Source organism: Ornithinibacillus salinisoli, from assembly GCF_042684965.1.
GTDB lineage: Bacteria > Bacillota > Bacilli > Bacillales > Amphibacillaceae > Ornithinibacillus > Ornithinibacillus salinisoli.
Map to the genome: position 1 here is coordinate 115,344 of NZ_JBHUMI010000015.1, position 46,158 is coordinate 161,501.

The 46,158-nt window shown below is 36.1% G+C and carries 51 protein-coding genes and 1 other annotated feature; of the genes, 34 read left to right on the forward strand and 17 right to left on the reverse strand.

The genetic code is table 11. The annotated features are described in order from the left end of the window. Positions 1–14: 14 nt before the first annotated feature. Entirely contained in the window at positions 15–506 is a 492-nt protein-coding gene (locus ACFSTA_RS10360) for a nucleoside deaminase (protein ID WP_377556600.1), read from the reverse strand. Positions 507–734: 228 nt separating this feature from the next. Then, positions 735–1,349 carry a hypothetical protein gene (locus tag ACFSTA_RS10365; protein WP_377556601.1) on the reverse strand — a complete coding sequence of 205 codons (615 nt, stop codon included), beginning with the start codon at positions 1,347–1,349 and terminating at the stop codon, positions 735–737. A 296-nt stretch (positions 1,350–1,645) separates the two neighbouring features. Here ACFSTA_RS10365 and rsgA point away from each other — a divergent pair, with 296 nt between their 5' ends. Beyond that, positions 1,646–2,707 carry a ribosome small subunit-dependent GTPase A gene (gene rsgA / locus ACFSTA_RS10370; RefSeq protein ID WP_377556602.1) on the forward strand — a complete coding sequence of 354 codons (1,062 nt, stop codon included), beginning with the start codon at positions 1,646–1,648 and terminating at the stop codon, positions 2,705–2,707. Between the two features lie 35 nt (positions 2,708–2,742). On the opposite strand, the gene ACFSTA_RS10375 is transcribed toward rsgA, so the two are convergent. Both ACFSTA_RS10375 and ACFSTA_RS10380 read right to left on the reverse strand, forming a co-directional pair. After that, complete coding sequence (locus ACFSTA_RS10375) at positions 2,743–3,288, reverse strand: HD domain-containing protein (protein ID WP_377556604.1); 546 nt, start codon at positions 3,286–3,288, stop codon at positions 2,743–2,745. Between the two features lie 15 nt (positions 3,289–3,303). Continuing rightward, a complete protein-coding gene (locus ACFSTA_RS10380) occupies positions 3,304–3,903 on the reverse strand; it encodes a TetR/AcrR family transcriptional regulator (RefSeq protein WP_377556605.1) in 600 nt (199 codons plus the stop codon). Positions 3,904–3,983: 80 nt separating this feature from the next. Between ACFSTA_RS10380 and ACFSTA_RS10385 the strand changes: the two genes are divergently transcribed. The 5 genes from ACFSTA_RS10385 to ACFSTA_RS10405 all read left to right on the forward strand — a co-directional run bounded on the left by ACFSTA_RS10385 (position 3,984) and on the right by ACFSTA_RS10405 (position 8,430). Beyond that, positions 3,984–4,523, forward strand: coding sequence for a hypothetical protein (locus ACFSTA_RS10385; RefSeq protein ID WP_377556606.1), 540 nt, complete (start codon positions 3,984–3,986; stop codon positions 4,521–4,523). A gap of 86 nt (positions 4,524–4,609) precedes the next feature. Then, positions 4,610–5,554 carry a DMT family transporter gene (locus tag ACFSTA_RS10390; RefSeq protein ID WP_377556608.1) on the forward strand — a complete coding sequence of 315 codons (945 nt, stop codon included), beginning with the start codon at positions 4,610–4,612 and terminating at the stop codon, positions 5,552–5,554. A gap of 17 nt (positions 5,555–5,571) precedes the next feature. Beyond that, positions 5,572–6,624, forward strand: coding sequence for a type 2 isopentenyl-diphosphate Delta-isomerase (fni, locus tag ACFSTA_RS10395; protein WP_377556609.1), 1,053 nt, complete (start codon positions 5,572–5,574; stop codon positions 6,622–6,624). Between the two features lie 157 nt (positions 6,625–6,781). Next, positions 6,782–7,642, forward strand: a complete 861-nt coding sequence (locus ACFSTA_RS10400; protein WP_377556610.1) for an MBL fold metallo-hydrolase — start codon at positions 6,782–6,784, stop codon at positions 7,640–7,642. A 65-nt stretch (positions 7,643–7,707) separates the two neighbouring features. Continuing rightward, the gene (locus ACFSTA_RS10405) at positions 7,708–8,430 is read left to right on the forward strand and encodes a DsbA family oxidoreductase (RefSeq protein WP_377556611.1); all 723 of its coding nucleotides are present in this window, start codon (positions 7,708–7,710) and stop codon (positions 8,428–8,430) included. Positions 8,431–8,594: 164 nt separating this feature from the next. Here ACFSTA_RS10405 and ACFSTA_RS10410 read toward each other — a convergent pair whose 3' ends face one another. Beyond that, complete coding sequence (locus ACFSTA_RS10410) at positions 8,595–8,948, reverse strand: hypothetical protein (protein ID WP_377556612.1); 354 nt, start codon at positions 8,946–8,948, stop codon at positions 8,595–8,597. A 299-nt stretch (positions 8,949–9,247) separates the two neighbouring features. Here ACFSTA_RS10410 and ACFSTA_RS10415 point away from each other — a divergent pair, with 299 nt between their 5' ends. The 7 genes from ACFSTA_RS10415 (at position 9,248) to murB (ending at position 15,772) form a co-directional block, all read left to right on the forward strand. Next, on the forward strand, positions 9,248–10,201 hold the full coding sequence (locus ACFSTA_RS10415) for an ABC transporter permease (protein WP_377556614.1): 954 nt from the start codon (positions 9,248–9,250) through the stop codon (positions 10,199–10,201). Continuing rightward, complete coding sequence (locus ACFSTA_RS10420) at positions 10,191–11,141, forward strand: iron chelate uptake ABC transporter family permease subunit (RefSeq protein WP_377556615.1); 951 nt, start codon at positions 10,191–10,193, stop codon at positions 11,139–11,141. The genes ACFSTA_RS10415 and ACFSTA_RS10420 overlap by 11 nt, the downstream gene beginning before the upstream one ends. Continuing rightward, complete coding sequence (locus tag ACFSTA_RS10425; RefSeq protein ID WP_377556616.1) at positions 11,135–11,890, forward strand: iron ABC transporter ATP-binding protein; 756 nt, start codon at positions 11,135–11,137, stop codon at positions 11,888–11,890. Before ACFSTA_RS10420 ends, ACFSTA_RS10425 begins: the two co-directional genes overlap by 7 nt. A 350-nt stretch (positions 11,891–12,240) precedes the next feature. Beyond that, entirely contained in the window at positions 12,241–13,182 is a 942-nt protein-coding gene (locus ACFSTA_RS10430; protein WP_377556617.1) for a siderophore ABC transporter substrate-binding protein, read from the forward strand. Positions 13,183–13,411: 229 nt separating this feature from the next. After that, positions 13,412–14,125: a SurA N-terminal domain-containing protein gene (locus tag ACFSTA_RS10435; protein ID WP_377556618.1), complete on the forward strand. Its 714-nt coding sequence runs from the start codon at positions 13,412–13,414 to the stop codon at positions 14,123–14,125. A gap of 178 nt (positions 14,126–14,303) precedes the next feature. Continuing rightward, positions 14,304–14,717 (forward strand): YbaN family protein, encoded by a 414-nt coding sequence (locus ACFSTA_RS10440; protein ID WP_377556619.1) that lies wholly within the window; start codon positions 14,304–14,306, stop codon positions 14,715–14,717. Between the two features lie 155 nt (positions 14,718–14,872). Then, positions 14,873–15,772, forward strand: coding sequence for a UDP-N-acetylmuramate dehydrogenase (murB, locus tag ACFSTA_RS10445; protein ID WP_377556657.1), 900 nt, complete (start codon positions 14,873–14,875; stop codon positions 15,770–15,772). A gap of 140 nt (positions 15,773–15,912) precedes the next feature. Here murB and ehuA read toward each other — a convergent pair whose 3' ends face one another. The 4 genes from ehuA to ehuB all read right to left on the reverse strand — a co-directional run bounded on the left by ehuA (position 15,913) and on the right by ehuB (position 19,115). After that, a complete protein-coding gene (ehuA, locus tag ACFSTA_RS10450) occupies positions 15,913–16,734 on the reverse strand; it encodes an ectoine/hydroxyectoine ABC transporter ATP-binding protein EhuA (RefSeq protein ID WP_377556620.1) in 822 nt (273 codons plus the stop codon). Then, positions 16,734–17,450, reverse strand: coding sequence for an ectoine/hydroxyectoine ABC transporter permease subunit EhuD (ehuD, locus tag ACFSTA_RS10455; protein ID WP_377556621.1), 717 nt, complete (start codon positions 17,448–17,450; stop codon positions 16,734–16,736). Before ehuD ends, ehuA begins: the two co-directional genes overlap by 1 nt. After that, positions 17,447–18,142: an ectoine/hydroxyectoine ABC transporter permease subunit EhuC gene (ehuC, locus tag ACFSTA_RS10460; protein ID WP_377556623.1), complete on the reverse strand. Its 696-nt coding sequence runs from the start codon at positions 18,140–18,142 to the stop codon at positions 17,447–17,449. Before ehuC ends, ehuD begins: the two co-directional genes overlap by 4 nt. Positions 18,143–18,236: 94 nt before the next feature. Continuing rightward, entirely contained in the window at positions 18,237–19,115 is an 879-nt protein-coding gene (gene ehuB, locus ACFSTA_RS10465; RefSeq protein WP_377556624.1) for an ectoine/hydroxyectoine ABC transporter substrate-binding protein EhuB, read from the reverse strand. Positions 19,116–19,563: 448 nt separating this feature from the next. Between ehuB and ACFSTA_RS10470 the strand changes: the two genes are divergently transcribed. Genes ACFSTA_RS10470 through ACFSTA_RS10480 form a run of 3 tightly spaced genes read left to right on the forward strand, consistent with a single transcriptional unit; the run spans position 19,564 to position 21,658 of the window. Continuing rightward, positions 19,564–20,487, forward strand: coding sequence for a ketopantoate reductase family protein (locus ACFSTA_RS10470; protein WP_377556625.1), 924 nt, complete (start codon positions 19,564–19,566; stop codon positions 20,485–20,487). 28 nt (positions 20,488–20,515) lie between these two features. Continuing rightward, a complete protein-coding gene (gene ytzI, locus ACFSTA_RS10475; RefSeq protein WP_377556626.1) occupies positions 20,516–20,674 on the forward strand; it encodes a YtzI protein in 159 nt (52 codons plus the stop codon). 6 nt (positions 20,675–20,680) lie between these two features. Continuing rightward, entirely contained in the window at positions 20,681–21,658 is a 978-nt protein-coding gene (locus ACFSTA_RS10480) for a Gfo/Idh/MocA family protein (RefSeq protein ID WP_377556627.1), read from the forward strand. Positions 21,659–21,997: 339 nt separating this feature from the next. Here ACFSTA_RS10480 and ACFSTA_RS10485 read toward each other — a convergent pair whose 3' ends face one another. Together ACFSTA_RS10485 and ACFSTA_RS10490 are read right to left on the reverse strand one after the other, a co-directional pair. After that, entirely contained in the window at positions 21,998–22,972 is a 975-nt protein-coding gene (locus ACFSTA_RS10485) for a ring-cleaving dioxygenase (protein WP_377556628.1), read from the reverse strand. A 76-nt stretch (positions 22,973–23,048) separates the two neighbouring features. Continuing rightward, positions 23,049–23,633, reverse strand: a complete 585-nt coding sequence (locus ACFSTA_RS10490) for a M15 family metallopeptidase (RefSeq protein ID WP_377556629.1) — start codon at positions 23,631–23,633, stop codon at positions 23,049–23,051. A gap of 89 nt (positions 23,634–23,722) precedes the next feature. Between ACFSTA_RS10490 and ACFSTA_RS10495 the strand changes: the two genes are divergently transcribed. The 3 genes from ACFSTA_RS10495 to thiD are packed head-to-tail and all read left to right on the forward strand — an operon-like array spanning position 23,723 to position 25,705. Next, complete coding sequence (locus ACFSTA_RS10495; RefSeq protein ID WP_377556630.1) at positions 23,723–24,346, forward strand: glycerol-3-phosphate acyltransferase; 624 nt, start codon at positions 23,723–23,725, stop codon at positions 24,344–24,346. Between the two features lie 6 nt (positions 24,347–24,352). Next, positions 24,353–24,850 carry a DUF456 domain-containing protein gene (locus ACFSTA_RS10500; RefSeq protein ID WP_377556631.1) on the forward strand — a complete coding sequence of 166 codons (498 nt, stop codon included), beginning with the start codon at positions 24,353–24,355 and terminating at the stop codon, positions 24,848–24,850. A gap of 18 nt (positions 24,851–24,868) precedes the next feature. Then, positions 24,869–25,705 (forward strand): bifunctional hydroxymethylpyrimidine kinase/phosphomethylpyrimidine kinase, encoded by an 837-nt coding sequence (thiD, locus tag ACFSTA_RS10505; RefSeq protein WP_377556632.1) that lies wholly within the window; start codon positions 24,869–24,871, stop codon positions 25,703–25,705. 682 nt (positions 25,706–26,387) lie between these two features. Here thiD and ACFSTA_RS10510 read toward each other — a convergent pair. After that, complete coding sequence (locus tag ACFSTA_RS10510) at positions 26,388–26,900, reverse strand: hypothetical protein (protein WP_377556633.1); 513 nt, start codon at positions 26,898–26,900, stop codon at positions 26,388–26,390. 212 nt (positions 26,901–27,112) lie between these two features. Beyond that, positions 27,113–27,324, forward strand: a binding site (T-box leader). A 54-nt stretch (positions 27,325–27,378) separates the two neighbouring features. Between ACFSTA_RS10510 and proS the strand changes: the two genes are divergently transcribed. From proS to ACFSTA_RS10535, 5 genes are all read left to right on the forward strand, one after another. Beyond that, positions 27,379–28,818: a proline--tRNA ligase gene (proS, locus tag ACFSTA_RS10515; RefSeq protein ID WP_377556634.1), complete on the forward strand. Its 1,440-nt coding sequence runs from the start codon at positions 27,379–27,381 to the stop codon at positions 28,816–28,818. A 233-nt stretch (positions 28,819–29,051) separates the two neighbouring features. After that, positions 29,052–30,209 (forward strand): M20 family metallopeptidase, encoded by a 1,158-nt coding sequence (locus tag ACFSTA_RS10520; RefSeq protein WP_377556635.1) that lies wholly within the window; start codon positions 29,052–29,054, stop codon positions 30,207–30,209. A gap of 62 nt (positions 30,210–30,271) precedes the next feature. Beyond that, entirely contained in the window at positions 30,272–31,051 is a 780-nt protein-coding gene (locus ACFSTA_RS10525; RefSeq protein WP_377556636.1) for an ABC transporter substrate-binding protein, read from the forward strand. Between the two features lie 31 nt (positions 31,052–31,082). Next, a complete protein-coding gene (locus ACFSTA_RS10530; RefSeq protein ID WP_377556637.1) occupies positions 31,083–31,742 on the forward strand; it encodes an amino acid ABC transporter permease in 660 nt (219 codons plus the stop codon). Beyond that, positions 31,735–32,457: an amino acid ABC transporter ATP-binding protein gene (locus ACFSTA_RS10535; RefSeq protein WP_377556638.1), complete on the forward strand. Its 723-nt coding sequence runs from the start codon at positions 31,735–31,737 to the stop codon at positions 32,455–32,457. Before ACFSTA_RS10530 ends, ACFSTA_RS10535 begins: the two co-directional genes overlap by 8 nt. Positions 32,458–32,490: 33 nt before the next feature. On the opposite strand, the gene ACFSTA_RS10540 is transcribed toward ACFSTA_RS10535, so the two are convergent. Next, complete coding sequence (locus ACFSTA_RS10540) at positions 32,491–32,970, reverse strand: glutathione peroxidase (RefSeq protein ID WP_377556639.1); 480 nt, start codon at positions 32,968–32,970, stop codon at positions 32,491–32,493. A 219-nt stretch (positions 32,971–33,189) separates the two neighbouring features. Between ACFSTA_RS10540 and ACFSTA_RS10545 the strand changes: the two genes are divergently transcribed. Then, positions 33,190–33,690: a universal stress protein gene (locus tag ACFSTA_RS10545; RefSeq protein WP_377556640.1), complete on the forward strand. Its 501-nt coding sequence runs from the start codon at positions 33,190–33,192 to the stop codon at positions 33,688–33,690. Positions 33,691–33,749: 59 nt separating this feature from the next. Here the strand turns inward: ACFSTA_RS10545 and trhO are convergent, their stop codons facing one another. Beyond that, positions 33,750–34,718, reverse strand: a complete 969-nt coding sequence (gene trhO / locus ACFSTA_RS10550; protein WP_377556641.1) for an oxygen-dependent tRNA uridine(34) hydroxylase TrhO — start codon at positions 34,716–34,718, stop codon at positions 33,750–33,752. 341 nt (positions 34,719–35,059) lie between these two features. Between trhO and ACFSTA_RS10555 the strand changes: the two genes are divergently transcribed. The 3 genes from ACFSTA_RS10555 (at position 35,060) to ACFSTA_RS10565 (ending at position 36,313) form a co-directional block, all read left to right on the forward strand. Next, the gene (locus ACFSTA_RS10555; RefSeq protein WP_021288643.1) at positions 35,060–35,257 is read left to right on the forward strand and encodes a cold shock domain-containing protein; all 198 of its coding nucleotides are present in this window, start codon (positions 35,060–35,062) and stop codon (positions 35,255–35,257) included. 76 nt (positions 35,258–35,333) lie between these two features. Beyond that, a complete protein-coding gene (locus ACFSTA_RS10560; RefSeq protein ID WP_377556642.1) occupies positions 35,334–36,005 on the forward strand; it encodes a class I SAM-dependent methyltransferase in 672 nt (223 codons plus the stop codon). A gap of 11 nt (positions 36,006–36,016) precedes the next feature. Beyond that, positions 36,017–36,313, forward strand: a complete 297-nt coding sequence (locus tag ACFSTA_RS10565; protein ID WP_377556643.1) for a hypothetical protein — start codon at positions 36,017–36,019, stop codon at positions 36,311–36,313. A gap of 1 nt (position 36,314) precedes the next feature. On the opposite strand, the gene ACFSTA_RS10570 is transcribed toward ACFSTA_RS10565, so the two are convergent. Further along, positions 36,315–37,241, reverse strand: a complete 927-nt coding sequence (locus ACFSTA_RS10570) for an NAD(P)-dependent oxidoreductase (protein ID WP_377556644.1) — start codon at positions 37,239–37,241, stop codon at positions 36,315–36,317. Between the two features lie 31 nt (positions 37,242–37,272). Here ACFSTA_RS10570 and ACFSTA_RS10575 point away from each other — a divergent pair, with 31 nt between their 5' ends. The 3 genes from ACFSTA_RS10575 (at position 37,273) to ACFSTA_RS10585 (ending at position 38,801) form a co-directional block, all read left to right on the forward strand. Further along, positions 37,273–37,722: a GNAT family N-acetyltransferase gene (locus ACFSTA_RS10575; protein ID WP_377556645.1), complete on the forward strand. Its 450-nt coding sequence runs from the start codon at positions 37,273–37,275 to the stop codon at positions 37,720–37,722. 91 nt (positions 37,723–37,813) lie between these two features. Beyond that, on the forward strand, positions 37,814–38,503 hold the full coding sequence (locus tag ACFSTA_RS10580) for a TraR/DksA C4-type zinc finger protein (RefSeq protein WP_377556646.1): 690 nt from the start codon (positions 37,814–37,816) through the stop codon (positions 38,501–38,503). A gap of 94 nt (positions 38,504–38,597) precedes the next feature. Then, positions 38,598–38,801 carry a zinc ribbon domain-containing protein gene (locus ACFSTA_RS10585; RefSeq protein WP_377556647.1) on the forward strand — a complete coding sequence of 68 codons (204 nt, stop codon included), beginning with the start codon at positions 38,598–38,600 and terminating at the stop codon, positions 38,799–38,801. 881 nt (positions 38,802–39,682) lie between these two features. Here the strand turns inward: ACFSTA_RS10585 and ACFSTA_RS10590 are convergent. Both ACFSTA_RS10590 and ACFSTA_RS10595 read right to left on the reverse strand, forming a co-directional pair. Further along, positions 39,683–40,471, reverse strand: coding sequence for a hypothetical protein (locus ACFSTA_RS10590; RefSeq protein WP_377556649.1), 789 nt, complete (start codon positions 40,469–40,471; stop codon positions 39,683–39,685). A gap of 103 nt (positions 40,472–40,574) precedes the next feature. After that, the gene (locus ACFSTA_RS10595) at positions 40,575–41,855 is read right to left on the reverse strand and encodes a S1C family serine protease (RefSeq protein ID WP_377556650.1); all 1,281 of its coding nucleotides are present in this window, start codon (positions 41,853–41,855) and stop codon (positions 40,575–40,577) included. Positions 41,856–42,029: 174 nt separating this feature from the next. On the opposite strand from ACFSTA_RS10595, the gene ACFSTA_RS10600 reads away from it, so the two are divergent. The 3 genes from ACFSTA_RS10600 (at position 42,030) to typA (ending at position 45,969) form a co-directional block, all read left to right on the forward strand. Then, complete coding sequence (locus ACFSTA_RS10600) at positions 42,030–42,713, forward strand: response regulator transcription factor (RefSeq protein ID WP_377556651.1); 684 nt, start codon at positions 42,030–42,032, stop codon at positions 42,711–42,713. Positions 42,714–42,718: 5 nt separating this feature from the next. Further along, positions 42,719–44,059 (forward strand): sensor histidine kinase, encoded by a 1,341-nt coding sequence (locus ACFSTA_RS10605; protein WP_377556652.1) that lies wholly within the window; start codon positions 42,719–42,721, stop codon positions 44,057–44,059. 80 nt (positions 44,060–44,139) lie between these two features. After that, a complete protein-coding gene (gene typA / locus ACFSTA_RS10610; protein WP_377556653.1) occupies positions 44,140–45,969 on the forward strand; it encodes a translational GTPase TypA in 1,830 nt (609 codons plus the stop codon). The last annotated feature ends 189 nt before the right edge of the window (positions 45,970–46,158 follow it).

Below are 46,158 nucleotides of genomic sequence, written 5' to 3' on the forward strand. Positions count from 1 at the left end.
CTACACTTTTAATGTTATTTACTATTTCTTTGGCCATGCAAAACAACTTCTGCTGCTTCTGGTGAATATCTTTTTAAGATATCGATCGATTCATCTTCTAATACACCACCAACATAGTTATGAACGCGTTGTTTTATGTATGGATTTGATGCAATGAAAGGTTCCATATCCATATATTTATCCTCAACCGCAAATACAATATTTCGAATGTTTGCCATTACGATGGTAGATAAACACATCACACATGGTTCAACTGTTGAATAAATGATGCATTCTCTTGCATGTTTCCGTAAATAGGACGCGTTTTTGTTTATTGTATTAATTTCAGCGTGTGCGACATTACTATCGGCTGTTTCAATACTATTGGCTCCTCGAGCAATTATTACACCATTATGTATAATGACCGATCCGATTGGCCGATCTCCGCGAATTCCTGCTTTTTCAGCTTCTATCAATGCTTCTTTCATAAATGTTTGATGGTCAAGTGTGTCGAAGTTCTTTAACATGTTGCCCCCCCTATAATTTTGAATAGTAGAATTATTATCTCATATTCACTATTTGCTAACAATAAGGGCTTCGGAGTGCTTTCTGGGAGGGCACCAACGGACATTAGGTTATTTCAATCAAGAAAATCTGATAAACTAAAAATGGAGATACGAATCAATTGCGAGTCGTTTCTCCATTTTGCAATTCACAAACCCGATGGATAATCGGGAAAATCTTATCAACTATGATTAAAAAATATAGTAAATAAGTCTGTAACCGAGGTAGAACCCAATTATAAACAGACTGGCTGTTTGCAGATTATTTCGCGCAACAAATAAATAAGATATCATAAATACGGAAAGATATAAAAATGTAAACGCTAAGGAACTAATCCATGAATGTATTGTAATATCAATAATCTCAAGAGGAATAGAACATATAATCAATATGCTTGGTACAACCAACATTGCACCTAATTTTTCCATAAAGAAATTAAGATCGTAATGGTTTCCTTGTTTATTAGCAAAGTGTTTAAAAGCTGCCAATAAAATAGCAATTGCAATAAGATAGGAAATCCCTCTACTTAAATAATTAAATATACTTCCAAAATCCCAGTCATAACGGTTAACTAATATTAGTCTTCCAACAAGTGAATTTATCATCACCAATACACTAAAGACTACTATATTAATCAGACCATATGTATGATACCCTTTTGATTCAGGTGATAAGACGCTGTCCGTTTTTTTTATGGATTGTATTAAAAAATCTATGTAAGTAATATCAGGTGTGTTTTTTTCACCTCCTTCTTCCTTTTTTTGAGAATTTGCATGTTCTACTACTCCACTCTTGTTCGTATCCATCCGTTTTCCTCCTCATAAATTAATATACTTTTATCATAAGTTATTTTTAATATTTTTGTATCCTTTATGGAAAAAATAGGAATAATTACCTAAAAATCATCGGAAAGTGTTTCCTTTTTGGAATTTTTATAATACTATAGGGTAGAAGAAAGAAATAAGGTTTCATCCATTTGAAAGGAAGTGATGTTTTATGACAGTAATTAACGTATTAAATGTAAATAAAACTGTAGGAATCAAAATGGAGGAACTGTCGGTTTAAATAGACTTTCCTCCAACATTCAAGGAGGAAAATAGTATTGAGTAAACTAGAAAATCTTGGTTGGGTGCCATCCGACCAAGTTGATGAAGATGTTATAGCACGTGTAATTACCGTACAAAAAAATAGTTATCGGATATCCGATGGAACAATGGATTATTTTGGGCATTTAAGTGGAAAGTTTATTAATGAAGCGGAAAGCTCATTAGATTATCCAGCTGTTGGAGACTGGGTCGAGGTTCACAAATCAGTAGATGAGCAAAAGGCAGTTATAAAGCGGATACTGCCAAGAAAAAGTCAGTTTGTTCGTCAAGTTGCTGGATTAAGGTCAGATGCTCAAGTTGTTGCTACGAATATCGATACCGTTTTTATAGTGAATTCCATTAATCAAGATTTAAATTTGCGAAGGATAGAGCGATATATATTACTGGCATATGAGAGTGGAGCATCACCTGTTATTTTGTTAACAAAAAAAGATTCTTGTTCACCAGATGAAGCAGCCGATGCTTTGTCACAGGTAGGGGAAGTTGCTCTTGGAGTTCCGATTATTATGTTGAGTAATGTAACGCAAGAAGGTATTGATGAATTCCATCACTATTTAGAACCGAAAAAAACAGCAGCGTTACTAGGTTCTTCTGGGGTAGGTAAATCCACTTTAGTAAACACGTTGTTAGGTAAAGAAGTCCAAGTGACTAATGATATTCGTGAAGATGATAGTAAAGGACGTCACACAACAACACATCGTGAAATGTTTGTACTTCCTAATGGAGCTATGTTAATTGATACTCCAGGAATGAGGGAATTGCAATTATGGGATGGTGAATCCGCAATGGAAGCCACCTTCCAAGATATAGAAGTGTTAGAAGAAGCATGCCGATTTAATGACTGCCAACATGATTCAGAGCCAGGTTGTCGCATTCAAGAAGCCTTAGAGCAAGGTGAATTATCTAGGGATCGTTATCAAAGTTTTTTAAAACTTAAACGTGAAATTGCATTTGAAAAAAGAAAGCAAGATAAGAAGTTACAACTAGAAGAAAAAAACAAATGGAAAAAGGCAAAGAAATCGCGACAAGAAAAATATAACTTTGAAAAACAGCGGTGATAATATAAAAATCTCCTCCATATAGGGGGAGATTTTTATATGTTTGGAAATACACGCTTTACTGCTTCCTCATACGCCATGAAGTAACTAGGTGCTTCTGATTTCTTTAAACCCTGATACATGTTCTCAGCAATAGAGCGGTTGTACCATGCTTGTTTATCCATACCTGCATTAAATTTTTCCCAAACAACATCCCCTTGTTCTTTGAGGTCTTTTTCTAATCCGAGTAAATTATCTAATTTATCCGCAACGATTAAGTATTTCACCTCTTTTTTAGCTGTTTTAATTGTTTCGATTGTATGTTGTTTCCGTTCTTGCCAGGATTTAGATTTATCTTCCGTATGGGCAGCAACTAGTTCAGCCACTGTAGTTCCGAATTTCTCTTCAATGTCCTCTATTTCATAGACAGTATCCTCGACTACATCATGCAGATAACCCGCACAAACGAGTTCTTCTGAACAGCCTGCTTGCTCTAAGCGTTCTGCTACACGTATAGGATGGGTAATATATGGGGCATCGGAATTTTTTCGTTTCTGCCCCTCATGTGCTTTTTCTGCAAATGCCTTTGCATCATCTTTCACTTTATTTTACTCCTCTCAAGACTCCGATTTACAGAGTGAATGTAGATGGTATTTTAATGTATGGATCATTTTATCTTTTGTGAAGGTTTTAGGATGTAGTAGATGATGTAGGGCTAGTCCATCCAATAATGCATGTAATCGATCAACTTCTACCTCTAAGTCTAAGTCGTCTTTTGCGAGGTTAAGTATCTGTAGAGTTTGAACGACATTACCTATTCCTTGGTGCATTTCGTTGTACACTTTTTCACTTAAAGGTTCGAGTTTGGAATCGACGAGTGTTTTTGCGGAAAAAACAAACCACACCTCCATTTCAATTCGTCTATCCTCATCAATTGGTAATAATTCACCGAGAGCATCGGCTAACTTTTCTAAAGGTGGACCATCGTAGCTTTTATTATGTGTTCGTTGTTTCACACGCTCGGAAACTAATTCCATTGAATATAATAATAGCTCTGATTGTGTTGAAAAATAATGACGCAAGGACCCTACGGACAGTCCGGCCGTTTTAGCTATTTTCCGAACTGTAGCTTGTTCAAGACCATCCTCTATTATAACCTTCCATGTCGCTTCTGCAATTTGAATTTTTCGTTTCTTATGATCAACTATTTTAGGCATATTGTTATTTTAACACACTTGTATTAATAAAATAAGTTTGGTATTATTTAATACGGTTGTATTAAAAAAGGGGGATAATAATGATAGGCTGGTTAATCATTGCTTGTGAAATAGGTTTTTGGGTATTTGTTCTTGCAGGACTAGTTGCCAGATATATTTTTCAAAAAAATAAACTTGGGGCCATTTTATTAATTTGTACGCCACTTGTCGATGTATTACTACTCGTTGCAACGGTAGTGGATTTGAAAGATGGGGCAGTAGCTACTACCGTACATGGAATAGCTGCAATTTATATTGGGGTAAGTGTTGCTTTTGGTCATCGTATGATCAAGTGGGCAGATGAACAGTTTTCGTATCGGTTTTCTGATGGTGAAAAACCAGATAAAAGAAAAAAGTATGGGAAAGCGTACGCTAAACAAGAACGGGAGGGCTGGTATCGTCATTTACTATCGTGGATCATTGGTGGTACCGTTTTAATAGGAATCATATTATTTATCAATAATTCAAGCCAAACAGAAGTATTACAACGCATGTTACAATTGTGGTCACTTGTATTGGTTATCGATTTTGGAATTAGTTTTAGTTATACTATCTTTCCAAAGAAGGCACGCAATGAATGAGTTGCGTGCTTTTTAGTTCAATTTCTTTCCTTGGAAAGTTGAAACAAGTACACTGATTATAAAGTGAAGCTGAAAGAAGGATTTTAATGAAAAATAATCAGTCGGTTGCCATTTACTTTTGGCTATTACTCGTTCCATTATTTTGGGGTGGCGCTTTTGTGGCAGCTGAGCATGTCATTACAGAGCTACCTCCAATTACTGCAGCTACACTACGATTTGGATCTGCTGGAATATTACTTCTCGCTTTTCTAGTTATTCAGAACAAGATTGATTTTCAAGCGATTAAGAAACAGTGGCTTCCAATTGTAGGGATGGCAATTACAGGTATTTTTGGATATAATGCATTCTTTTTTATTGCGTTGGACATTACTTCAGCGATTAATGGTTCGTTAATTGTTGCTACGACGCCAGTTTTTGTTACACTTGGGGCGGTTTTGTTTTTAAAAGAGTCTTGGAATAAGCAATTGGGGCTTGGTTTGGTTTTATCTTTAGTAGGTGTTATTGTCGTTATATCTAAAGGTTCGTTACTAACATTACTCCAATTACAATTTAATGGTGGTGACCTTTTGTTTATTGGTGCCTTAGTTTGCTGGGTTACACATGGTTTACTTGGCAAAATTGTTATGCGAGATGTTACACCACTGGTCACAACAACAATGACCACATTAATTGGCGGTTTTTTGTTAGGTATTGGTTCTCTTTTTGAAAAAGGCTGGGATAATGTGACATACATGTCTCAACAAGCATGGGTAGAAATGTTATTTATGATCATTTGTTCATCTGTTATTGGTTTTATTTTGTGGAATAATGGTGTGAAAAAAATTGGGGCAAGTAAGTCAAGCATATATATGAACTTAGTGCCAATTAATACGGCATGGCTTGCCGTCGTGTTATATGGTTCTCCCATTACTTTTAATCAAATTATTGGTATGATAATGGTAATAACAGGTGTTTATTTTGTAACATTTCATCAGTATCTAAGAAGTAAACGTCACAAAAAATACCACGAGAAGATCGCTGTAAATAAATAGTTGATAGGAGTGTAAATATGGCAGAAGAAGGGATTAATAAACGAAAAACAGAGCATATTAGACTTTGCCTGACAGACAATGTAGAAGGTGTGGATAAATCAACTGGGCTTGAAGGTATCTCCTTTGTACATAATGCGTTACCAGAGATCAATTTTCATGATATAAATTTGGAAACTCATTTTTTAAATAAAAAGCTACAGGCACCATTTTTGGTGAGTTCTATGACAGGTGGTTCGGAATTAGCGGCACAAATAAATCAAAATCTAGCCATCGCTGCCGAACAAAGAGGATGGGCGGTTGCGCTTGGTTCCACACGGGCCATTTTAGAAGGGGATAAACATCAAGATTCATTTTTAGTACGAAAACATGCTCCAACTGTACCACTCATCGCTAATTTAGGTGCTGTTCAGTTGAACTATGGTTATGGAGCGGAAGAGGCTCAAAAGCTTGTGGATTTAACGGAATCAGATTCCCTATACCTCCATCTAAATAGTCTACAGGAAATAATCCAGGATGAAGGAGATTTAAATTTCGATAGCCTACTTCCAAAAATTGAGGAAGTTTGTACGAAGCTAAATGTTCCTGTTGGTGTTAAAGAAGTTGGATTTGGAATTGACGGTACTGTCGCAAGAAAGTTATATGATGCAGGTGTATCCTATATTGATGTAGCTGGAGCTGGGGGTACGTCTTGGAGTCAAGTTGAGAAGTTAAGGTCTAAAGATCCGCTCCGAAAAGCCGCTGCAGAAGCATTTAATAATTGGGGGATACCTACGAAGGATTGTATCGTATCTGTTAGAAACAGCTTAGGAGAAGTGCCAATTGTTGCAAGTGGAGGAATGAAAACGGGACTCGATGCAGCTAAGGCAATAACAATAGGGGCAGATGTAATTGGGTTTGCTAGATCTTTATTACAGGCTGCGACAGAATCAGCAGAAAAAGTTATGGAAGTAATGGAACAGATTGAATTTGAATTAAAAATAACGATGTTCGGAATTGGGGCCAAAAATTTAAGTGAATTAAAAAATACAAATCGCGTGGAAATAATGGGAAGATCATTACTAGAGAGTTAGAGCTTTGTTGCTTTAACTCTTTTTATTTGGTTCGTTTTATATAGCTAATTTATTTAACTCCGAAGCAACTCGAAAAGCAATATTATAGAAAACAGCTGTTTATTTTGTTTAATTTAAGCTATCCATCAAATACTAAAGAAAAAGTAGGTGATAAATGATGGACAAAGAAATACACAAAAGCGAAGATCATAAGTTCATTCCCATGACATCTATTGCAAGTAGAACAGGACAAGAGGTAGCAGCAGATGTGTATTATTATACCGATCAAATCGTCAATATCATTTTTATTGGAAATCCGACAGAAGAGAAGTGGTATTTAATTGATGCTGGAATGCCTGGTTCTACCGAGGAAATCAAGAGAGTAATTGCTAATAGGTTTGGTGAATCGAGTAAGCCAGAAGCAATCATATTAACCCATGGTCATTTTGATCATGTGGGTACGATTACGGATTTAATCGAGGAATGGAAGGTTCCTGTGTATGCCCATGAACTTGAATTTCCATACTTAACTGGTGAAAAGAGCTATCCTGAACCAGATGTAACAGTAGAAGGGGGAATGTTAGCTAAGATTTCGGCAATGTACCCAAATGAATCAATTGATATTGGTAAGTATGTAAAGCCATTACCAACAGATCATATACCTGGCTTGCCGGAATGGAAGATTATCCATACACCGGGGCATTCACCAGGACATGTATCACTATTTAGAGAAACCGATTCCCTACTAATATCGGGAGATGCTTTAATTACCGTTCGCCAGGATTCATTTTATAAGGTGTTAACACAACAACCAGAGGTTAACGGTCCACCGAGATATTTAACTACGGATTGGAAAGCAGCTAAAACATCCGTAGAAAAATTAACCTCACTCAACCCGAATACGGTAATACCGGGACATGGGCAAGCGATGGGAGGGCAGGAGCTAAAAGAAGGACTGCAGAACCTTAATCAAACGTTTGATCAGGTTGCAGTGCCGGATTACGGACGATATGTTAATGGTGAGGATCCTACGCATTAAAATAAGCAGAATAGTACTATCAGATGCGCCATTATGCTAAAATAATGTCAAAGCGAGGTGCAAAAATGAAGATAGAAGTATGGTCGGATTTTGTCTGCCCATTTTGCTATATTGGTAAACGCAGATTAGAATTGGCATTAGAAAAATTCGATAATAAAGATAATGTGTTAGTTGAATATAAGAGTTATGAACTTGATCCACATGCAGAAAAAAATCCCGGGAAGAGCATTCATGAGCTCTTAGCTGGAAAATATAACATTAGTGTAGAAAAAGCTAGGAGTATGAATGAGAATGTAGGTGAACAAGCTGCTGAAGTAGGTTTAACATACCACTTTGAAACCATGCAGCATACGAACACCTTTGATGCCCATCGGCTAGCGAAATACGCTGCAAAGCAAGGTAAAGGAAAAGAAATGACAGAAAAACTGTTATATGCATATTTTACCGAGTCAAAATTAATTAGTGACAGGACTACCTTGGCTGATCTAGCTGAAGAGGTAGGATTGGAAAAAGAGCCTGTTTTGGAAGTTTTAGAAACGGATAAATATGCTAATCATGTCAGAAATGATGAAGAAACTGCAACACAAATAGGTGTTCAAGGTGTTCCATTCTTTGTTTTCAATGAAAAATACGCTGTATCAGGAGCTCAACCACCAGAAGTTTTTTCAGAAGTACTTGAAAAAGTCTGGGAGGAAGAGAAAGAAAAACCGATACTGCAGTCATTAAACCCAAAAACCTCCAAAACAACATATTGTACTGATGATGGTTGTGTGGAAGAGGATAAATAATAAATGTATAACGAAGGCTTATTGAGAAAATGAATTCTCAACAAGTCTTTTTTCTTATGATCTAGGTAATTATAAAATTTAATACCTGGGATACTTCTTGGAAGGAACAGCCGCGTCCAGATCCGACGGACGTCCTAGTGGCATTTCGTTTAGTTTTCTTTGCTCTAATTATTAGCTTTTAAAAACTCAATTAAATCCTCAATACTATGAAATTTTGATACAACACCATTCTCATCAAAGAGTACAAAAACTGGGGATTCTTCAAGTTGTAACTCTGGGAGTTCATTTTTAATATGCTCTATTGAAGAATAGTACATAATAGGGCTCACGCGTTTTATATTATGTTTTTTTAACAAATCAGATGTTATCTTTTCTTCAACAGCTAAAATAGAATAGTTATTATGATTACTTGGTAAAAGATCCGGATATTGTTTTCTGAAATTATTTTCTTCACTGGAACATGCTACTATTGAAAATATAATTAAACACATAAATAAAAATGGACCCACTTTTTTCATATTTTAAGATAACCTCCTTATTTCAAGTGAAAAACCTCTTTAAGTTATGCACTTTTTTATGATAATATCATTTCTTTTCGTAATGACTCTTCTTTAATAAATTGACTTTCTTTCAATTTCTTCACAAAATAGGTAGTTTCTTTTATTCAAAAATTTGTAGAAAAATGATACCAAGTTAATGTTGACGGATATCTCAGATGTGCTATACTCAACATAGATCACCTAATTGATAATGAATATCATTCTTATTCAATTTGTGAAAGGTGATAATTAATATATATTGTAATCGAGGAATTATTATGAAGATACGGTACTTGATTTTAGTAATAATCATATTATCATTTGCTTCGGTATTTATTGGTGTTTCCAATGTATCACCATTAGATCTTTTTCGTTTGTCAGAAGACGAAGCACAAGTTTTATTAGTAAGTAGATTACCAAGATTGGTAAGTATATTGATAGCTGGGATGAGCATGAGTATATGTGGATTAATTATGCAACAGCTTAGTAGAAATAAATTTGTTTCTCCTACCACAGCTGGTACATTGGATTCTGCCAGATTAGGTGTTTTAGTTTCCTTAATGATTTTTACTGCAGCTAGCCCTATACAAAAAATGTTTGTATCTTTTGCATTTGCACTTATAGGTACTTTCATTTTTATGAAGATCTTAGAGAAAATAAAATTTAAAGATGCAATTTTCATCCCATTAGTAGGTCTCTTGTTTGGGAATATAATTAGCTCCCTTTCAACTTTCTTTGCTTATCGTAATGATTTGATCCAGAACATGTCTTCATGGATGCAAGGTGACTTCTCCATGATTATGAGTGGGAATTATGAACTGATGTACATTAGTATTCCTATCCTAGTATTGGCATTTCTCTATGCAAACAAGTTTACAATCGCTGGAATGGGCGAGGATTTTTCTAAAAACTTAGGTTTGAATTATCGACAAGTAGTGAATCTCGGACTAATTATTGTTGCACTAGTAACAGCGTCTGTTGTTCTTTCTGTAGGAGTAATTCCTTTTCTGGGTTTAATTATTCCTAATATTGTTACGATATATCGTGGAGATCATTTGAAAAAATCACTTATACATACAGCATTGCTTGGAGCTATTTTTGTGTTATTTTGTGACATTATTGGTAGGGTTATCATTTATCCCTATGAAATACCAATTAGTTTAACGGTTGGAGTGATAGGTAGTGGTATATTTATCTACCTCTTGTTAAGGAGAAAGAAATATGGGCTATAAGAAAAAAACGATCATTCTAGCTGTAATTACTATTATAATTGCATTGCTCTACATATTTTACGACCTTCGAGGGAATATTGGTTATATTTTGCCAAGAAGAGTGATCAAAGTCGTCGCTATTATCCTAACAGGCGGTGCAATTGCATTTTCAACAACGATTTTTATGACGATCACGAACAATCGAATATTAACTCCTAGTGTACTTGGGCTAGACTCGCTTTACTTACTTGTTCAAACATTTATTATTTTCATTTTTGGTGCTAATTCACTGGTCATGATGAATAGTAATATGAACTATTTAGTATCCATAGGCATTATGGTGTTGTTTTCTTTACTGTTATATCGGTTTCTGTTTCGGGGAGAGAAGACAAATATTTATTTTCTACTTTTAATAGGAATGATTTTAGGCACATTTTTTGGTAGTTTTACAGACTTTATGCAAGTACTTATTGATCCGAATGAGTTTATGATTGCGCAGGACCGTATGTTTGCGAGCATCAATAACGTAAATACAGATCTAGTCTATATTTCTATCATTATCATACTAGGGACCTTGATTTATTTTATACAGTTCTATAAATATTTAGATGTGATGGCTCTAGGTAAAGATGAGGCAATCAACTTGGGTGTACCGTATGACTACATCGTTAAGCGGTTATTGATAATTGTAGCCATTCTTATATCTGTATCGACGGCATTAATTGGGCCAATAACATTCCTTGGGTTACTTGTTGTCAATCTATCCTATGAATTAATGAAAACGTACCGCCATTTCTATGTTATTCTTGGTTCCGTTTTTATTAGCATCATTGCGTTACTTGGTGGGCAATTTGTTGTAGAAAAAATATTTACGTTTAGTACACCGATTAGCGTGATTATTAATTTTGTCGGTGGCGTGTACTTTATATATCTTTTGTTAAAGGAGAATAAGTCATGGTAGATATTAAAAATGTATTGAAATTGTATAACCAGAAAAAAGTTATTGATGATGTTTCCTTAACTATTGAAAAAGGGACGATCACTTCATTTATAGGTCCAAATGGTGCTGGGAAAAGTACATTGATCTCAATGATTAGTAGGCTGATTTCAAAGGATAACGGTGATATTACAATTGATGGGCAAGACATTATGCAGACGAAGAATAATGAGCTAGCTAAGAAAATTTCTATTCTAAAGCAATCGAATTCGATTAACTTAAAGCTAACTGTACGTGAGTTAGTAGCCTTTGGGCGTTTTCCTTATTCACAAGGGAAATTAAAAAAAGATGATTGGGAGAAAGTAGACGAATCTATTGACTATATGGAGCTAGGAAACATTCAGGATAAATATTTAGATGAACTTAGTGGTGGACAGCGACAAAGAGCTCATATTGGTATGGTATTAGCACAAGACACAGAATATATTTTACTTGATGAACCATTAAATAATTTGGATATGCGACATTCCGTTCAAATTATGAAAACGTTGCGTAGATTAGTAGACGAATTAGGCAAGACAATTCTTATCGTAATTCATGATATCAATTTTGCATCATGTTATTCCGACCATATTGTTGCATTAAAAGATGGGAAAATTGTAAAACAGGGACGTACTTGTGATGTTATTGATCAATGTGTACTAAAAGATATATATGACATGGATATTGATATTCAACATATCGATGATAAACGAATATGTGTTTACTTTTAATAAAGAACTAAGTGTTGTCTTACGTTTGAATAGTGGTAGTACTTCAAAATCCTCAAAAAAATTGCCATAAAAAAATCCCTTATAATGAGTGGCAGACGTGCCAAACACATTATAAAGGAACACTACTTACTTACAGTTTACCTTATAAGGCATTTTTGGTAAATGGAATTGCTTGTTTTTACTTCATACGTAATCCCAACCTATTTAGAGCGCTCAATAAGTTGGGATGGATCTATAGTAAAGCGATGGTAACATTTTTTGGGGAAATGGAGTATTACTTCTATTGAATCCAGTAGGAATACAACAGTTTTAAAGGTATATAAAAATGAGAAAAAGGAGTTTAGCCATATATGAAAAAAATATCATTCATTTTAATTATGGGTTTATTACTTACCGTAATAGCAGCTTGTGGATCAGCTGCAGGTAGTGAAGGCACAAATTCTGATTCAGAGGAAATGATTACCGTAAAACATGAACTTGATGAAACAGAGGTACCTAAAAATCCAGAAACAGTTGTTGTTTTTGATTTTGGTATTTTAGATACTTTAGATAAATTAGGAGTTGAAGTAGCAGGTGTTGCTCAATCTGGTACGATTCCAGCATATTTAGAGAAGTATTCAAGTGATGAATATGAAAACATTGGTAGCTTAAAGGAACCAGATTTTGAAAAAATATCAGAGATTGATCCAGATGTTATTATCATATCTGGGCGTCAAGCAACATTGTACGATCAGTTAACAGAAATCGCGCCTACGATACATTTAGGTGTAGATACAACAAGATACATGGATTCCTTTAAAGAAAATATGGAGATTGTAGGAGAAATATTTGATAAACAGGATGAGGTCAAGGAAGAATTGACTACAATTGAAGAAGCAATTACGAACTTAAACGAAAAAGCATCGTCTTCTGGTGAAAATGCACTGATCATTCTAGCTAATGATGATAAGATTAGTGCATATGGACCAAAATCTAGATTTGGATTAATTCATGATGTATTTGGAGTTCCTGCTGTTGATGAAGGAATTGAAGCTTCTACACACGGTATGAACGTAACATTTGAATATGTTAAAGAAGAAGATCCGGACTTACTGTATGTAGTAGACAGAAGTGCTGTAGTTGGTGGAGAAACTTCAGCTCAACAGATTGTAGAGAATACATTGATGGAAAATACAAAAGCATATCAAAATGACCAAATTCACTACTTAAACCCAGATTTTTGGTATTTATCAGGTGGTGGACTAACGTCTGTAGCAGAAATGATTAATGAAATAGACGATACAGTAAAATAATTATTGAAAAATAAATTATTATAAAAAAAGACAATTCATTGAAGGATTGTCTTTTTTTGTGGCAAAAGTAAGGAAAAATACGATTGAATTGTTATGCAATTGTTAATGTAGGCTAAAAACCCCATGGTGAGCGTGTTGGAGGTCCTTATCGATTTTAATATCACTTGATTTGCACCCCAAAAGTATGTTTGAATTGGTATACACTATTTTAGAAATGAGGTTCTAACAAATGAAAAAGTTAATCATGCTAATGTTAGCAGTTGGACTAGCTACATTTCTAGTTGCTTGTGGCGATGATAAAGATACAGAAGAAGAGACAGAAGGTAAGGATCAGAAAACAGATGAACAAGCAGGACAAGAGGTTGACGTAACAGAGGACGAGAAAGTGGCAGAAGATGAAGTGGTTGCTACGATCAACGGAACCGAAGTAACAGGTGATCAATATAACCCGGTTTACTTACAAACAAAACTAAACGCGGCTAATTATGGGATGGATGTAAGTGACCAAGAAGCGTTAAAAGAACAAACAATTAATGAGTTAATTGCTCAAGAATTAATTAAGCAAGAAGCGGAAGATAAAGGTGTAGAAGTAACAGACGAAGAGGTACAAAATGAGCTAGATGTATACAAAGAAGAAAATGGAGATGAATTTTCAGCTTACTTGGAACAGGTGCAAATAACAGAAGATGAGTTCAAAGATCAAATTGGTTTTACGTTAATGTTAAATAAATATATGGAACAAGAATTACAAGTTGATGAGATTTCTGATGAAGAAATTAAAGATACGTATGATCAACTAAAAGAAGAGAATGAAGATATTATGTCGTTTGAAGAAGCAAAGACTGTTTTAAAACAAAACTTGACTAAGCAAAAACAAAATGAGCTACTTCAAGCAAAAATCGATGAATTAAAGGAACAAGCAGAAATAGAAACATTGATTTAATGTAACGCAAAAAACATCTCCCTTCAAATAGGGGAGATGTTTTTTGTTATGGATGACTTTGCTCAATGTCGTAGTAACTTAGGCAAACTGTCAAATAAATGTCGGATCTATTGAAAAGATAGTACCTTATTTATTGGTATAATAATAGCAATAAACTCTTATACAGTCGGTGATAGGGATGCATTATGTTAAAAAGATCGTTCTCATAAGTAGTGGTTCAATCTCCTTACTCGTCGGTATTGTCGGCATATTTCTGCCCCTCATACCGACAACTCCATTATTGTTATTGGCTGCGGCCTGTTATATTCGGAGTTCAGAGCGTTTATATCATTGGTTAATTACCAATAAACATTTTGGTCCATACATTAGAAATTATCGTGAAGGAAAAGGGATTCCACTTAAGGCAAAAGTTATAGGGGTTACGTGCTTGTGGGTTTCCATGCTATTTACGATTGTGATTGTTTTAACGTACTTATGGTTAAAATTATTACTGATTCTTATTGCAGTTTATTTTACAAGGTTTATTCTGAAACAAAAGACATGGGATAAAAATGTGGTAAGTAAACCTTTAGCAGAACAAACATATAAATAGAGTAGGCGAATTACTTCCTGAAAGGTTCCATTTGATGTAATGAAATGGAACCTATTAAATTAGTGACAAGAATGGGCGATATGACTTACAATAGAACAGATGGTCAAATATTTACTTGGACTGTAAAGGAATGATTTTAAGTGGCAAATCATCAGATGTACGAAAAGTTAGTTAGTATCATATCACCAAATAACGTAATGGTGGATGAACCATTAAAAAACCATACGTATACTCGTCTTGGTGGTAAGGCTGACTTTCTTGTTACTCCAGAAACTTATCAACAAGTACAAGAAATTGTTCAACTTGCAAATAATGAAGATATTAGGTTTACCTTATTGGGTAACGGTTCTAATTTAATCGTTAAGGATGGAGGAATTCGTGGTATTGTCATGAATTTAAACAAATTAACTTCCATTCAAATTAATGAAACAAAGATTGTTGCACAAAGTGGAGCGCGAATTATTGACGTCTCAAGAGCAGCTCTCGAAGAAACACTAACTGGTCTAGAATTTGCTTGTGGAATTCCAGGTTCTGTAGGTGGAGCGTTGTACATGAATGCAGGAGCCTATGGAGGGGAAATTAAAGATGTGTTAGAAAGCACAACGGTTGTGGATCCTGAAGGTAACTTACTTACACTTTCTGCAGATGAATTGGATTTGGAGTATCGCTCCAGCAATATTCCAAATAAAGGATATATCGTATTAGAAGCTACTTTTTCGTTAAGAGAAGGAGCATATGATGAAATTAAAGCAGTAATGGATGATTTAACCTTTAAACGTGAATCCAAACAACCGCTAGAATATCCATCATGTGGAAGTGTGTTCAAACGACCACCAGGATATTTTGCTGGCAAGCTAATACAAGATAGTGGCTTACAAGGACAACAAATCGGTGGGGCACAAGTTTCATTAAAGCATGCCGGTTTTATTGTTAATAAAGACGAAGCGACAGCTACTGAATACATCGATTTAATTCGGCATGTTCAAGCAACGGTGAAAGAAAAATTCGATGTACAGTTGGAGCGAGAAGTTAGGATTATTGGTGAAGATTTATAAATATAGTTAAAGCTATGGGCTCAGTAGAGTTCATAGCTTTTTTGCTGTAAGAGTTAATGCAGAGTATACCTTGCCTCCAACAAAAAAGCATGGATGCCGAATAAGGCATCCATGCTTTATCTTACTATTACATCCATCATCTAAGATCTAAATCTGTGTAAAAATTGCTGTAGTCGTTCGTTATTGGAATGCTCTAGAACTTCACTAGGTCTACCTTGTTCCGCAATAACACCATCATCGAGAAAAATAACGCGATCAGCAATATCTAAGGCAAACTCCATTTCGTGTGTAACAAGCACCATCGCCATTTCGCCTTCTTTAGCGATGTCACGAATAACCTCAAGTACTTCACCAACTAATTCTGGGTCAAGAGCAGATGTTACCTCATCAAATAACATGATTTTTGGTCGCATAACAAGTGCTCGAGCCATGGCTACACGTTGCTTTTGTCCACCAGATAATTGGCTAGGGTAGTTATCTAACTTATCGCCAAGGCCAACTTTTTCAAGCATTTCGATCGAACGCTTTTTTGCGCTAGCTTTATCTTCTTTTTGTACATGTACTGGTGCAGTCATGCAATTTTCTAATATCGTCATATGAGGAAATAAGTTAAAGTGTTGGAATACCATCCCGATGTCTCCGCGTACTTCTCGCAAATGTTTTTCGTTTGCTGGTACAAGCTCACCGTTTTTCTCCATATGCCATAAGTTTTTACCATCGACAATAATTTCACCAGATGTAGGCTGTTCTAGTGTCATGAGCATACGGATGATGGTAGTCTTACCAGAGCCACTTGGACCGATAAGCGCAACCTTTTCCGCTGGTTTAATATCTAGATCAATGCCTTTTAGTACTTCTACTTCACCAAATGATTTGGTTATATTTTTATAACTTACGATTGCATCATTATTATTACTAATTGATTCGGTTGTACGTTCATTCGTCATAGTAGTTTCTGACATTACGACACCGCTCCTTTACTTTCATTCATCGTGTTAAGTGCTGCTTTCTTATCAAAACGACGATTCATTTTCTTCTCAAGCTTATTAATTAGTATAGCAGAAGGATAGCTCAATGCTAAGAAAATAAGCGCTACAATTGTATAAGCTTCTAAAAATCTAAAATTGACTGATCCATAGCTCTCTGCCATATGCAAGATTCCTACTACACCAATTGTTGATGTTAATGGAACTTCTTTAAACATAATGATTAAATAGTTTCCTAGCATCGGAATAGTCGGTGGAAGTGCTTGCGGCAATATAACTTTTATCCATTTTTGTGTAGTAGAGAAGTTTAATGCTGTTGAAGCTTCCCATTGTCCTTTTTCTACACCTTCGATACCTGATCGATAAACTTCACCGATGTACGTACTAAAATGAATTCCAAGTCCTAATATCGCACAAATGAATGGATCTAATGTTACACCTATCACTGGGACCATTGGCCATGCATAGAAAATGAAAAATAATTGTATAAGAGGTGGTGTGGAGCGAATAAACTCCATAATCCATGTGATTAACCAATTAATCGGCTTAATTGGTACTCGTCTTAAAAACGTCCAACCGAAACCGAATATTAGTGCAAATAGATAACATGCAAAGGTTAATCCAATCGTTACACCAATACCTTGTAATACATACGGGAGGGCATCCAAGAAAACATCCCATCTCCAATTCATTGGCTAGCCACCCCTTTCTTCGATATGTCCTCTGCTTTGCGGTTTAAGAAAATTAGTGGTAAAGCCATAATAAAGTAGAAGACTAGTAATAATAAATAAACAGTTGGTGCTGCTGATAAATCAGAACTTCTTAAGATATTTCCATGATATAAAATATCTTGCATTCCGATTAGGGAAACGAGTGATGTTGCTTTAAGCATTTGAATGAGGTAATTACCGAATTCCGGAAGCATCATACGAACTGCTTGAGGAAAAATAACAAGTCGCATTCGCTGAAACCGGGACATATTAAGGGCAGTTGCGGCTTCTGTTTGCCCTTTCGAAACAGCTAATATAGATCCTCGCACTATCTCAGACATATATGCACCATAATTCAGGGAGATGGCTAAAATACCAGCTAATAGATTATTATCTAAGTCCAATCCAAATAACATGGGAATAGCATAATATAACCAAAATAATTGAACAATTAATGAAGTACCACGGAAAATTTCTACATAAAAGCTTGTAAAACCCCGAAGAATGGGATTTGTAGAAAGCCGACATAATCCAGCAATAAATGCAAATAGATACCCAAATATAGCAGATAAAATAAGTACAGTAATAGTTATTTCAATCCCGCGCATAAGGACGGGAAAAACGTCTGCTATCGCACTAATGGTAATCACTCCTTTAGATAGATATATTTTCATAAAAAAATAGGGTTAGACCCCCTGGGCGAGGGAGCATAACCCTATGGAGTCTTGATTGTAATATGTTCTCTAAGTAGACAATAATGGTTTTTTCTTATACTTCACCGTTACAAATTTGTTCTGTTGTAATATCATCTGGAACCATATTCATTTCTCCACTGAATCCATTCGCTTCTAGTAGTTCAGCAACTGTACCATCTGCTTTAAGTTCAGCAAGCTTTTCATTATAAGCATCTACTAATTCTTGTTCATCTGGATGGAATGCTGCTGCACCATAGCTTGGAATACCTTCCACGTCAGGCTGTTCAAATGTTTCCACAAACTCTAGTGCGTCCGTTCCTGCAGATTCTAATGCCATTTTAACTGTCATTTCTGTACCAGTAGTTGCATCCGCACGGCCGGATTCCACAGCAGCAAATGTTGCCGGAATATCATTAGCAGATTGAATTTGACTTGGATCTACGCCTTCATCTTGAAGATAATCATTTTCCATTGCTCCTGACATAACAGATACCGTAACATCTGGGTTTTCTGCAATATCTTTATAGCTTTCCAATCCAAGCGGGTTACCTTTTTGTACGATTAGACCTTCACCATATGTCATTTCAGGTTCACCGAATGTAACGTTCTCGCAACGATCTGGCATAATTGCCATCCCTGCAGTAATAACATCGAATTGCTTCGCTTGTAATCCGGAAATTAACTGACTGAATTCAGAGAGCTGAGAATCCATTTCATCAACTCCGAGCTCTGCAAATACAGCCTTTGCAATGTCTACAGCTGCCCCTTTAAGCTCGCCATCTTCTTCGTAAGCATAAGGTTCTTCATTCGCAAAACCAATAGTTACCTTACCCTCTTCTTGCAGTTGTGCTAGTAAACTATCATCTCCACCATCACCACTAGTGTCATCCCCACATGCAGCTAGTAGAATGAAAGAGAAGAATAGTAAGGAAGCTAATAATAACTTCTTCATAAACTAAATGACCTCCTAATATTTTTTAATACATTGGCTAAGATGCCAATACTAACTAAAAGTAAGTATTTACCCCTGTTTGAAACCTTTCAGTTCGCTAAATAACGCTGCCCAATTTGAAAGGTGGTGACTTAGTTACTAGGAATAAATCACCACAACATATCCAAAGAACTCCATTCCATGACTTTAAATCATGTTTCAAACAGCTATACTTTAATGTTAGCGGTATCCGGGATTGAGTTCAAACGCAGTATATTTTGATAATTTTAAATTAAATTGCATATAAATGGATGAGTTGTACATCTCTCATTTTTACGGAAATATCCTCTAGCATAGTTTAATATCCTTTTAAATCATCAAAATATGCCAAATAACATTGTCTTATATATTAGACATTAAGAATGGAAACAAGTACGATATCAATATAAACATTGAGGGAGGTTTTTGTATGAAGATAGTTGTAATTGGTGCTGGTGCACTTGGTGCATATTTTGGTGCTCGTTTTGAGGAAGCAGGTGCTGATGTCACGTTTTTAGTACGGGAGAATAGAGCAAAGCAGATACAAGACAACGGAGTAACGATAAACAGCGCAACAGGAAATTATACATTCAACGACCCCAAAATTGTAACAGATGTAGCAGAAATTGATTCTGTTGATCTCGTATTTTTAAGTGTGAAAGGATACCATTTAGAAGGTACATTGGAAAGTTTAAAAGAATTAAAGAAAAAAGGTGCTCATGTTTTACCGGTTTTAAATGGAATAGAACATATCTCCATATTACAAGCAGAGCTAGGGAAAGATTTTGTAATTGGTGGTTTGTCCTTTATTATGGCAACACTAAATGATCATGGACATGTGGAACATAATAGTAATTTCCATCAATTAGTCTTTGGAGCATTGGAACCAACACAAACTATTATTTGCAATCAATTGGAGGAGCTAACCTCAAATGCAAATATAGATGTTGTAAACAGTAAGGATATCTTACATGAGCTTTGGAAAAAGTATATGTTTATTAATGCTTTTTCTGGAATTACGACTGCAACTAATTTAGCAATCGGTCCTGTTCGTTCCAATCCAGCAACATTTCGCATTGCTGAAATGATTTTGCAAGAAATGAAGTACATTTCAAATGCGTATCATGTACACGTTACTGATAAAGATATTGAAGTGGCAAAATCACAGTTGATGAATATTCCGGAAGAAGGTACTTCATCGATGCACCAGGATAGACGAAAAGGATTAGTACTTGAATTAGAACATTTACATGGTGGTGCTGTACGATTAGCTAAAGCAAAGGGAATAGATGTACCCTATTTAGAAGCTGTCTATGGAATGATTAAACCATTTGAAGTACCGGATAATACGTAATAGAAACTAAAGAGGAGTGACAACACAAATGACCTTTTACATCATACTAGCAATCATAATTATTCTAGCGATCTTAACACTATCCCTTATTACAACGTCCAAAGGTTATGCGTATAAACATACAATAGATCCTTTGCCGCAAGATAGTCAGCATGAACAAACAAAAGACGAGGATTCAAAGGAGTAAGTAAATATGAAGTTTTCAACAATAGGTACGAGCTGGATCACAGAAATGTTTATACGTGCAGCAAAAGAGCAAGGGGAGTTACAGCTTGTGTCCATTTATTCGAGAACAGAAGAGGCTGCTGAAAGATTTGCAACAAAGAATGGTGCTTTAAATTGGTACACGGATTTGGATGATATTCTTCATGATGAGTCTGATTTTGTTTATGTAGCATCTCCAAATATCCTGCACTTTGAACATGTGCTAACGTGCATACAACATGGAAAGCATGTATTCTCTGAAAAGCCAATGGCCTACACAGAAAAGCAAGTACAGATAATTAAAGAAAAGGCAAATGAACACAACGTTTTTGTGTTTGAAGGGTATCGACATTTATATTCTCCTAACTATCAAATACTAGAACGGAACTTAGATCGAGTTGGAAAAATTCGAAGTGTTTTCATGCAGTATATCCAGTACTCATCAAAATATGATTCCTTTAAGGAAGGAAACACACCGAATGTATTCTCTGGAAAATACGCTGGTGGCGCATTGATGGATTTAGGTGTGTACCCATTAAGTATGACCATAGATTTATTTGGTACACCAGCTGAAGTACACTACTTTCCAGTCCGATTATCCAATGGTATTGATGGAAGCGGAACATTAGTATTAACCTATCAAGATTTTAATGTTACGATCATGTGCTCAAAAATTGCCCAAGGTACCGTTCCATCAGAATTTCACGGAGAAGATGGTACATTAACAGTAGATCACATTTCGCCAATCAATGAAATCACATTCTTTAATCGATTTACAAAGGATAAGGAACAATTAGCAGTATCTCAACTTGGATTAGATATGGTTTACGAAATAAACGCATTTATACAAATGGTAGAGAATAATGATAGAACTAGTTTTGAAAAGTGGATGGATCGAAGTAAAAATGTAGCGAAGTGGACAGAAAAAGTAAGGAAAGATAATCAAATTGTTTTTCCTGGAGAATAAACCTGACAATAAATTAAATTGCATCGTTAATTAAGTAGTTCCGTTTAGAAGAGGCAGAGACAAAAGTGTTCTAGTCAAAGAAAAATCCTAACTATCATTCAATTCTCAAATAGAATTCGAATTAGTTAGGATTTTTTTTGTGTTTTCGTATTATATAGAATGCGAAGAAACTAAAAAGATGGTGCGCTTCAGAAAAAAGAGCTAAACGGTCGTTCATAGCAGTGATGAAAGCCCGAATGAAGAGAAAAAAGAGCCAAACGGTCGTTCATGGCAGTGACCGCTTTACTAGAAAGCTACGTCCATCTCCTGCGGATAGGACGTAGTGTTTGGAATAAATCCTTAAGGTTGTTTTGTGTCTAATGGTTTTAATTTGGCTTCAATTTCTGTGCGTTGCTCTTCAAAAAATGGCGGTAGTGCTAGAGATTCTCCTAAATGTTCCACATCCTCATCTGTCGCGAACCCTGGTCCATCCGTTGCTAGCTCAAAAAGAATTCCGTTCGGTTCTCGAAAATAGAGTGACTGAAAGTAAAAACGATCAACTAAACCAGAATTAGGAATTCTAGCTTGACGTAGTCTGTCGCGCCATTCCGCAAGTTCTTCTTTATTTTCAACACGAAAAGCAACGTGATGTACGCTTCCACGTCCTGGTCTTTCACGAGGTAAATCATTTCTTACTTCTAGATGAATTTCAGCTCCATTTCCACCTTCACCTGTAGAAAATACTAATATGTCCTCTTGCCCTTCTATTGAGGAAGGATAACTTCCCGTTTGTGTGAATGTTAGTAAATCGGTTAATACCTTCACCGTAGGATCAGGATTTTGAACCGTTAGCTTGCTAGGGCCAAGACCAGTTATGCCATGTTCAATTGATGCCCTACTTTTTGCCCAAGGTTTCCCACTGGGTACTCCTTGGTTATTTTCATCGGAAATAAGCGTCAATCGTTGTTTTTCTGGGTCACGGAAATGAATTACTTTTCGATCTCCTTGAGTGGATATGCCATGATGTTCGACGCCATTATTATCGAAACGCTCCTGCCAGTAAGATAAAGCAGCATCGTTAGGAACGCGTAGCGAGGTTCCGGAAATACTACTTATACCTGGATATGTCGTACCTGCATTTGGGATTTCAAAAAAAGTAAGATCCGTACCAGGATTGCCAACTTCATCTGCATAAAATAAATGATAAACGGATGTGTCATCTTGATTCACAGTCTTTTTGACTAACCTCATTCCTAAAACCTCGGTATAGAAATGGTAATTTTCTTTTGCGTTTGCAGTGATGGCAGATACATGGTGTATACCTTTTATTTCCATACGTTTACCTCCTTATCGGGAAAATAGTTTGAATTCGAGATAATTTTAGTTTAGTAAAAAATCATGCAACATGCTATTATCTTGCATCATGATGATCAAGATCTTCCTTTGGACGGATGCCTCGTTGAAGTTGTTTAATACTCAAATCAAAAGTCATTTGTAAATGAGGGTAATCTTTGAATTTACTCCAATCTCCACCCCACTCAAATCCAAGTTCTTTGGCAATGTCTGCTACTTCAAACCAGTCGGAACTTCCGTTTTCATTACCGTCATAATTAATATCCCAAGTTAATTCATCTTTATGTTTCATAATGGCAAAGTCGATTGCTAATCCGTAATTATGATATGACTCCCCGCCTTTAGCATAGGTGACAATATTTCCTTCCTTTGTTCGGCCAAGCGTATATAGCTCATCCTGACGTTCAATCGTCCGAATCGATTCTGTAATCACAACGGTAATTTCTAGATTTTTTGCCTCCTTTATTAATTGCTCCTTTTTTTTAGCTATAAGGGGATGAAGCTCTGTCGGCATCGATGCATCTTCCCCTTCGAATGAATAGCGATCATATCCTAAGAATTGATATAAAAATAAGATGAAAGCAAGAAAAAGGGAGACAATTACTATGGTAGTTATTAGGTTTTTGATTATTTTCAAATTCATCACTCCATCATGAGATTGGATATATATTTCTTTAAAATTACTATTTTCGTTTGTTAATTACGTTATAATAATGATGAGGGGGTGGAAGGATGTATTTTATTATAGCTTGTTTCCTTGGCTATATATTCGGATGTATTCATGGTTCCCAAGTTGTTGGGAAGATGAAAAGAATTGATATAAAAGAATCTGGTGTTAAAAATGCCGGTGCTTCCAATACCACGATTTTGCTGGGCTGGAAATATGGAATTTTAGTCGCACTTATTGATATATTTAAAGCAACTGCAGCAATTTTACTCGTTTTATATATTTTAAATGAAAATGGAATCTATGGTGAAACACAAACTCTTTTAGTATACCTTACAGCATTTTTCATTATAATAGGACATAATTACCCTATTACAATGAAATTTAGTGGTGGAAAGGGAACTGCATCATTGGTCGGTGTTTTACTTGCAATTGATTGGAAAATAGCCGTAATTGGTATTGGCATACTTTTGATATTTACTATCGCTACAGATTATCTAGTCATTGGTGTTCTATTTATGTATTTTTCATTTTTAATTTCAACGTATTATTTTTTTGGGATCGAGCCAACGATGATTGTAGTACTATTATCAGTTCTTAGCATAATGAAACATGTAGAAAATTACAAAAGAATAATGAACAAAGAAGAAAAAAAGCTTTCTAGTATGTTTAAAAAACAAACAGAGTAGTAACGATTGGAGGAAATTAAACTGGATATCGCAATATGGATTGTTATCATTATATTATTTTTATTAAGTTTTATAGGAGTAATTTTTCCATTAATTCCTTCCGTACTTGTATTATGGGTAGGCTTTCTTCTGTATCACTTTGTTATTAATGGAAACGAACTCAACTTTGTATTCTGGACTGTTATGTTCGTATTTACAGTGGTGTTGATTGTAGCAGATATCATCGCTAACAGTTACTTTGTGAAAAAGTTCGGTGGTAGCAAATGGGGGGAACGCGGTGCTGCGATTGCAGTAATTATTGGTTCCTTTATATATCCACCATTTGGCATAATTATCATTCCTTTTCTAGCTGTTTTTGTCATTGAAATGATGCAAAAACGCTCATCACAAGAAGCAATTCGTGCATCAATTGGTTCATTATTAGGATTTTTAGGAGGTACGTTTGCTAAAATATTCATTCAACTTATTATGATAATCTGGTTTTTTATCGTTGTAATATTTTAGATTGGCAGGGATATTCATATGAAATTACCTACAAGAGTAATGACAATAGCTGGATCAGCTGCAGGCGGAAGTGCGGGTATACAAGCAGATTTGAAAACATTTCAGGAATTAGATGTTTATGGCATGAGCGTAGTGACTGCAATTGTTGGTAGACATCCGAAAACAAATAAAAATATCCATTTACAAACTTTAGAGGCAATTGAAGCTCAATTTCTAACAGCGATGGAGCAAGTAGGGATCGATGCGATAAAAACAGGAATGTTATTTTCAAAGGAGATCATCACACTTGTCGCTAGCCTGATGGAACAGTCATCTGTTCAGCATGTTGTAGTTGACCCCGTTATGGTCGGAAAGATGAACTCCAAATTATTGGCTGACGATGCTATCGCCTTGTTAAAAGAAGCAATATTACCAATGGCTACTATTATCACGCCAAATATGCCAGAAGCATCACTTTTATTGAATGGTCGGCCGATAAAGACACTTCAAGAAGTTAAGCAAGCAGCAGTCGATCTTCATCAGATGGGTTCACAGGCTGTTTTAGTTAAAGGTGGAAGACTAGAAGGTCCTGCGATTGATGTGCTGTATGATGGAGAAACATTAACGATGTTGGAAGCACCTCGTATCAATACGGTAAATACGAGTGGTGCAGGATGCTCCTATTCAGCTGCAATTACAGCTTTTTTATCGAAAGGTTTACCTCTTGTAGATGCTGTTCGGTCAGCTAAGGAGTTTGTAACAACTGCTATTGCCTATGGATTCTCCTATACAGATATTGTCGGACCTACGTATCATGCGGCAATGAGAAACAAAAAGGAATCATATAATGTAAAAGTAAAAGCATGTAAAGGATGATTTACATGCTTTTAGTATAGAGTAGTGGCTGAGACATAACTAAAACCTTCGAATCTAATGACGAACGATTATACGATTAGAAGTTTAGAATGTTATTTTGTCAACGGTATGGCCTTAATTCTTAGTTGATGGAAAATGCGAAGTAACTTAATATGTTGGTTGGTGCCTTTACCTCGCTACAGAAATACACTTCGCTTTCCGCGGGCGGCTGGTGAGCCTCCTCGTGCTACGCACTGTGGGGTCTCACCGATGCCTTTCCTCCCGCAGGACAAGGAACGCTACGTCAGCGACACATCGCACGCAAAAAAAGTGGTTTTCTTTTTCAAGGAGTCTACGTGTATTTCTTCCGCTAGAATAGTGCGTTGCAATTTCATGGCATGTGTTCAGTTCCATCATAAAGAACACCACAAAGCACTAATAGCATGGGCTAACACCATTCATAATCAGAAGATAACCATCAGCGAAGTATTTTGACGGAGTGGCTTTGTAGCACACTATTGAATTAGACTGTCAAAGTAAATCTACACAAAAGTTAATTCGCAGTCTATATATGATTAGCAACAAAGTACGAAAACAACCCAAAAGAAGAACCCAAACTAGTTCGAATTCTAATTGAAGAATTTTGAATCATAGTTAGGATGTTTTATTGATTAAAACATTTTGTCCAGCCTCATAGTATAGATTACGCTCCGCCATGGGAAGCTGCGGATGAGTTTCTGCGTTTTTGTATGGCATTGACTCCCATGACAACTGCTATCCATTCAAAAGTGGAGATGCTCTCTGTAAAGTCTGTTAATTGAAATGCAGGAGATTCCAAAAAGTTATTCACCTTTTTAAAATGGCATACAGTGTCTCCGGTTTGGTTGAAGATTGTATACTCACGAGAAAAAGCTTCAGACTCAATTTTGAATACTTCTCTATTATACGCATCATATTCATATGCCTTTGTAAATAAGGAAAATCGTGCTCTAAGAATTCCAAGCTCTTTTTCATTGCCATCTATTATATTCCATTTATTGGAGAAAAAAGGGAAGTAGCCTTGAAAATGGATATTTTCATCCGTATCAAGTATATCTACACTGGAAGAAAAAGCACTTTTCAAATCCAAATGACCGATTCTTTCCTTTTTTTCATTATAGATCTCTGTTTCCCCTGCTGAAAAAAAGTTATCATTAAAATATATAGATTCACTCATAAAAACCCTCCTAATCTTTATACGTAGCTAAATACCCTATGGTTTCAAATGACTTCAATTTTTCAATTATAATTATAAGTGATGGCAGGGAGGGAATCGAACTTATAGATGGCATTTTGACAGGAAAACAATATATTGCTATAAACATGAAACAAAAGCTTAATTTAACGCTTGACTTTGCTATCTGTGACCTATATATTTAAAATTAATATAAGGAAACGTTGAAAAGGATTAGTATAATTCGTTTTGTCTTTTACAGAGAGGAAAGGTTTGCTGAAACTTTCCAAAGACATGAATTAGAACCTGCCTTGGAGTTCGCCATCCGAAAAGATGCGCGCGGTTCATAACCGTTATCAAGCAAAGTGTATAGCCTATGAAACTAGGCTATAAACAAGGGTGGTACCACCAGACCTCGGTCCCTTTTCGGATGGAGGATTTTTTGTGTTCATAAAAAAATTATATAAAGAGGTGTTTTGCTTTGGGTAAGAAAAATAAGCAGTTTGTAGAAAAAATTACGGCAATGGAAGATGACTTTGCCCAGTGGTATACCGATGTCGTAAAACAAGCAGAATTAGTTGACTACGGTCAAGTAAAAGGAACCATGATTATTAAGCCTTATGGATTTGCAATTTGGGAAAATGTACGTAATGAATTAGACCAAATGATTAAAGATACAGGGCATTCTAATGTAGCCTTTCCTTTATTTATTCCAGAGAGCCTTCTTCAGAAAGAGAAAGATCATGTGGAAGGATTTGCTCCAGAGGTTGCTTGGGTCACACATGGTGGGGAAGAAGAATTACAAGAACGTATTGCGGTTCGCCCAACGTCGGAAGTGTTGTTCTGTGAATATTATTCTAAAAATATACACTCTTATCGAGACTTACCAAAGCTGTATAACCAATGGGGAAATGTCGTACGTTGGGAAAAAACAACACGCCCGTTCTTACGCTCATCAGAATTCCATTGGCAGGAAGGACATACCGCACATGCAACGGATGAAGACGCAGCAAATGAGACAGACAGAATGCTTGAAGTATATGCAGATCTGGTAGAAAAATACTTGGCGATTCCAGTTTACCGTGGCAGAAAAACGGACAAAGAAAAATTTGCTGGTGCGAAATATACTTTAACAATTGAAGCCTTAATGCATGATGGAAAAGCGCTACAATCTGGGACTTCCCATCATTTTGGTTCAGGTTTTGCTGAAGCGTTTAATATTACGTATCTAGATGAAAACGGAGATAGTCAACATGTACATCAAACTTCTTGGGGATTATCCACACGTGTAATGGGGGCCTTGATTATGGTACACGGCGATAATCGTGGCTTAGTAGTTCCACCACGAATTGCTCCTACCCAGGCTATGATCGTTCCAATTGCACAGCACAAAGAAGGCGTATTGGATAAGGCGTATGATTTACGGGATCAATTAAAAGGACTTGTTCGTGTTGATATCGATGGCAGTGACAAAATGCCTGGTTGGAAGTTTAATGAGTATGAAATGAAAGGAATCCCAGTTCGAATTGAAATGGGACCAAAAGATATTGAAAAAGAACAAGTAGTCCTCGTACGACGTGATACTGGAGAAAAGGAATTTGTTGCGCTAAGTGATTTAGAAGAACGCTTACCTGCTCTATTAGAAGAAGTTCAGCAAAATTTATACGATAAAGCACTAGCTTATCGTAACGAAATGACTTCCGTAGCAACGGATATGGAGCAGTTTAAACAAACGCTTGATCAACAAGGTGGATTCATAAAAGCAATGTGGTGTGGCGATGTTGCTTGCGAAGAAAAAATCAAAGAAGACACAACTGCAACTTCACGCTGTATACCTTTTGAACAAGAGCGTGTAGCAGATACTTGTGTATGCTGTGGTCAGGAAGCGAAGGAATTAGTTTATTGGGCAAAAGCATATTAAAGCCTATTTGAAAGAGCTTGGCGACGCCAAGCTCTTTTTTATATCCCCTCATCCTTCATTTCCACCTTTATAACGTAACCCCGTCCTTACTTTTTTCGTTCACTTTGAAAACGCAATCACGAGATAGCAGGAAAATATTCATATAAAAAATGAAAAAAACTATTGCACTTTTTACCTATATCATGGTATAAATATACACATAAATTAATAAATATACAAAAAGGTGAATAAATATGAATGAACAACTAAGCATTAAACTTAAAAAGATAGAATCACAGCTCATAGGGATGAGTGATCATCTCTATGAAATTCCAGAGCTAGGAGACCAAGAATTTCAATCCATGAAGGTATTAACAGACTTCTTACTGAACCATGATTTTAAAGTAGATATAGGTGTCGTTAATAGACCAACAGCTTTTAAAGCGGAATATAAAAGTGAAAAACAAGGTCCAACGATTGCCTATTTAGCGGAATATGATGCGCTGCCAGGTGTTGGCCATGGTTGTGGTCATAACTTGATTGGGACAATTAGCGTAGGGGCAGGTGTGGCACTTAGTAAGCTTGTTGATGAAATAGGAGGCAGTATTATAGTTTTAGGTACACCTGCTGAAGAAACTAACGGAGCAAAGGTACCAATGAGCGAGCAAGGAATTTTTGATGATATCGATGTAGCTATGATTCTTCACCCTAGTGATCAATCATATGAGAGTGGTGAATCACTTGCAATGGATGCCCTTCAATTTGCCTTTTCCGGTAAGTCATCCCATGCTGCTGCTTCACCTGAAAAAGGGATTAATGCATTAGATAGTGTTATCCAGCTTTTTAATGGAATAAATGCATTACGCGAACACCTCCCACCAGATGTGCGTATTCATGGAATTATTTCAGAAGGAGGTCAGGCGGCCAATGTTGTTCCTGATTATGCTGTTGCTCAATTCTATATTCGTGCAAAAGAGCGATCTTATTTGAATCAAGTCGTACAAAAAGTAAAAAATATCGCGGAAGGTGCTTCCATAATGACAGGGGCAACCCTAGAGATTTCTAATTATGAGTTAAGTTATGATGATATGCATACTAATCAAGCACTATCTAAAGCATTTAATAACAACCTGGAAAAATCTACGAACCTTCCAGTACTACAAGCGAAGCAGAGTTACGGTTCCATAGATATGGGGAATGTTAGTCATGTAGTTCCTGCAATTCATCCGTATATAGGATTGAATAGACCAGGATTAGTAGCTCATACCAAGGAATTTGCAGATCAAACGATCACTGCTGATGGTCATCGTACGTTAATTACTGGTGCTTTGGCACTTGCTTGTACAGGTTATGATATATTAACAGATTTGGATTTATTTAAATCTATTAAAGATGAATTTCAAAGTAATTAATTATTATACATAAAAATGTATAAGTATTATTAAAAATAAATTAGTATGAGGAGAGATTTAGGATGAAAAATTTTATGTTTCAAGCACTTATGATCGTATTCATGATTAGTATATTAGCTGCATGTGGATCTGAAGGTGAAGACACGTCATCATCTCAAGAACAAGAGGAAAAAGGTACCCTTAAAATGGCGACATCAGCAGATTTTCCACCTTTCGAGTCATATGACACAGAAGGCAATTTTGAAGGATTTGATATTGAAATAGCGCAAATTATTGCCGAAGAATTAGGGTATGAATTAGAAATTGAAGATATGAATTTTGATGGTTTGGTTGGAGCACTGCAAGCTGAGCGCGTGGACATGGTTATGGCTGGTATGAGTGCAACGGAAGATCGAAGTAAGAACGTTGATTTCTCAACAGAATATCATCGTTCCGGTGAAATGCTGATCTCCAAAGCCGAGGCGGGAATTGATAGCTTGGAAGATTTAGAAGGAAAGATAGTTGGTGTTCAGCTTGGAACGATCCAAGAAGAAGGGGCAGATCTTTTAAGTGAGGAATATGGATTTGAAGTAAAGAAGGTTGATGATGCAAGTATTTTGATTCAAGAACTCAACTCCAATCGTATTGATGTAGGATATATGGATAAAACAGTGGCTACGGGCTATATGGATTCACAAGGTTTTGTTGGTTTCGATGACCCAACAACCAGTTCACCTGGTATGGGAGTTGCTTTTCCAAAAGGTAGCGACCTCGTCGAAAAAGTAAATGGCATTTTAGAAGAGTTAAAAGCAAATGGAACAATGGATGAACTAAAAGATAAATGGTTATCAGATTATGAATAAGGATGGCAACTAGAAGGAGAGGTGTTAAGGCATGAATTTGGACTTTAGCCAAATCGTGCCTTATATTCCTTTTATACTGGAAGGAATATGGGCTACATTAAAATTTGTTAGTGTATCAATTGTAGTAGGGTTAGCGCTAGGAACGTTATTAGCATTATGTAAAATTACCAAAAAGCGATTTCTTAAATGGGGAGCAGATGCATATACATCAATTTTTCGAGGAACACCATTAATTTTGCAATTGATGATTATATACTTTGCTGTTCCGCAATTAACTGGCTATGATATATCGGAGTTTTTATCTGCTGTGTTAGCATTTGGCCTGAATTCTGCTGCCTATGTATCTGAGATTATTCGTGCCGGAATTATGGCTGTTGATAAAGGACAAACGGAAGCGGCAGAGGCACTTGGTGTTCCATATAAACCGATGATGATAAACATTATATTGCCACAAGCATTAAAAAATATTTTACCGGCATTAATGAATGAATTTATTACCTTAACCAAAGAATCAGCACTGGTTTCCACAATAGGCTATTTAGATCTAATGCGACGAGCACAAATTGTAGGTGCAGATTTATACCGGAACTTTGAACCTTTGTTATTTGCAGGAGTTATTTATTGGGTGATGATATTTATCCTTACAAATATCGGTAGTCTGGTGGAAAGGAGGATGCGATACAGTGATTAATGCAATGAATGTAACGAAAAAATTCGATCGGAATACAGTACTTGAAAAAATCTCAACTTCAATAGATCAAGGGGAAGTAGTAGCAGTTATCGGTCCTTCTGGTTCTGGTAAGTCTACTTTTTTAAGATGCTTAAACTTGTTGGAACACCCGACATCAGGAGAAGTGTGGTTTCATGATAAGGAAATAACAAATTCCAAAGTAAATAAGATGGAAATACGTAAGAATATTGGTATGGTGTTTCAGCATTTTCATTTATTTCCGCATATGACGGTGTTAGAAAATGTTACTTATGCACCAATAAAAGTGAAGAAGCGGAAAAAAGATGAAGCTGTAAAGATTGGTCAAAAATTATTAGCGAAAGTCGGCCTAACAGATAAAGAAGCTGCCTACCCGAATCGTTTATCTGGGGGGCAAAAACAGCGAGTAGCAATTGCTCGTGCATTAGCTATGGAACCAGAGGTTATGCTTTTTGATGAACCGACATCTGCACTTGATCCAGAGATGGTAAAAGAAGTATTGGATGTGATGAAAGACCTTGCCAGTACAGGGATGACCATGGTTGTAGTCACACATGAAATGAATTTTGCTCGTGAAGTGGCAGATCGCATTATATTTTTGGATGACGGTAAATTAATGGAAGAAGGAAGTCCCAAAGATTTTTTCGTGAATCCTAAAACTACAAGAGCAAGGGATTTCTTAGAGAAGATATTATAAAAAAAGCGTTGTGAGTCTCTGCTCACAACGCTTTTAAGTATGTAGTGCTTTCTCTATATCCTCTTTCAGATTCTCTGGTTTCGTTTGAGGGGCGTAGCGATTTAAAACCTCACCATTCTTGCTTACTAGAAATTTGGTGAAGTTCCATTTGATTTCCTTTGTCAGTAATCCCTTTGCTTCACTCGTTAAGTATGTAAAAAGCGGATGTGCATGATCACCTTTTACATCTACCTTTTGAAACATTGGAAATGTGACACCGTAATTTTTTTGACAAAAGGATCCGATATCCTCATTAGATCCTGGATCTTGATTGCCAAATTGATTACAAGGAAACCCTAAAATTTCAAAGTCTTGATCATTATAGTCATCATATAATTTCTGCAGACCAGTAAACTGTGGGGTGAAACCACATTCACTTGCCGTGTTCACAATAAGAATTACTTTTCCTTTATAATCCGATAAATGTTTCATGTCTCCATTTATAGTAATTGCTGAGTAATCATGTACGCTCACAGGTATTTCCTCCTTTTTTTTAACCATAGCAGATTCTTAGATGAAGCGTCAAAATATTCATTCTAATTTGCTTGGTTATGCACTGATCTTTATTCGTATATTAGGGGATACATTACAAGCGTAATGTATTCGTAATGGGAATGAAAGATTAACATGGTAGGAAATCGTCTATATACATACTAACACATCCAAATACTCGAATGAAAAGGAGTGTACAGTATGAGTGGTTTTGAAAGTATTTTAGTAGCATTTGAAGGATCTGATAATAGTGTGGAAGCTTTAAAAACAGCTGAGACCCTAGCGAAGAATAATAAGGCACGTTTAACCGTTGTTTATGTGCACGAACGTTCATCTGGAAATAACGTTGTGACACCCGGTGCTTCACCTACTCCTACAGACGATCTAAACCTATATCAATCGCAAACTTATATCGGGCCAGGCCCAGTACCCAAACAAATAGAACATGCTGAAGTGGTGGATTCAATTCCAGATAAGGTAATAGCAGATGCGAAGGTGAGGGTGTCAAAAGTAATTGATGTAGACTACGAAGTGTTATCTGGTAATCCTGCTAATGAGCTGTGTGATTATGCGGAGAAAAACCAATTTGATCTTATCGTCATAGGAAACAGGGGATTAAGTCGTATGAAAAAGTTAGTTCTTGGAAGTGTGAGTAATAAAGTAACAAATCAAGCAAATTGTTCTGTATTAGTTGTGAAGTAATAATAAAGAGGCTGCCTACTTCGGCAGCCTCTGAATCTGAACAAAAGATCGTCCAGTACTTATGCTTCTTGTTTTACTTTATCTTCTTCAGCAATAATGTCTAATCTACGTTGAATTTCTTCTTGTGATAGATCATGCTCTTTCACATAAAGGCTTCGTGGGCTTACACGACACTCATGTGTACATCCACGCATATATTTATGCTCATTTTCTTCTGAGCAGAGTATTTGTTTATTACATTCAGGGTTTGCACAATTTACATAGCGTTCACATGGCTCTCCGTCAAAATAGTCTTTTCCAACGATAACATGTTCTTTTTGATTAACAGGTACAGAAATTCGCTCATCGAATACATAGCATTTTCCATCCCATAGTTCCCCTTGTACTTGAGGATCTTTCCCATATGTTACAATACCGCCGTGAAGCTGTGCAACGTCCTCAAATCCTTCTTTTACTAACCAACCAGAGAACTTCTCACAACGAATACCACCAGTACAATACGTTAAAATGCGTTTCCCTTCAATGAGGTGTTTATTTTCTTCAACCCATTTTGGTAGATCGCGGAAAGTTTTAATATCTGGACGAATAGCGCCACGGAAATGCCCGAGGTCATATTCATAATCGTTACGAGCATCTAGGACAATGGTATCTTCATCCCGTAATGCTTCATAAAATTCTTTTGGTTCTAAATATTTCCCAGTTGTTTCATGAGGGTTAATATCATCGTCTAAACGAAGTGTAACTAATTCATTTCGAGGACGTACGTGCATTTTCTTAAATGCATGTCCATCGTGTTCATCCACTTTAAATACCATGTCAGCAAATCGTGGATCATTACGCATAGCTTCCATGTATTTATTAGTATGTTCAACCGTACCAGAAACAGTACCGTTGATGCCTTCTTCGGCCACTAGAATTCTACCTTTTAATTCTAGGTCCTTACAAAATTGAAGATGTTGTGCAGCAAATGCCTCTGGATCTTCAATATGCACATAGTTGTAGTACAATAAAATTCGATAATTTTCCATTGTGATTACCACCTATCCATTCATATTTGCAAGATATAAATGTTTGGTAGTTGATATTCATTTTTATAATCTTGCAAGAATCCATTTTAACAAAAACAAGTTGGATTTTCAATATACCAATAAGTAATACATATGGAGAAATATTTTTTTGTTTTTGGGAAAATCACTTTTTTATAAAATAAATTGTGATTTACTTGCATTTTCTTTCGTAAAAAGGTAAAGTTAAAAGTGCAAAAGGAAATTGAAATTTGTAATACTTTACGATCTCTTTAACAAGTGGTGTAATAGTATTAATGATTCAATTATACTTTGCACGATATTTGTATAAGGAGGTCATTTACATGACTGGTAAAGTAAAATGGTTTAACGCAGAAAAAGGTTTCGGTTTCATCGAGCGCGAAGACGGAGACGATGTATTCGTACATTTCTCAGCTATCCAAGCGGAAGGTTTCAAAACTCTTGAAGAAGGTCAAGACGTTGAATTTGAAATCGTTGAAGGTAACCGCGGACCACAAGCAGCTAACGTAACTCGTCTATAATAAATAGATAATAAAAGATAAAAAGGCTTATCTCTTCTGGGATAGGTCTTTTTTTGCATAAGGAGGAGATTGAGACATGACTTCTTTTGATTGGCATCAGGTAGCGAAAGAACAATGGGATGGGCGAGCAGAATTTTGGAGTGAGCGTAGTACAACCATGTGGGATCAAGGTAGTAGAAAAGAGATCGTACCTTTTTTTGAAAAACACATAACAAAAGGGAGTGATATACTTGATGTTGGCTGTGGTGATGGATACGGATCCTATAAACTACAACAATCAGGTTATCATGTTACTGGAGTTGATATTTCAAGTGAGATGATTGCTAAAGCAACAGAAAAATTAGCTGATATACCGTTTTTACAAGGAGATGTTAATGACCTACCCTTTGATTCGGGAAGATATGATGGTGTTTTAGCTATCAATGTGTTGGAATGGACGGAGGTACCAGCTAATTCATTACAAGAACTTAGACGAGTATTGAAGAAAGATGGTTACTTGTGTATCGGTATTTTAGGTCCAACTGCGGGTCCTAGAACAAATGGTTATCGTCGTCTTTATGGTGAAAGCACGATAAGTAATTCAATGATGCCATGGGAGTTTAGTAAACTTGCTATGGAAATGAACTTTACATATATCGATGGCATTGGTGTATACAAACAAGGCGTTCAAGAACATCATTACAATGGTTTATCATTGGAGTTACAACAAGCATTAACGTTTATGTGGGTTTTTATGTTTCAAAAATAGGGGGATTAAAAGTGGATAAAAATGAGATGGAAGAAAGAGTAATTGAAAGTTATAAAAACGATGAAAAAATAATGATTTTAGTATATGCCCAGTGGTGTATTAATCATGATATAGACCCTGTGGAGTTGTATGTAGAAGCATATCCCAATCAGATTAAGAATCAAGCACTAACCGAGGCGATGGAATTGACTGTTTCTAAAAAAGAGTCGGAAGACATTCCAGACCAAACGGTATTAAATGTCTTACAACTCTTCGGAAATGATGATTTGGCTTTTCTTGTACAACGTGAAATGGATAAAAGAAAATAGCCTATTGCTGGAATAATTTTATAAGTGCTTGGGTTCCGCTATCCTCTTCACCTCTTGCAGCTAATTCCTTGTATAGCTCTAGAGATAAGGATAAACCAGGTGTAGATAATCCCATCTCTTTAGCTGATTCAAGTGCGATTGTCATATCTTTAATAAAATGCTTCACATAAAATCCAGGTGCAAAGTCACCATCAATCATACGAGGTCCTAGTTTTGACAGGGAAAAACTACCAGCAGCTCCTGTTGTGATGCTGTCTAGAACACGATCAGGGTTTAAACCTGCTTTCTTAGCATATATAATTGCTTCACAAACTCCAATCATATTAGAGGCAATGGTTATTTGATTGCTAAGTTTGGTGTGTTGTCCTGCACCTGCCTTCCCTTGTAAAATTATATTTTCACCAAGTACGTTAAAAATAGGAAGAATGGAATCAAATGCAGCTTTTTCTCCCCCTACCATAATTGCGAGGGTTCCGCTCCTAGCTCCGATGTCTCCACCTGATACGGGTGCATCAAGAGCATGTATTTTACGGGTTTTTGCTTTTTCAAAAATCTCTATAGCTAAAGTTGGTTTAGATGTTGTCATATCGATAACATATGATCCAGGTTTGGCATTTTCAATAATACCGTCTAATCCAAAATAAACTTCTTCCACATCTATTGGATAGCCGACAATGGTGATAATGACATCTGAATACTGGGCAACTTCAGATACCGTATTTTTCCATTGTGCTCCATCCTCTATTAGATCTAATGCTTTTGCTTTCGTTCGTGTAAAGACATTTACGTTATAGCCTTCATTTAGAAGGTTTCTAACCATACTTTTCCCCATTACACCAGTTCCTATAAATCCAATTGTAGATTGTTTTGTAATCATAAAGTTAACTCCCTTTTTAGCTAAATTACTATATATCCCTTCGACATTCATTATATAATATCCTGCAAAGGAGTGTTATAAGATGGAATGGTGCTTAAAAGAATTCAATGAAATACCAAACGGTGAATTGTATGAACTCTTAAAAGCTAGAGTGGATGTATTTGTTGTTGAGCAAGAATGTCCTTATCCAGAATTGGATAATTATGATCAAGGCTCCATGCACTATTATTTGAAAATTAATGATGAAATTGCTGCGACGGTGCGAATGATGCCTAAAGGATTAAAATATCCTAATGAAGCTTCCATTGGAAGGGTAATGGTTGTGAAGAAATTTCGTGGCTATGGCTATGCTCGTGAATTAATGCAAAAAGCGATTGATTATATAACAACGGAATGGAAAATGGAGCAAATTAAAATCGAAGCGCAAGTTTATTTGCGTCATTTTTATGGATCTTTAGGATTTGAACAAATATCAGAAGAATATTTGGAGGATGGTATTCCACATATTGACATGCTTCGAATACAAAAATAAAGAATCATAATAGTGCTTTTACACATAGTATAATTAGCAACCTTTTTCAACAAGTTTTTACGGCAGTTTAGCTTTGAAGGAGGCTAATGAAATGATTTCAAGGGATCAATTGAATCAATTTAAAAATGCATTATTAGCTCGGCAGAACGAATTAATTAATCATGTTCAGGATCACTTTGGAAATGACCGCGAATTAGTTAAAGAATCGATGAGTGAACTTTCGAGTTATGATAATCACCCAGCAGATTTAGGTACAGAATTGTTTGAACGAGAAAAAGATGTCGCATTAAATGAGCATGCTGAAAAGGAACTAGAAGAAATCAATGAAGCACTACATGCCATTGAAGATGGGACATATGGTATATGCAGTAAGTGCGGGGTTGATATACCGATTGAACGTTTAGAAGCAGTACCGACAACTGATCGCTGTGTACAGCATGCTAATAATAATACCTTTGAGAGCAATCGACCTGTTGAAGAAGGAGTTTTTAGCCCCAATATTAATCCTGATGAGGTAACTAATGAAGAACAAGTTGGTTACGACGCGGAAGATGCCTATCAAGAAGTGAGTAGTTATGGGACATCGGAAACAGCTTCAGATTTTTATGGAGATCAAGATCAGTATAATGAAATGTATCCGAATAGTGATGAAATTGTAAGTAGCGCTGAAAATATAGAAGAATTTCTGGCAGCCGATGAACATGGAAGGTTTACCGGTGTTACGCCGAATCATAATAAATATGAAGAAGAATATGCAGAAGAGTATAACGAAAATGACTAGAGGAAATGTGCACAATGAATGTAGTTGTGCACATTTCTTTCAATGAAACCTTTCTTTAATTATTTCGTATTACATAATAAGGAGAGTGATACTTATGAGTCAAAACGGTTGTATTAAATGTGGAAGTACTAACGCTGATAAAAAAGAGGTAGCTATGACTGGAACAGGGTTATCCAAAATGTTTGATGTTCAAAATAATCAATTCATTGTTGTATATTGTACCGATTGTGGATATTCGGAGTTTTATAATAAGAAAAGCTCTACAGGCAGCAATATTTTTGACTTGTTTTTCGGTTAGGCTTTTTTCGCATTGAGGTAGCTATTGCTATAAGTAATACCCAAAGTTGTTCTAGGGAACGGTAAAGGCTGAGGGGAGAAGTATTGTAACAGACAATCTGTCTACTGCAGCATATTTCCTTCGCTAATGTCTAGAAAAAGCTTTTGGTTAAAAACAGAAAGACGAGACAGGAACAAAAGTGTTTTAGTTAAAGAAAAATCCGAACTATGTTCATTCTTTAAGTAGGAACCGAATTAGTTGGGATTTTTCTTTTGGGTTGTTTTCGTACTTTGTTGCTTATCATATATAGACTGCGAAGCAATTTAATATGAAAAACGTGGTGAAATTTAGGATTAAATATACTGCACCAAATCTCGCTCCAGAAATACACTTCGCTTTCCGCGGGCGGCTGGTGAGCCTCCTCGAACTCCGTTCTGCGGGGTCTCACCGATGCCTTTCCTCCCGCCGGAGTCTACGTGTATTTCTTCCGCTAGAATATGTGAAATATCTCTTTATTTCTTCACATTAAATGTTTATTACATATGAATTGCATTAGATATTTTGGTTACAGTGATTGGAGCGGAGGGCAGTCGACTCCTGCGGGAACAGCACGTGTCCGAAGATCCCGCAGGAAGCGGTTTTTGCTTCCGAGGAAGCTGAGGCCGTGCCCGCGGAAAGCGACTGCCCGGAGCGGAAGTCACATAGCAGTTACTGCGCATTTTACATCAACTATGAATTAACGTCTTACCATTGAAAAAGTTACATTCTAAATATCCAACCGTAAAATCGTTCGTATGTAGAGTCGAAGGTTTAAATTATGTTCCAGTCTCTAAAAGAAAAATAGTGGGTAAAATCATCCGTCGATGACCTTACCCACTTCTTAGTATGTTTGTATTTCTCTTTTAAAAACCAAAGCCACCAAACAATCCACCAAACATTGCTCCTAATACAGATTCAATAAGAGAACCAACGACTAAGTAAAATACCACTAATGAAACTACAGACACACCAAAAATTACAAATATCCGATCGACGCTACCTTCTTTTTGGTCGAAAAATATAAATGTCGGTGCTAATAATATTGGACCAAGGATACTAATTAGCAAGATAGCACCGGGTAATGTTGGTAGTTTAATTAAGGCAAGTATTGCACCAACTACTAACAAAGTCATAAATGGAACTAAGTAAGCACCATACTTTGCTAAAACTTCCGTAAAGGATGATTCCAGTTTAGATAACTTAAATCCTGCAAAAGTTAATGTAGCAACAACTCCAAACATAACAGCGAAGGATAACAATGGTACTAAAAAGTGTTCTAAAAACGAAGCATCCATAAAGTATCCAGAAACCGACTGTATCATGAAGTAAACCGCTAACGCTATAAGTAATGAAAAAAGTACAATTGTAATAATGGCTGAAATCAAATCATTACTGTTTGCTTTTTTTGCTGCACTAGGACTTTTAAGTAAGGTCATAAAAAAATGGCCAAAATTAGCCCCAGCAGCTTTTATTTTTCCTACCGTTTCATTTGTTTGCTCTTGATCCGTAGAATCTTGCTGTGAAACAGGTTGTTGTGTGTCGCTTGCTGTTGAATCTGTAGCTGCAGCAGTTTCCTCATTAGCTAATGGTGTTCCACAGTTAGTACAAAACTTTCCTGTTTCGGTCTCTTGACCGCAATTCGTACAATGCATAAACTACACTTCCTTTTTAGTTTTTATATTATTTATCATACTATAAAAATCAGTATAATTCGAAAAAATAAGTAAATAAAAAAAGAAGGAGGAGCCTCCTTCTTTAAATGGTTTCACGATCAGTTAATGTTAGTTCTATATCATGCTTCTCACCATCGCGGTAGATCTCTAGCATAACAGTATCCCCAACAGCTGTTTCAGAATACATATACTTTCGCAATTCAAGTATGGAAGTAACATTTTCTCCATTGATTTTTGTAATGACATCGAATTGTTTTAATCCAGCTTGATCAGCGGGTGATCCTTGTTCAACATCAGCAATAACCATAGCTTCTTCAACTTCTTCAGGTAATTCAATATTACTCCGATACTGTGGTGGTACTTGGTTCAGGGAAGCTGTACTGATACCAATAAATGGTCTAGATACTTCTCCATCGGTTTCTAATTGTTCCATTATAGGTAAAGCGGAATCGATCGGTATGGCAAAACCAATCCCTTCTACTTCCTGACGTGCAACTTTCATAGAGTTAATGCCAATTACATTTCCTTCTGCATCAACCAATGCACCTCCGCTATTACCAGGATTTATGGCTGCATCTGTTTGAATCACTTCCGTTATCCAATCTGCCACACCATCACTATTCGTATCGACACTTACAGAGCGATTCAAACCACTTACAATACCTTTTGTTAATGAATTAGCAAACTCCATACCAAGAGGATTTCCGATGGCTAAAACCGTTTCACCGATTTTTATATCGCTGGAAGATCCTAGGTTTGCTACTTTATTAATTTTACCTCCGTCAACTTCAAGTATTGCTAAATCTGATAGCTCATCACTACCTAATACTTTTGCTGGCAATCGCTCGTCATTTGAGAGGACAATTTCTACTTCTTCAGCTCCATCAACGACATGTTGGTTCGTTACAATATAGGCTTTTCCGTCTTCTTTTTTATAAATAATCCCAGAACCTGCACCTGCTTCTTCACTAGTAGTCCAGATGCTTTGTCTTTTTAAGTTGATTACACCAACTACAGCCTCCGATACTTCTTCAATATTGGAGGAGGTAATCTCTTCATTATCTACAGACATTGTTGTAACGATGCCTGGGTCTCTCTCCTCTTGAACAGATAATGAATTTGAACTGTCTTCATTCGTATCGATAGGAATAACATTAGATGTAAAAAGTACTGTGACGATACCTGCCGAAATTATACCACCAATCATTCCAGAAAATAGCCCACTTCGTTTCGAGTTACTTTTTCTCGTATTTTTCATTGGGGGTTGAGCTGGTTTTGTAAGGTCAGCATCGTATGATTCCTCTTCTGTATTTGTAGTATCTATTTGGTTTTCTTCCATTGATTTATTTTCATTTTGTTCCATACATTGACACCCTTTCTTAATATTATGTCTACGTATAGTATATCCATCGTTATTGTGATACTTTTGGAATTTTTGTGGAATAAATGTGTAAAATAGCGATTTAATTGTCCTAACATGGTTAGCTTGTTTAAAATAGAGGTAATATGATGAAAGATCGGAGAGGGTGTAACAAAAATGAACTATCACATTGGGATTGTTGAAGATGATGAAAACATCCAAAATATTGTTTCTGCCTTTTTGAAGAAGGAAGGATTTGATGTAACGGTGTTGGACTCCGCTGAAAAAGGACTGCAACTATGGGCTGACAATCGTCCAGACATGTGGATATTAGACATTATGCTTCCGGGTATGGATGGCTATGAGTTTTGTAAGAAAATCCGTAATGAAAGTAATGTTCCAATTATTATTATTTCTGCCAAGGATGAAGAAATTGATAAAATACTTGGTCTGGAATTAGGTGGGGATGATTACTTAACCAAACCTTTTAGCCCTAGAGAACTAGTTGCCCGTGTTAAACGTTTATTTAAGCGAACCCTTTCAGAAAACTCAGGGCAGGAAATACAAGATAAAGTAAAGGTAGGGTCATTGGTGATTCATAAAAATGATCGTCGTCTTTTTTGGGAAGGAATCGAACAAGATGTAACAACGAAGGAATTTGATATGATCCTCTTATTTGCTGAAAATGTTAATCGTGCTTTTTCACGGGAAGAACTATTGGTGAGGGTTTGGGGAGAGGATTATTATGGCAGTGACCGAGCTGTCGATGATTTAGTGAAGCGAATTCGCAAGAAAATATCAGAAATGCCAATTGAAACCGTTTGGGGATTTGGTTATCGATTACGAATTAAAGAGGAATAATGCATATGAAACTTCAATATCAACTAAATGCAGCTTTTACTGCGCTTTTACTTATTATTATGGCGGTTACTGGCTATGTTATATATTCATTAATATTGGATTTACTTATCCAGGATGAACAAAGGCAGTTGGAACAAAAAGGTGAAATTCTAGTTAATGTGCTCAACGAGACATATGGGACTAGAAAGGATATTCAAGAAATAAATGCCTTTTTACAAGAACAGGATTTGCAATTATTTTTATACGATCGTCGGCAACATACAGTCCTTTTTTCTACCATGTCTAATAAAGTAGTAAGTGGCTTTTTTACGGCAAATGATTTTTCGGATGCAAATAAGGAGCTTTGGGAATTTGGAAACGATAAATTTGTAACTTCTCGAATTATGTTCTATCCCGAAAGTTTAGGGATGGAATTAATATTATTAACACCATTACAGGATATTCAAGTTGTGCAACACAACTTTATTCAACGAATGTTTATCGTATTTTTAGTTGGGGCATTGGTAACTGTATTATTAAGTTATTTTTTAACGAATAAACTGGTGACTCCACTATCTCGGTTAAAAGAGCAGTTAAAACAGATTGAAAAACGTAAATTCGATGAAGTGAAACCGATAAAGGCAACTGGTGAAATTAAAGAAGTAGCACAGAGTGTTTACGATATGGCGAATGAGTTACAACGGTATATTAATTCACAGCAAACCTTTTTTCAAAATGCAAGCCATGAGCTAAAAACACCTTTAATGACTATTCAGGGGTATGCTGAAGGGATTAAGGAACATATCTTTGACGAAAAGGATGAAGAAAAAGGGCTTGAGGTAATGGTTAAGGAAGTAAATAGATTAAAAAAGATCATCAATGAGATGATTTTACTAGCTAAATTAGAGAGTGAACAGTCAGTATATAAGCGAGAGAAAGTGAATGCCAAAGAGTTGATTGATCAGGTCATGGACCGAATATTACCTGTTGTAAATGAAAAGAAACTTGATTTACACCATCAAGTTGATCAAGATGTAAACTTGTTTGTTGATGAAGAAAAGATATTACAGGCATTGTTAAATCTAAGCTTTAATGCTGTACGCCACGCTACATCTCAAATAAATATAACCGTTTCAAGTAAATCTCGTCAAAGCACACAAATCATAATTGAAGATGATGGTGAAGGGATTGCAGATGAATTAATACCACATATTTTTCATCGATTTGTGAAAGGTAAGAATGGGGAAACAGGTTTAGGTTTAGCAATTGCTCGTGCGATCATAGAGCAGTCGGGTGGGAAGATTGAAGTAGATAAATCTCAGCTCGGTGGAGCGAAGTTTACCGTACAATTTAATGGACAAGCGTGAAATAGGTAAGACAGATTTGAAAGTATATGATATAATTGTATGGTTTGAATCATTTCGTGATGACAGAGGAGCGTACTTTTATGCAATTAAGAGAAGATATTCGTAATATCGCAATTATCGCCCATGTAGACCATGGCAAAACAACACTAGTGGACCAGTTATTAAAATACTCTGGAACGTTTCGTGAAAACGAACATGTGGATGAGCGAGCGATGGACTCGGACGATATAGAACGTGAACGTGGCATAACAATATTAGCAAAAAACACAGCAATTAACTATAACGACACGAGAATCAATATTTTAGATACGCCAGGACACGCCGATTTTGGTGGCGAAGTAGAACGTATTATGAAAATGGTTGATGGTGTAGCATTAGTTGTTGATGCTTATGAAGGAACAATGCCGCAAACGCGTTTTGTATTAAAAAAAGCATTAGAACAAAAGTTAACACCAATCGTTATTTTAAATAAAATCGACCGTCCAAATGCACGACCAACAGAAGTTATCGATGAAGTTCTAGACTTATTTATCGAACTTGGAGCGGACGATGAACAATTAGAGTTCCCAGTTGTATATGCTTCTGCGTTAAATGGAACATCTGGGAATGAACCAGACGAACAGGAAGAAACAATGGATCCTGTGTTTACGACAATATTAGATCATATTCCAGCACCTGCAGACACAAGTGATGAACCATTACAATTCCAAATAACTTTATTGGACTATAATGATTATGTAGGTAGAGTTGGAATTGGTCGAGTTGTTCGAGGGAAGATTTCTGTTGGACAACAAGTAGTGGTAATTAAAAAAGATGGAACGAAAAAGGCATTCCGAATTAGTAAGCTATTTGGATTTTTTGGATTAAAGCGAATGGAAATTGAAGAAGCTGTATCCGGAGATATAGTTGCAATTTCTGGCTTAGATGATATAAACGTTGGGGAAACTATATGTCCTGTAGATCATCCAGAAGCTTTACCAATATTAAGAATTGATGAACCAACATTACAAATGACATTCCTAGTTAACAACAGTCCATTTGCAGGAAAAGAAGGTAAATATATTACTTCTCGTAGAATTGAAGAACGATTAATGAAGCAGTTAGAGACAGATGTTAGTTTACGCGTAGACCCTACTGATTCACCAGATGCATGGATTGTATCAGGACGTGGTGAACTTCACCTATCGATCTTAATTGAAAATATGCGTCGTGAAGGATATGAGTTACAATTATCAAAACCACAGGTTATCATTAAGGAAATTGATGGTGTTCCATGTGAGCCGGTTGAACGTGTACAAGTAGACGTTCCAGAAGAATATACTGGTGCTGTTATGGAATCCCTAGGTGAACGTAAGGGCGAAATGCTTGATATGGTAAACCATGGTAACGGACAAGTTCGTTTAGAGTTTAAAGTTCCTTCACGTGGTTTAATCGGTTATTCTACAGAATTCATGTCACAAACCCGTGGTTATGGAATAATTAACCATACATTCGAAGCTTATGAGCCTTTGATTAAAGGTCAAGTTGGTGGACGTCGTCAAGGTGTACTTGTATCACTAGAAAACGGAAAAGCCTCCACGTATGGTATAATGCAATTAGAAGATCGTGGAGTTATTTTTGTAGAACCAGGTACAGAAGTATATTCCGGAATGATCGTGGGAGAGCATAATCGTGATAATGATTTAACGGTTAATATTACGAAAGAGAAGCACTTAACAAATGTACGTTCAGCAACTAAGGATCAAACCGTAACGATCCGAAAATCAAGAAATATGTCGTTAGAAGAGGCACTTCAATATTTAAGTGATGATGAATACTGTGAAGTAACACCAGAATCTATTCGTTTACGTAAAAAAATCTTAAATAAGAATGAACGTGAAAAAGCCGCTAAACGTACAAAATTAGGATAATTTATAGCATATCCAACCCAAAAGTCAGTCCCCAAGAGCAATAGAGGGGACTGACTTTTTTAATGGTCTAGCGTACAATGTCAAATACTTTTTTCAAGTTTTTGAGTAACTCTAATACACCTACCGCAATTTCAAAATTTTTACAAGTAGCATTTAACCAAGTTTATTATAAAATAGGCTCCATTTTCT

Bases quoted from the DNA above. Each gene is read 5' to 3' on its own strand.
- ACFSTA_RS10360 (WP_377556600.1), bottom strand. From the start codon at position 506: ATGTTAAAGAACTTCGACACACTTGACCATCAAACATTTATGAAAGAA.
- ACFSTA_RS10365 (WP_377556601.1), bottom strand. From the start codon at position 1,349: ATGGATACGAACAAGAGTGGAGTAGTAGAACATGCAAATTCTCAAAAA.
- ACFSTA_RS10380 (WP_377556605.1), bottom strand. From the start codon at position 3,903: ATGCCTAAAATAGTTGATCATAAGAAACGAAAAATTCAAATTGCAGAA.
- ACFSTA_RS10385 (WP_377556606.1), top strand. From the start codon at position 3,984: ATGATAGGCTGGTTAATCATTGCTTGTGAAATAGGTTTTTGGGTATTT.
- ACFSTA_RS10390 (WP_377556608.1), top strand. From the start codon at position 4,610: ATGAAAAATAATCAGTCGGTTGCCATTTACTTTTGGCTATTACTCGTT.
- fni (WP_377556609.1), top strand. From the start codon at position 5,572: ATGGCAGAAGAAGGGATTAATAAACGAAAAACAGAGCATATTAGACTT.
- ACFSTA_RS10400 (WP_377556610.1), top strand. From the start codon at position 6,782: ATGGACAAAGAAATACACAAAAGCGAAGATCATAAGTTCATTCCCATG.
- ACFSTA_RS10405 (WP_377556611.1), top strand. From the start codon at position 7,708: ATGAAGATAGAAGTATGGTCGGATTTTGTCTGCCCATTTTGCTATATT.
- ACFSTA_RS10410 (WP_377556612.1), bottom strand. From the start codon at position 8,948: ATGAAAAAAGTGGGTCCATTTTTATTTATGTGTTTAATTATATTTTCA.
- ACFSTA_RS10415 (WP_377556614.1), top strand. From the start codon at position 9,248: ATGAAGATACGGTACTTGATTTTAGTAATAATCATATTATCATTTGCT.
- ACFSTA_RS10420 (WP_377556615.1), top strand. From the start codon at position 10,191: ATGGGCTATAAGAAAAAAACGATCATTCTAGCTGTAATTACTATTATA.
- ACFSTA_RS10425 (WP_377556616.1), top strand. From the start codon at position 11,135: ATGGTAGATATTAAAAATGTATTGAAATTGTATAACCAGAAAAAAGTT.
- ACFSTA_RS10430 (WP_377556617.1), top strand. From the start codon at position 12,241: ATGAAAAAAATATCATTCATTTTAATTATGGGTTTATTACTTACCGTA.
- ACFSTA_RS10435 (WP_377556618.1), top strand. From the start codon at position 13,412: ATGAAAAAGTTAATCATGCTAATGTTAGCAGTTGGACTAGCTACATTT.
- ACFSTA_RS10440 (WP_377556619.1), top strand. From the start codon at position 14,304: ATGCATTATGTTAAAAAGATCGTTCTCATAAGTAGTGGTTCAATCTCC.
- murB (WP_377556657.1), top strand. From the start codon at position 14,873: ATGTACGAAAAGTTAGTTAGTATCATATCACCAAATAACGTAATGGTG.
- ehuA (WP_377556620.1), bottom strand. From the start codon at position 16,734: ATGTCAGAAACTACTATGACGAATGAACGTACAACCGAATCAATTAGT.
- ehuD (WP_377556621.1), bottom strand. From the start codon at position 17,450: ATGAATTGGAGATGGGATGTTTTCTTGGATGCCCTCCCGTATGTATTA.
- ehuC (WP_377556623.1), bottom strand. From the start codon at position 18,142: ATGAAAATATATCTATCTAAAGGAGTGATTACCATTAGTGCGATAGCA.
- ehuB (WP_377556624.1), bottom strand. From the start codon at position 19,115: ATGAAGAAGTTATTATTAGCTTCCTTACTATTCTTCTCTTTCATTCTA.
- ACFSTA_RS10470 (WP_377556625.1), top strand. From the start codon at position 19,564: ATGAAGATAGTTGTAATTGGTGCTGGTGCACTTGGTGCATATTTTGGT.
- ytzI (WP_377556626.1), top strand. From the start codon at position 20,516: ATGACCTTTTACATCATACTAGCAATCATAATTATTCTAGCGATCTTA.
- ACFSTA_RS10480 (WP_377556627.1), top strand. From the start codon at position 20,681: ATGAAGTTTTCAACAATAGGTACGAGCTGGATCACAGAAATGTTTATA.
- ACFSTA_RS10485 (WP_377556628.1), bottom strand. From the start codon at position 22,972: ATGGAAATAAAAGGTATACACCATGTATCTGCCATCACTGCAAACGCA.
- ACFSTA_RS10490 (WP_377556629.1), bottom strand. From the start codon at position 23,633: ATGAATTTGAAAATAATCAAAAACCTAATAACTACCATAGTAATTGTC.
- ACFSTA_RS10495 (WP_377556630.1), top strand. From the start codon at position 23,723: ATGTATTTTATTATAGCTTGTTTCCTTGGCTATATATTCGGATGTATT.
- thiD (WP_377556632.1), top strand. From the start codon at position 24,869: ATGAAATTACCTACAAGAGTAATGACAATAGCTGGATCAGCTGCAGGC.
- ACFSTA_RS10510 (WP_377556633.1), bottom strand. From the start codon at position 26,900: ATGAGTGAATCTATATATTTTAATGATAACTTTTTTTCAGCAGGGGAA.
- ACFSTA_RS10520 (WP_377556635.1), top strand. From the start codon at position 29,052: ATGAATGAACAACTAAGCATTAAACTTAAAAAGATAGAATCACAGCTC.
- ACFSTA_RS10525 (WP_377556636.1), top strand. From the start codon at position 30,272: ATGAAAAATTTTATGTTTCAAGCACTTATGATCGTATTCATGATTAGT.
- ACFSTA_RS10530 (WP_377556637.1), top strand. From the start codon at position 31,083: ATGAATTTGGACTTTAGCCAAATCGTGCCTTATATTCCTTTTATACTG.
- ACFSTA_RS10545 (WP_377556640.1), top strand. From the start codon at position 33,190: ATGAGTGGTTTTGAAAGTATTTTAGTAGCATTTGAAGGATCTGATAAT.
- trhO (WP_377556641.1), bottom strand. From the start codon at position 34,718: ATGGAAAATTATCGAATTTTATTGTACTACAACTATGTGCATATTGAA.
- ACFSTA_RS10555 (WP_021288643.1), top strand. From the start codon at position 35,060: ATGACTGGTAAAGTAAAATGGTTTAACGCAGAAAAAGGTTTCGGTTTC.
- ACFSTA_RS10560 (WP_377556642.1), top strand. From the start codon at position 35,334: ATGACTTCTTTTGATTGGCATCAGGTAGCGAAAGAACAATGGGATGGG.
- ACFSTA_RS10570 (WP_377556644.1), bottom strand. From the start codon at position 37,241: ATGAATGTCGAAGGGATATATAGTAATTTAGCTAAAAAGGGAGTTAAC.
- ACFSTA_RS10575 (WP_377556645.1), top strand. From the start codon at position 37,273: ATGGAATGGTGCTTAAAAGAATTCAATGAAATACCAAACGGTGAATTG.
- ACFSTA_RS10580 (WP_377556646.1), top strand. From the start codon at position 37,814: ATGATTTCAAGGGATCAATTGAATCAATTTAAAAATGCATTATTAGCT.
- ACFSTA_RS10585 (WP_377556647.1), top strand. From the start codon at position 38,598: ATGAGTCAAAACGGTTGTATTAAATGTGGAAGTACTAACGCTGATAAA.
- ACFSTA_RS10590 (WP_377556649.1), bottom strand. From the start codon at position 40,471: ATGCATTGTACGAATTGCGGTCAAGAGACCGAAACAGGAAAGTTTTGT.
- ACFSTA_RS10595 (WP_377556650.1), bottom strand. From the start codon at position 41,855: ATGGAACAAAATGAAAATAAATCAATGGAAGAAAACCAAATAGATACT.
- ACFSTA_RS10600 (WP_377556651.1), top strand. From the start codon at position 42,030: ATGAACTATCACATTGGGATTGTTGAAGATGATGAAAACATCCAAAAT.
- ACFSTA_RS10605 (WP_377556652.1), top strand. From the start codon at position 42,719: ATGAAACTTCAATATCAACTAAATGCAGCTTTTACTGCGCTTTTACTT.
- typA (WP_377556653.1), top strand. From the start codon at position 44,140: ATGCAATTAAGAGAAGATATTCGTAATATCGCAATTATCGCCCATGTA.